The organism is Vibrio sp. 704, assembly GCF_033339295.1.
The window spans coordinates 1-57,671 of record NZ_JAWOUH010000017.1; the positions used below are offsets into that span (position 1 = coordinate 1).

A 57,671-nucleotide genomic window follows, 5' to 3' on the forward strand; every position below is an offset into this window, starting at 1 on the left:
TGGACCCACCTGATTTCCATGCCGAACTCAGAAGTGAAACGAAATAGCGCCGATGGTAGTGTGGGGCTTCCCCATGTGAGAGTAGGACATCGCCAGGCTTTAAATTTAAGAAGCCCGCTCGAAAGAGCGGGCTTTTTTGCATCTATAGAGTTTTAAAATTAGCTCACTTTATACCTAAAAAGTGTTCATCTAAGGTGCGATATACTTGCTCTCTGCAACCTTCCAAAAGGCTTTAACAAGCGGATTCTCCAGCTGAGTTTTGTTGCAGCAAACACCAAGTTTAAAAGGTTTAATTGGTAAGACTTTTAAACGATTTATCTTTTCTCTTACCGGACTGTTGTTGATTACAACATCAGGTGCGATACCTACTCCACACCCCAATGCAACCATACTTACGATGGCTTCATGTCCGGAGGTTTGTGCGTAGATCTTTGGCTTTATTTTCATTTGTTTGAGCCAAGTATTGGCCCTGTCCCTTGCCGTTCCTGCTTCTGGGAGTATGAATGGAATGACCGACCAGTCTGGTTTTTCTTTTTGTAGCTCTTCAGCAAACGCACTAACCCCAACAGGTACGATGACAGAAAGTGGGATTTCACTGATCGTTTCAAATGCGATTTTATTTGGCATCTGTTCTGACTTGGCTGATATGGCAATATCGGCTTCATCTGCTAGTATTTTGTCGATCGCTTGAGCTGGATCGCCGGTTGATAGTTTGAATTCAATGAAAGGGTTCTGAATACGAAAGTCAGATATTAGCTCCGGAAGATGGCTGTAGCTTGCAGTAACAGAACAAAAGAGACGGATTTCTCCTTTCAATTCATCCTCGGTTCCCTTCAGGTGACTCTGATACTGCTGCCATTCGCCAAGAATCTTTAAGGCGACTGGGACTAGCTTTTTACCTTGGATAGTTAAATCAACGCTACGGTTGTCGCGTAAAAACAATTGTTGGCTGGTTTCCTCCTCTAATTTTTGTATCTGTCGGCTTAAGGCTGAAGGGCTAATATGCATTGCCGCTGCGGTCTTGGCGAAACTTTTACTCTCACAGAGATGAATGAAAAGTTGCAGGCTTTTGATATTCATTAAATTTTCATTTCCATGTTGCATAAATTGCAATAACTAATTGTGAATATATCACTTTAAGCAATCTCATGTCTGTTTTAGTATGAAGTTATTCGGTAAGGCAATTACTGACCTCAATGGAAGAATCTCAAAGGAGCACCCAGATGGCTAATTATTTCAATACCCTAAACTTGCGCGAGCAGTTGGACCAATTAGGTCGTTGTCGTTTTATGGACCGCAGTGAGTTCGCTTCAGAAGCGGATTATCTGAAAGGTAAGAAAGTAGTCATTGTAGGTTGTGGTGCTCAAGGTCTTAACCAAGGTCTGAACATGCGCGACTCTGGTCTAGACGTTGCTTATGCGCTTCGCCAAGCCGCGATTGATGAGCAACGCCAGTCATTCAAAAACGCAAAAGACAACGGTTTTGAGGTAGGTAGCTACGAAACGCTAATTCCACAAGCTGATCTAGTAGTAAACCTTACTCCAGATAAGCAGCACACAAACGTTGTTGAGACGGTAATGCCGTTAATGAAAAAAGGCGCAGCACTGGGTTACTCTCATGGTTTCAACGTTGTTGAAGAAGGCATGCAAATCCGTAAAGACCTAACGGTAGTAATGGTTGCACCTAAATGTCCAGGTACGGAAGTTCGTGAAGAATACAAGCGCGGTTTCGGCGTACCGACTCTTATCGCTGTTCACCCAGAGAACGACCCAAAATGTGAAGGTTGGGATATCGCGAAAGCTTGGGCAGCAGCAACCGGTGGTCACCGTGCTGGCTGTCTAGAGTCTTCTTTCGTTGCTGAGGTGAAATCTGACCTAATGGGTGAGCAAACTATCCTTTGTGGCATGCTACAGGCTGGCTCTATCGTGTGTTACGAGAAGATGATTGCTGATGGTATCGATCCTGGCTACGCAGGCAAGCTTCTTCAATACGGCTGGGAAACGATCACGGAAGCTCTGAAGTTTGGTGGTATCACTCACATGATGGATCGCCTAACTAACCCTGCAAAAGTGAAAGCATTTGAGCTTTCTGAAGAGCTAAAAGAACTGATGCGTCCGCTATACAACAAGCACATGGATGACATCATCACCGGTCACTTCTCTAGCACTATGATGGCTGACTGGGCAAACGACGATGCAAATCTACTAGGCTGGCGTGCAGAAACAGGTGAAACTGCTTTCGAAAACTACCCAGAAACTGACGTAGAAATCTCTGAGCAAGAGTACTTCGATAACGGTATATTGATGGTTGCTATGGTTCGTGCGGGTGTTGAGCTAGCATTCGAAGCGATGACGGCATCTGGCATCATCGATGAGTCTGCTTACTACGAGTCTCTACACGAGCTGCCACTTATCGCAAACACTATCGCACGTAAGCGTTTATACGAGATGAACGTGGTTATCTCAGACACTGCGGAATACGGTAACTACCTGTTCGCTAACGTAGCAACGCCGCTTCTACGTGAGAAGTTTATGCCAGCCGTAAATACTGACGTAATTGGTAAAGGTTTAGGTGAAACGTCTAACCAAGTGGATAACGCGACTCTTATCGCTGTGAATGAAACAATCCGTAACCACCCTGTAGAGTACATCGGTGAAGAGCTACGTGGTTACATGACTGATATGAAGCGTATCGCGGTGGGCGGCTAAATGACTGGCCTTAAGGCTCCATTTCGGTGTCGAAGGTGCTCGTTTACTATCGTAAAGTCCGCGCCTTCTCCTAGAAATGAAACCTTAATACAGCGTAATTTACTTAGTCTCAAGTAACGCAGTAGATAAACTCCAGGCAGACTGGAGTGATAAATACAAAATAAAACACAACATCTAATCAAAAGGCTTGGTCGCCGTTGACCAAGCCTTTTTGTTTTTAGCCGATTTATCTGCGCGCCGATAAGAAAAACGCTCCTTTGTGAGGAGCGCTTTGATACTTATTTTTCAGCAAGCTTTTCTTCAAGTTGCGCCAACTTCTGTTCCATTTCTGTTAGCTTTTGACGTGTACGTAGTAAAACTTGAGTTTGAACATCAAACTCTTCGCGACTTACAACATCTAGCTTGTTTAGCTGGCCTTGGATTACTTGACGAACTTTCTGATCGACATCAGAGCCCAATTCTTTTACAGGTTGAGGCATTGAGTCGTGAATCTGTTTAGCAATTTGCTCTAATTTCTTTGGGTCAAACATAGTGGCTAAAACTCCTTTTGATTTGTCCTCATTTTAAGTAAATGATACGTGAAAGTCGCCATTTAGATGGCAAAAAAGAGAGCGGCAATAAAAAAGGCCACCGAAGTGACCTTTTTGAATGCCTTAATAGCTTATCTGTTATCCGCTAATTCACGATGAGCTGCTTTCGCTTCGTCAACTCGCGCTAACTTCTCCAAGTCTTTGTCTTCAACAAATACTGGCAGAGGTTTGTGTTTTTCAGCTAGGTAGCTGTAAATCACAGGTAGTACAAATAGTGTGAACAGTGTACCGATTGCAAGGCCAGCAACGATGACGATACCGATACTGAAACGTTGCGCGGCACCTGCACCTGTTGCGTACATCAGTGGGATAAGACCTGCGATCATCGCAGCAGTGGTCATTAGGATAGGGCGAAGACGCACTTTCGCAGCTTCCATCACCGCATCAATACGAGACAGTTTATTATGTAACTGCTCTTCCTTGGCGACTTCACAGATCAAGATACCGTGCTTGGTTATTAGGCCGACCAGCGTGATCAAACCAACCTGCGAGTAGATGTTCATCGAGGCCGTACCCCAGGCCAATGCGATCAAGGCACCACATATTGCCAGAGGTACAGATACCATGATGACAATAGGATCGCGGAGTGATTCAAATTGAATCGCCAGAACGAGGAAGATGATCGCAAGTGCAAGACCGAAGGTTGCATACAAGGCACTACCTTCCGTTACAAACTGACGAGATTCGCCCATGTAATCGTGGTTATAGCCTGCAGGCAGCTTGGTTTGTGCAATATTTTCAAACCAGTCGATTGCGTCACCCATAGCAACACTAGGCGATGGTACTGCACCCACAGTCGCTGAGTTTAGCTGGTTGAAGTGTGGCAAAGAGCGAGGCTCAGCCACCACATCGATAGTAATCAGACTGCCTAATGGAACCGCTTTACCATCCACAGAGCGTACATAGTAGTTCTTCATCGATTCTGGGTTTAGACGCCATTTACGCTCAACTTGAGGGATCACCTCATACGAGCGGCCATTCAGGTCGATTCGGTTTACATAACCATCTGCCATCATGGTGCTGAGAGTGATGCCAATGTCTTGCATAGTCACACCGTAGGCACCCGCTTTGTCTTTATCGATCTTGATCTTCATCGTTGCTGAATCGTAGTTCAAATCCAGGTCGGAATAGACAAACATTGGGCTACTTGCAACATCGGTTAGAATATCGCTAGCGATAGTAAACAAGCTCTCGAAGCTATTTGGTGTTGTAATTACAAACTGAACAGGTAGACCTGAGCCTGCACCTGGAAGCTCTGGCATTTGGAATGCAGTGACAGACATACCAGGTACACTTGATACTAGGCCACCCACACGTTTCGTGATTTCAGATTGGCTTGCCTCTCGTTCACTCCAAGGCTTCAATGTTGCTAGGCCAAACGCTTGGTTTGAGTTTGGTACACCATTAAAGACCTGCGCGTATTCCACTTCCGGTTGATCTGAGAGTATTTGGTTTACGTCATCCATGGTATTTTGGATATAGTCCAAGTTCGCGTTTGATGGGGCGGTACCCATCAGCATTACCACACCTTTATCTTCAGATGGTGCTAGTTCGCTAGGAATAAACTTGAACAAGACCGGTAAGCTTGCAAATACAATGATTGCAAACGCAATAACAACCGGACGATGAGCCATTACCGCTTTCAACATGCCTTCGTAACGAGTGGTCATGCCATCAAGGATATGGTGAACTTTTTGCTCAAACTTGCTTGGCTTCTCGTTCGCCTTCAGCATCTTCGAACACATCATTGGTGATAGTGTCAAAGCGATGATGCCGGATACGAATACTGAACCTGCCAGTGTCAAAGCGAACTCTTTGAACAATGAACCGGTGATACCACCCATCAATGCGATCGGTGCGTACACTGCACCTAGCGTCAATGTCATCGCGATAACTGGAACCGCAATTTCACGTGTACCAATGATTGCAGCTCGGAATGGTGATTCCCCTTCTTTGATGTGACGGTCAACGTTTTCTAGTACAACGATCGCGTCATCCACCACCAGACCGATGGCAAGCACCATCGCCAGTAGCGTCATCAAGTTCCAAGAGAAACCCATTGCCTGCATCACCATTGCCACACCAATCAATGAAAGTGGAATGGTCACGATAGGAATGATTACCGCGCGGAATGAACCTAGGAACAGTGTGATAACCACAAGTACGATGACCGCTGCTTCAAGAATCGTTTTCACTACTTCGTGAATCGATTCGTTGATGGCGATAGTTGAGTCGTACATCACGTTCATTTTGATGTTGCTTGGTAGGTTGCGCTCAAGTTGAGGCAACAGATCAAGTACGTCTGCCGCGATGTTGATCGGGTTAGCACTTGGCGCTGCGTTGATCGCCGCAACCACGGCTTCTTGACCGTTTGCACTTGCGCGATAAACGTCGTGACTTTTCTCTAGCGTTACTTTAGCGATATCACCTAGGCGGATGACATCCCCTTCACCAGTTTTCACGACCAATGCTTCAAGTTCAGCAACGTTTGATACCTGAGTATCTGCGCTACCGTTATAAAGCACGAACTCACCCGTCGCTTGACCGGTTGCAGATTGGTAGTTGTTGGCGTTAAGAACGCTCATCACATCGGTTGCGGTCAACTTCAAAGCGCCCATTTTGGCAGGATCTAGCCATACGCGCAGTGCGTACTTCATACCACCATACAGGTCAACTTTGGACACACCGTTTACGGTGAACAACTGCGGGTTGATTACACGCTCAAGGTAGTCAGTGATCTGGCTTGAAGATAACTCGTCACTCGTAAAGCCGATGTACAGTACCGCCGTTGTCGAACCTGTCGACATGGTTACGGTTGGGTCTTCGGCTTCTTTTGGTAGCTGTGAACGTACCGAGTTGGTTTTCGCCAGAATGTCAGACAACGCCGCATTTGGATCAGTATTCAACTTCATGTTTACAGTAATGGTCGATTTACCCAGTACCGATTGCGAAGTCATGTAATCAATATTATCGGCTTGCGCTACCGCTTGCTCCAATGGCTGAGTAATAAAGCCTTGGATCAAGTTGGCACTTGCACCGTAGTAACTGGTGGTCACGGTGACCACCGTATTCGTCATTTCAGGGTATTCACGAACCTGCATTTTGAACACCGCTTGCAAACCAAGCAATGCAATCAAAAAGCTGATCGATACCGCTAAAACTGGACGTTTTATAAAAACATCTGTAAAGCGCATGATGCCTCCAACTTAAAGCATTGGTGTTTCAGCAGGTGGGGTAGTTGCATCGCTTTCGACAATGCTTACTTTCGCATGGTTACTCAAACGGACTTGACCCGACGTCACCACTACATCACCTGGCTTCACGCCTTCTAGAATGTGTGCGATATCTTTAGAGCGTTCGCCAACTTTTACCACATGCTGCTTAACGCGTTTTTCGCCATCTTCTTCTGTTACGATGTAAACATTGTCGCCATACAGCGTAAATGTGATCGCGGTTTGAGGTAGAGTGACCTGATTTTCTAATTTAGGCAGAATGATGTTTGCACGCGCGAACATACCACTACGTAGTTTGCCGTCACTGTTAGGGATATCCGCTTGAACTTGAATCAAACCACTTTGTACGTTTACAGCTGGTTCAATCGCAGAAATAGACCCTTTGAAAGGTTGGTCTGGATAAGCGTCAACAAAGATATCCACTTCTTGATCGATATTGATACGTGAAATATCGGTTTGTGGCACGGTGAAGCGCAAGCGCATCACGCTGGTATCTTCAAGGCGAACAATATCGGTGCCCGCCTGTAGGTACTGACCGAGGTACACGTTACGAATACCTACCACACCATCAAATGGCGCTTTGATTTCGCGTCGGTCGATGGTTGCTTTCAGGCTTTCAATATCCGCTTTTAAGGAGAAGTAGTTTGCTTCTGCTTCGTCATACGCTTCTTTAGAAATAGAGCCTTTTTTGAATAGCCCTTGGTAGCGTTTGTATTTCGCTTCTGCCGCTGGCAACTTAGCTTGCGAGCTCTTCAAATTTGCTTTTTCGACTTCAGAATCAAGCAACACTAATGGCTGACCCGATTTAACTTGAGTACCGGAATCAAACGCGATTTTATCGATAACACCGCTGGTCTCATTTGCTACCGTCACGCCTTGGTTTGGCTCGATAAAACCAATTGCTTCGATGACTGGTACCCAATCCACCGCTTGCACTTCTGTCACGGTTACTGGGAACTCAGGTTCAGGACGGTTTGCCATGTATTCAGCGATCTTTTGTTGCTTAAATAAATTGAAACCTATCACGCTGCCGAACAAGAGAACGGCGATAAGTAACATAAAGAAAGTCCACTTTTTCATTCTATTAAGAACTCCAAGTTAGTGTTTAATAATTGCATCCCAACTGGCTTCAATAGCGGCCTCTAATGCCGTCTTATCCAGTTGATAAAATCCCAAAGCGTGTTTCCGAGCAAGTGCAACACTTGCCTCAAAACTTAATCCAGAAAGTACTTCGTTATCGAGAAGCTTGAATACTCCCTCGTCTTTACCCTGATTAAAAAGAAGATCTACTTGGGCAAACATTTGTCTCTCAAGTTCCCGAGCTTTGCTACTATTTGAACAGGGTAAAGATTCATATTGGACTCGGTTGCTGATCGCACTTAAGTTCGAGCTCGCTAGATTCCAAATATTGAGCCACATGGTTCGATAACGCTGTTTTAAAGGCATCTCTTCACTAACACCTAGTTGCACCGCAGTAGCAACACGCTTAGCAACGTTAAGGCGTAGTTCCTCTAAAAGATGTTCTTTATCTGAGAAATAACGGTAAATCGTCCCTGCTGCGACACCTGCCTCATTGGCGAGCTTTTGCATGGAAAGCCCTTGAAAGCCAGATTCAGCAATGAGTTGTTCAGCAGCGACTAAGATTTGTTCTCGTTTATCTACAGCAGGGTTATCCTTCATAATGTCACCCTTTAGTGAATGAACGTTCATTCATTATAGCTTAAATACCCGCCATTTATGCAACAGAATATTGCACTTAATTGGTGTGAAAATTACAAGAAATCAGCATAGCTTTCACGAGGCCACCCCTTTATCATAGGCGCCACATTCATCACCCGCAGAGAATTTCTATGAAGCTGAACCCTAGTCAAGATGAAGCCGTGAAATACGTGTCTGGTCCATGCCTAGTGCTAGCTGGTGCTGGCTCGGGCAAAACTCGTGTTATTACCAATAAAATCGCTTATCTGGTTCAGCAATGTGGTTACAAAGCGCGTAACATTGCTGCGGTGACGTTTACCAACAAAGCAGCACGTGAAATGAAGGAGCGTGTAGGTCAAACGTTAGGGAAAGGTGAGTCTAAAGGTTTGATGGTATCAACATTCCACACTTTAGGATTGAACATCATCAAGCGTGAGTACAAGCATTTAGGGTTGAAAGCGGGCTTCTCACTGTTTGATGACCAAGACCAGCTAGCGCTGCTCAAAGAACTTACCGAAAAGCAGCTTGATGGTGATAAAGATCTGCTACGTCAGCTTCTGAGTTGTATTTCCAACTGGAAAAACGACATGTTGACGCCAGAGCAAGCCAAAGCGCGTGCGCAAGGTGAACAGCAACAATTGTTTGCGTTCTGTTTTGATATGTACCAAAAGCAAATGAAAGCCTATAACGCGCTCGATTTTGATGACCTAATTTTGATGCCCGTTTTACTCTTACGTAATCATGAAGATGTTCGTCAGCGTTGGCAGAATCGTATCCGTTACCTACTGGTTGACGAGTATCAAGATACCAACACGAGTCAGTATGAGCTGGTCAAATTAATTGTCGGAGAACGTGGGCGATTGACGGTTGTAGGGGATGACGATCAGTCTATTTATTCATGGCGTGGTGCGAAACCTCAGAACCTCGTGTTGCTGGGTGAAGATTATCCGAATTTGCGTTTGATTAAGCTAGAGCAAAACTACCGTTCAACGAGTCGAATCCTGCGTGCGGCCAACATTTTGATAGCTAACAACCCTCACGTCTATGAGAAGTCTTTGTTCTCTGAAATTCCTGACGGTGAAAAACTCAAAGTGTTGTTGGCTAAAAATGAAGAGCACGAAGCAGAGCGCGTAACGGGTGAACTAATTGCGCATAAGTTCCTAAACCGTACCGAATATAAAGATTATGCGATTCTATATCGTGGTAACCACCAATCACGTTTGATTGAAAAGTCTCTGATGCAAAACCGTGTACCGTATAAAATTTCTGGTGGCACCTCGTTTTTTGCACGCGCAGAGATTAAAGACATCATGGCGTATTTGCGTGTTTTGGTTAATCCGGATGACGACAATGCATTTTTGCGCATTGTGAACACTCCGCGACGTGAAATTGGCCCAGTAACGTTAGAGAAATTAGGCAGTTATGCCAATATGCGAGGCAAGAGCCTGTTTGAGTCGAGCTTTGAAATGGGGCTCGAACAGCACCTAACGGGACGTGGCCTAGAAAACCTGCGTCGTTTCACCCAATGGCTAGTGGCGATTGCTGATCAAGCTGAGCGTGGTGATACCGTCGAAGCGGTTCGTTCGCTAGTTCGTGATATCCATTATGAAGATTGGCTATACGAAACTTCAACAAGTCCGAAAGCCGCTGAAATGCGAATGAAGAACGTTTCTGACCTTTATTCATGGATAGTGGCGGACCTAGAGGGTGACAACTACGATCAAGAAGAGAAAACGTTAAAAGAAGTCGTTCAACGTTTGACCTTGCGTGACATGATGGAGCGCGGTGAAGAAGATGAAGACAGTGATGCAGTACAACTGATGACCTTGCACGCATCAAAAGGCCTTGAGTTCCCATATGTATACTTAATTGGGTCCGAAGAAGGTATTTTACCGCACCAAACCAGTATTGATGAAGATAACGTGGAAGAAGAGCGTCGCCTGATGTACGTTGGTATTACTCGAGCGCAACGTGAACTGACTTTCACTATGTGCAAAGAGCGTCGGCAGTTTGGCGAGTTGATCAAACCTACTCAAAGCCGCTTTTTGGATGAGTTGCCATTTGATGACGTTGAATGGGAAGTAAACAAAAAGCCAGTATCAGCAGAAGAGCGTATGGCGAAAGGTCAAGCACACATTGCCAATATTCGAGCAATGTTTAAGAAGTAAAGTAACCTTGTTCTCACTGACTAAAAACAAAAAGGCTTGCCAACTGGCAAGCCTTTTTCGTTGATGTCTTTACTTATAGACCTTCAATCATGTGGTCAATTGCTGCGATGATTTCATCGTCAGAACAGTCCATACAGGTTCCTTTGGCTGGCATCGCATTGAAGCCTTCTAATGCGTGCTTCACTAACGTATCTTTGCCTTGTGCAATACGTGGTGCCCAATCATCGGCATTACCTGTTTTAGGTGCGCCGTTTACACCAGATGCGTGACAAGCAATACAAAAAGTACCATAAACTGTGGCGCCATCACGTGGACCGGTTGGTTCTTCTTTCACTGGCTCAGAACCTGCTAGATAAACATCACCGACAGGTTGGATGCGTTCTGCGATCGCATCGTATTCAGTTTGGCTGATGTCAGAAGCTAAAGCTGCCGTAGAAAACGTTAAGGCAGCGAACAAAACGCTAATCATTTGTCGAGACATATCCATTAAACCCACTTCACATTCCCGAGGTAAGTGACTTACCTATTTATATAGTTAGAGTATTAATGCCGAGCAGAGAAATCATTAAATTCCACTGAATGGCATAGAATGATTAGACAACTTGGTTGCAGCTGTTAAATCAATGTAAATAATGGGTGATTATATCCCGATAACTTGTTGCAATAAACAACAAGTTATCCATGACAGGGCGTGAATCACATCAAAAATCCACTTTAACGGAAGATAACTGTCGAAAAAGAGACCAAACGATAAAAAAAGTAAAAAAAGTACTAGACGGCATAGTGTGATATCCGTATTATTCCACTCCGCCGATAGGGCATGCGCCCGTAGCTCAGTTGGATAGAGCGTTGGCCTCCGGAGCCAAAGGTCGAAGGTTCGAATCCTTTCGGGCGTACCATTGCCTCGGAGGATACATCGGTAAAAATCAGTGGTGGCTATAGCTCAGTTGGTAGAGCCCCGGATTGTGATTCCGGTTGTCGCGAGTTCAAGTCTCGTTAGCCACCCCATTCTTTCTTTTTTAGATTGAATGCGGTAGCATTGCTCCCAATCTTGATTCAATCAAGATAAAACATCGTCGGTGAATAGCGCAGCTTGGTAGCGCATCTGGTTTGGGACCAGAGGGTCGGGGGTTCGAATCCCTCTTCACCGACCACTATTTAGTTTATGGCTCGAATAGAGCGGTAAACAGCAAAAATTGATGGTGGCTATAGCTCAGTTGGTAGAGCCCTGGATTGTGATTCCGGTGGTCGCGAGTTCGAATCTCGTTAGCCACCCCATTAATTAAGGTGACTTCTTAGTTGAAGTGTCCTGTCTGATTTGAGAAAATCAGTAAATACAGTTCGGTGAATAGCGCAGCTTGGTAGCGCATCTGGTTTGGGACCAGAGGGTCGGGGGTTCGAATCCCTCTTCACCGACCACTATTAGAAAGCCTGCTTTTTAGCAGGCTTTCGTCGTTTTAGAGTTTATGATCTCGCTTGGACTGTATTAGTCGGTAATGTATCAATGGATTTGAACCCAAGTGGGGTTCGCCTGAAGTTAGAATTCGGCTCTTCACCGACCGCTATTTAGAGCCTCAGTCGAAAGACTGGGGCTTTTTTGCATCTCTCCTGAAAAGAATCGACATTCCATTTCAATTTTCCCCAAAAGTGTACAGCTCTAGGGGCTTTTGACCACCTATGATCCAAATGCTTTTCGAGCTGACAAAATAAACCCCAGAGCAGTGTCTGGGGGGTTGTAGTTTTCTAATCCGCTGCTTTTATTGGGCGAGTGTTTTAAGGATTTCTTTTACTTCTACCGTTTTTTGGATTTCAAAACTTGGCGTTATATCCGTTGAGTTACTTGCGCCTGTCGCATTCACCCACACACTCAAAATGCCCATATTGTTAGCGCCAGCAATGTCAGCAGGTAAAGAGTCGCCCACGTGTAGAGCCTCTTCTGGTTTTACTTCGACCAAGTCGAGCGCTTTTTGGAAAATACTTGTAGCAGGTTTCTCTTCTGGCTCTTCTCCTCCCACAATAATATGGTCCACCCAGTTGCTCATTTGTGTCGCGTTTAATTTAGGGTGTTGAGAAAAAATCGGGCCGTTAGTGATCACGACGAGTTTGTAATGTTGACGAAGGTCGCTGAGCATTTCTTTTACACCAGGGAAGAAAGTGAACGCGCCCATACGTGCAGAGTCAAAGTAGTCTTGAGCTTGTTGAGCCTCTTTTGCAGTGATGCTGACGCCTTGCTCCGCCAAGATGTTTTGGATCAGGCCACAACGGAAGGCATTTTCATCGGGTAGCAGAGCCACAAGGTGAGGGAACTCAGCATTCAGCTTTTTGTATACACCCTGCAAGTAGCGCTGCAAAAACGCTTTTGGCTCGGTAACTTGTGGATAGGTCTTATGAATCCAAGTTGTAAACGCTTGTCCTGCAACTTTATCGGCTTGTGACGTTGCACATAAAGTCTCGTCCATATCAAAAAAAATCGCTTTAAGCACAGGGGCTCCTTTTATTTACGGCTTGGCTTTGACACTGTTCATCTATTATCCCACTCTCAATTGTGTCGTAAAGGGTTAAAACCGGCGAGTTTTCTTATGACGTACGAATGAGGATAGCGGTACTTTCCTTTGCTTAGTCAATAAACCGCTTAAGTGGCGCATATTCTGCGTTGGAGCAGGATTTGTGTGGTTTTGCTGTTTTGTTCACGTTTTGACCTATCCTTTCTCTTCCTAAGTTTGGCTTTTTGTATTTGCCGACTATTTTATTAATAGTTTTTTATGTTGAAAAAACACTTTTTGCATATGATATTGTTTGTTAAATGTTAATAAATGCACATGAATAATATGGTTAATGATCTTGTTTAGCTCATGTTTACTTTTAGAGCATTTTTCTAGTTTTATTGGTGCATGACGCACAAAAATAGTGTGATATGAAAATAGTTAAATACTTGTTAATGCATTTTTATTCGCTAATTGTGCGTTTATTTAATGTTTTTTCGGCGGAATATACTTTAATTGTTGCTTTTTTGTGTGATTTTTGCCAAATTATTTCCGCATTAAGATTTCAGAGTATTATTCTGAATTTGAACGGATTCATTCAGGTGATGAATGGTGCTTTTGGCATGATTCGATACCACAGACAAGGCAGTAGAGGTCTGAAATGTCACTATTAGAAGTGAAAAACCTTCGTATTGAATACCCATCCCGACACGGCGTTCACGCTGCCGTGAAGTCACTTTCTTTTCATATTGAACGTGGTGAAATCGTGGGTGTTGTTGGCGAATCAGGTGCGGGTAAATCCACCGTTGGTAACGCCGTTATTGATTTGCTTAGCCCTCCAGGTCGCGTTGCTAGCGGCGATGTTTTCTTGGATGGAGAAAAAATTTCTGGCCTATCACCAGAAGCGATGCGTAAGGTTCGCGGCTCGAAAATAGGTTTTATTTTCCAAGATCCGATGACCTCGCTCAATCCACTTTTTACTGTTGAGCAACAGCTGAAAGAGACGATCCACGCCAACATGAAGGTCTCTGATGAAGAGGCGTATCAGCGCGCGCTTTCTCTTATGCAGCAGGTTGGTATTCCTCAACCAGAAAACCGCTTAAAGCAGTACCCGCACCAATTCTCTGGTGGTATGCGTCAGCGTGTTGTCATTGCCATTGCTTTGGCTGGTGAGCCTGATCTCATCATTGCGGACGAACCAACTACGGCGTTAGACGTTTCTATCCAAGACCAAATCCTCAACTTGATCCGCGAGCTGTGTATCAAGAACAATGTCGGCTGTATGTTGGTTACTCACGATATGGGTGTCGTCTCCAACGTCACCGATCGCGTGGCGGTAATGTATCGTGGTGACTTGGTGGAGTTTGGACCAACAGCCAAAGTATTGGGCGATCCTGATCACTCTTATACTCGCAGTCTAATTTCAGCGGTACCACGTTCAGACAGAAAGCTAGATCGTTTCCCGTTAGTAAGCTATATCGAAGAAGCGGCGGAAATGGAGCCACTCGATATCAAGAACCACTGGTTAGGACAAAGCCAAGATGAACGTGAGTACACTGGCCCGCTTTTGGACGTGAAGAACGTCAATCTTCGCTTTGTGACCAAAGACTCTTTGTTCGAGAGCCGCCGAGAATACGTGCAAGCATCTAATAATGTGAGCTTTGAAGTGCACGAAGGCGAAACCTTTGGTTTGGTGGGCGAGTCTGGTTCAGGTAAATCGACCATTGCACGTGTGATTGCTGGTTTATACCAACCTAACTCTGGTCAGGTGAAATTCGAGGGCATTGACCTGACCGCTTTAACCTCTGAGAAAGAGCGCCGCCCGATGCGTCGTCAAATGCAGATGGTGTTCCAAAACCCATATACTTCAATGAACCCTCGTATGAAGGTATTCGATATTATTGCTGAGCCAATCCGTTTCCATAAATTGACGAAAAACGAGTCGGAAACTCGCCAAATCGTGAATGACCTATTGGATCATGTTGGTTTGGGTCGAATGGCTGGGCTTAAGTACCCTCATGAATTCTCCGGTGGTCAGCGTCAGCGTATTTCTATTGCGCGTGCGTTGGCGACTCGTCCTCGACTTTTGATTTGTGATGAACCGACCTCAGCACTGGACGTATCGGTACAGGCACAAATTCTAAACTTGCTGAAAGATCTGCAAAGTGAGCTGAACTTGACTATGTTGTTTATCAGCCACGATTTACCTGTTATTCGTCAGATGTGTGACCGAGTAGGTGTGATGCAAATGGGTACACTTTTAGAAGTGGCACCAACAGAACAGTTATTCACGGCACCTCAACACGAATACAGCAAAAAATTGATTTCTCTGATGCCGGAGTTTACTGGCTTGCGAGAAGAGATCGAAACGGCATAAACCAAGCAATTCGCTTGGCTAACCTCTAGTCATAACAAAGACGCAAACACAACAACAAGGGATCCGTATCCCCGCATGAAGGAGTTATGCAAATGAAAACCATGAAAAGCAAATTAGCAGTGGCGCTAATGGCTGCGGGCCTAAGCTTTAACGCAATGGCAGCAGATATCAAAGTTGGCTATGCAGCTGACCCAGTATCGCTTGATCCACATGAGCAGCTATCAGGTGGCACACTGCAAATGTCACACATGGTATTTGATCCGTTGGTTCGCTTTACTCAAAAAATGGATTTCGAGCCTCGCCTAGCAGAAAGCTGGGAACGCATAAACGATACGACTGTTCGTTTCAAACTGCGTGAAGGTGTGAAATTCCATTCTGGCAATACTCTAACGACTGACGACGTCGTGTGGACGTTCCAGCGTTTACAAAGCTCTCCTGACTTTAAAAACATCTTCGACCCGTACGAGAAAATCGTCAAAGTTGACGACAACACGTTCGATCTTGTAACTAAAGGTCCTTACCCACTAGTGCTGCAAACCGCAACGTACATTTTCCCTATGGACAGCAAGTTCTACACGGGCAAAACTGCGGACGGCAAAGACAAGTCTGAGCTAGTGAAGCACGGTAACTCATTTGCATCGACTAACGTATCTGGCACGGGTCCATTCATTGTGACTTCACGTGAACAGGGCGTAAAAGTGGAATTTGAACGCTTTAAAGATTACTGGGACAAAGAGTCGAAAGGTAATGTTGATAAGCTAACGCTTGTGCCAATTAAAGAAGACGCAACTCGTGTAGCAGCGCTGCTTTCTGGCGGTGTTGACATGATTCACCCTGTAGCGCCAAACGACCACAAACGCGTTGAAGATGCTGACGGCATCGACCTAGTCACGCTGCCTGGTACTCGTATTATCACGTTCCAACTAAACCAAAACAGCAACGAAGCATTGAAAGACGTTCGCGTTCGCCAAGCGATTGTTCACGCAATCAATAACGAAGGTATTGTGAAGAAAATCATGAAAGGCTTCGCAACGGCCGCTGGTCAGCAAAGCCCGGCAGGTTACGTAGGTCACGATGACAAACTGGTTCCTCGCTACGATTTGAAGAAAGCGAAAGAACTGATGAAAGAAGCGGGTTACGAAAACGGCCTGACGCTAACGATGATTGCACCAAACAACCGTTACGTGAATGATGCGAAAGTAGCACAAGCGGCGGCGGCAATGTTGTCTAAGATCGGTATCAAGGTTGATCTGAAGACCATGCCAAAAGCGCAGTACTGGCCTGAGTTCGACAAGTGTGCGGCAGACATGCTGATGATCGGTTGGCACTCAGATACAGAAGACTCAGCGAACTTCAACGAGTTCCTAACTATGACTCGTAACGAAGAAACCGGTCGTGGTCAGTACAACTGTGGTTACTACTCAAACCCAGAAATGGACAAAGTGGTTGAAGCTGCGAACGTAGAGACGGACCCTGCGAAACGTGCAGAAATGCTGAAGGGCGTAGAAGCGACACTATACAACGACGCAGCATTCGTACCGCTACACTGGCAAAGTGAAGCATGGGGCGCGAAGTCTAACGTAAAAGCGGCAGATATCGTTAACCCAATGGTAATGCCTTACTTCGGTGACCTAGTGGTTGAATAATCACGGTTAGTCGACTTTGAGGAGGGATGGATTTCCCTCCTCAACTTAAAGCACTCGACTCAGTTTTGTTTCAGTCGGATTGAGTTGGCTATTTAGACTGAATTTTCTCTCTAATTTAGAGATCTATGGATAGTTAAGGGGCAAGGAATGTTTTCGTTTCTGGTCAAGCGCCTGTTTCAGGCACTGATAGTGATGTTTGTGATCAGTTTGGTGGCGTTTGCCATTCAGGACAACCTGGGTGATCCGCTGCGTGAGCTTGTAGGTCAGTCGGTTTCGGAATCGGAGCGTCAAGCGCTACGCGACGACTTGGGCCTGAACGATCCCTTTATCACAAAGTACACGCGCTTTGTGGGTAATGCACTGCAAGGTGATTTGGGTACCTCATATTTTTTCAAGCGACCTGCGGTTGAGGTGATTCTCGACAAGCTGGTAGCTACATTAGAGCTCGTGTTTGGCGCGACGCTTATCATCATTGTTTTCTCTATTCCGCTTGGGGTGTACTCTGCGATTCATCCTAAGAGTGTTTTTACCAAATTTGTCATGGCGATGAGCAGTGTCGGTATCTCGATTCCGGTGTTCTTAACCGCAATCATGCTGATGTATGTCTTCTCCATAGAACTCGGTTGGTTGCCTTCCTATGGGCGAGGTGAAACCGCTAACGTACTCGGTTGGGAATCTGGCTTCTTTACCATTGATGGTATCAAGCACCTCATCCTACCTTGTATTGCGCTAGCGTCTATCATGCTGCCGTTGTTCATCCGCTTGGTGCGTTCAGAAATGCTGGAAGTTCTGAGTTCGGAATACATTAAGTTCGCCAAAGCAAAAGGTTTGAACTTACAAAAGATTTATTACCAACATGCACTTAAGAACACCATGCTACCAGTATTGACGGTAGGTGGCGTGCAGATTGGTACCATGGTGGCCTACACCATTCTTACTGAAACCGTGTTCCAATGGCCGGGCACTGGCTTCCTTTTCCTAGAGGCAATCAACCGTGTAGATACACCGCTGATCACTGCCTACGTTATCTTTGTTGGTCTGATCTTCGTGGTAACCAATACCATCGTTGACTTGCTGTACGGCATCATCAACCCAACTGTGAACCTAACTGGAAAAGGAGCTTAATCATGAGCCAATCAAATTTAACACCAGCTCCTGCTCTATCAGCGTGGCAGCGTTTCAAAGAGTCAGATTTTCTGTATTATTTCAAACGCGACAAAGTGGCGATGGCGAGTTTTACCGTCTTTATGATGTTCTTAGTATTGGCATTGGCTGCACCGATTCTTGCGCCAACAGACCCGTACGATCTGACGTCTATCGACATCATGGATTCTGAGTTGCCACCTTCGTGGATGGAAGATGGCGATGAACGCTTTGTGTTGGGTACTGACGAGCAAGGTCGCGATATTTTATCGACCATTCTTTACGGCTCTCGTCTGTCTCTAACCATCGGCTTCCTGGCGGTTGGTCTTCAGTTGGTACTGGGTATCATCATTGGTTTGTCGGCGGGTTATTTCGGCGGCCGTATCGATAGCTTCTTGATGCGTTTTGCAGACGTACAGTTGTCGTTCTCGACCATGATGGTGGCGATCATCGTGTCAGCTATCTTCAAAGCCAGTTTTGGCAGTGATTTTTACAGCCAATATGCGGTGGTCATGCTGGTGGTGATCATCGGTGTGGCAGAATGGCCGCAATACGCACGGACTATTCGTGCCTCGGTATTGGCAGAGAAGAAGAAAGAATACGTCGAAGCGGCGCGTGTGATGGGCTTTAAAGCTCCGCGAATCATGTTCCGTCACATTCTGCCGAACTGTCTATCGCCAATCTTGGTTATCTCGACGGTACAGGTAGCGAACGCGATCATGTCGGAAGCGGCGCTGTCATTCCTAGGCTTAGGTCTGCCAGTCGATCAACCGTCTCTGGGGGCGCTAATCAGCATCGGCTTTAACTACATCTTCTCTGGTGCATGGTGGATTACTGCTTTCCCAGGCATCGTGCTAGTAACATTGGTTTTGGTTATCAACCTGTTGGGCGACTGGCTACGTGATGTATTCAACCCGAAACTGTACAAAGGATAAGAATTTTCCCACCAAGCGTTGTAAATTCGCTTAATTCCTTCCTAAACTGAGAGCCGGATGCAAATTCCGGCTCTTTTTTTGCTAGTTATTCTTTGTTCACATTTTTTTGGCGCTTTTCCGCCATGATGACCTTACCCACTAATTTAGAGTGAAGTGTATGGAAATGAAGAAGGCCCAACGCCCATCTAACGTCTTCCAAGCAAGCCTGGCTTTGGGTTTGTTGCTGGTATGCGCCCAGTTTTCTAATCCAGTTGAGGCGGAGGAGTTCCTTTGCCAAGCCACTCAAGCCAGCGAGAAAGAATTACCGATGCTTGAGAAAACGTGCCCAATTGGTAACGGAGTATGGGGAAAGAAAGTGCCGCAGGGGGGCAACTACCTTTACTGGATTCAATGCGGATTGCTACCCAAGCCTATGTCTCTCGCGAAAGCTAAGCCTCTCTATAGTAAAATCACGACTGACGTATGGATGAAGCCTGAATCCAAAGGCTATCGTTGTTTGATTGGACCTTACAAGGCATTGTCTGATGCGAGGGATGACTTACGAGGAGTCAAAACCTTGTCGAATTACAAAGAGGCGTTCATCCGCGTGGTTGGAAAAGAGAGTAAACAGTCTACGACACCATCTAAACCCGCTGTGCCGTCGAAATCAGCCGCATCTTCGGTTAAGCCAACACCGACGGTGACCCCGAAACCCGCGCCAGTTCCTGCCGTGCGAGCTGATACCGACGCCTTTAAAGCTCCGGAAGAGAAGTCAAAGACCAAGGTAAAAAATACACGTGATAATTCTTCGTCCAAGCCTGTTGCTAAGACCAAAGCGAAGCCAGTTGTGAGCGGGAATGATGACATTGAAGTTCGGTTGAGAACCTCCTTACAAGGCAAAACGTACGTGGTCCCATATTTACTCGATCACCATAATCAGTTTTACATGGAACATGGTAAGCCGTGGAACCGCCTCAACTACGAAAACTCGCACAAAGTATGTCAGCAACTGGGTATGAGCTTAGCCAACCCTGCAGAGTTTAAAGCGCTGAGGGCGTCTGGGGTGATGGAAAAAAATCAATGGCCACTGCAACTGCCGTATTGGGGCAAAGATAAGAAAGGTTTGTTCGCCGATCGTGAGCCCAATCAGCTCACCGGGACCTCATTATTGAACGTGGTGTGCGTGAAATAACGACTCAGATATTGTGGTCAAAATATAGAAGAAAGCCCCGAGTTCGGGGCTTTTTTGCGGTCTCAAATATTATCGCTATTTGAGTGGCGTTTCTTTGTGACAGTTAGAGCAGATATACACTTCTTTGATGCCGACCAATCGTTCCCAAAGTGTTCTGCGTCTTCTGCGCAAATGCACGCTATCACAGCAAGGGTTAACGATGGTTGCTTTAGTCATCATCACCAGGCTCCAAAATCGGTAGTGAACTCGCGATGCTTGTCATGGCTTCTTTGCTGTTAGAGTACAGACCATATTCCGGTGCGGATTCATGACCGTTTTGTTCTTTACTCCAACGAATACCAATATAAAAGTCACCAAAATCGCGGTTGATGTAACGATGACGAGTTTTGTAATCTGACTCTGAGCCTGTTTCTTCTAGAATCAGCAGTTCACGGTCTTCATCATTCTGGATTTCCCAATTACCTGGAGTTTGGAATCCTGTTGGCATGAACGAAGTGTAGTTGTAAGTATCAGTGTCGTATTCGTACGCACCTGACGAGTATTTCAGGACTGTGTCGTCGCCTGTGCCATTACTTTCTACCATCAAGTCATGCTCTAACGTGCCGTGTTTGATGTGTTCTGCAACCGAAAGTGATTCTGCAAATGGGGTATTGCTTGAGTCCATCCAGAACAGCTCATCATCTGAGATTTTAACGATCATTTGAGTGCCGTTATGCTCGGTTTTGTGCTGGTACAACATTTCATACTCGTCGCCGTAGCTGTTGTATAGCTTACCGTCTTTCAGCTCAACGTCGTTACAGTCTTTATTGTTGTATTCCGTGTAACCAGTTTGTTGGTCCAGATCGGCAAGAATGGCGTAAGCATCGTGTTCCCATGTGTCTTTTAGGAAGTCACTGATGTTCGCTTTGTACTCTTGATTCATCTCATCGTGGTTTGAACCCCAGCAGAATAGTAGGCCTTCAGAATCTTGCATCAACATGGCGTAGCCAATTTCACCATCTTTCTGTGCAAAGCTACCCATTTTCCATTCTTGACCGTTGAAGTGCTCGTGAGTGAAGCCCAAAGTCGGTACTACTGGTGGTGGCGTGACGCCTTCGATAACCGTTGGCATGCTGAGCGCAATTTGTACCGCGGTATGGCCATCTGTTGCGCTAATCGCAAGTACTGCTCCAGCTTCACCTGCTTTTGTTGGTGTGCCTTTAATGGTGATAATTGCATTACCATCCTCAGATACTGTTAGACCTTCAATGTCTACATAGTCCGCTGAGTAGTCGGTAATTTGACCGTCTTTATCTTGGAACAAACCAGAAATATCGAGTGTTTGTTCAAACACTTCACCTTGTTGTAGGTACCAACCATCAACGATGGACTGCAGACGCGCTTGTTCTGTTTCTACAACCATTGGTGGTAAGTTTGCCGATTCGATTTCGAACTGAAATACGGTGCTTACCGTACCCAAAACCTTACCTGACGAATCAATGTCTTGCGCCGTTAGAACAATCTCAAAATCACCAGCTTTCTCTACGATTGCAGTTGGATGTAGAACAATCAGGTTGCCAGTTTGCACAACTTCAATGCCTGTGCCTGCAAAGTTGTGCGTCAGTTTGGTTGTCACAAGGTTTTGGTCTTTGTCTGCAAATAGACCTTCAATGTCTAGCTCTAAGCCATCAAAGTCCACGCCTTGTACGATTTTTGGTAGTTTTTCTAGCTTATCTTTAGCTGCCTTTTCGACGATTTTGTTTACGGTTAGCTTGTTATTAACTGCCGTTTCAGGTGCTAAGGTGTCGCTGTGTGGGGTCGCGTCAGTGATGATTGGACGTAGATTTGGGTCATTGATGTTTTCGCCAGATGCAACAAGACGTTCCACTTCTTGGTTTGCCGCTTGAGCAAACTCCGTGGCTTTTTTCTCGTAATTCGTTGGGTTTTGTGCTTTCGAGTCGGTCAGAATCTGAGCGGTTTTATGTAGTTCGGCGTTTTTTGTCGCACCTTCAACAAAATCACTGTACAGATCAATTGGTGCTTCTTCTGAGCCTCCTAGCGCTTGGTTTACTTTCGCTTTCGCGTCTTCTTCACTAATGGCTGGATCCTTTGCCATTTCAATCGCCACAAGATCCGTGATAGGTGAAATCACGTTTGATGATGTTGGTGCACGGAATACGATTTCGTGCGCCATAGCTTGGCCTGGATGATCCATATCTACCGTGTATTTGCCAGCGTACTCTTTCGCATCCAAGGCGATGAGCTGTTTCTGCTTTGAACCGTTTGGTGTGATGGTCTGTAGCGCTAGAGTGCTTTCTGGTTTTGCATCCAATTTCAGTTGACCTTTCTCATCGGTCAGACCAAGGAATGTTTCTTGAGTGTCCCATTGGCCGTTGTTGTTCGTATCTTCAAAAACAACGGCATGCTTGAAGTAGCCGTCAAAACCTGTGATCACAACGCCGTCGTTAGCACTGTTTGAACCACCATCTGAACCGCCACAGCCTGTAAGAGCGATAGCCACTGACGCTGCTAGTAAACTCACCTTATTCATTATTTATTTGTCCTTGTTTCGTTTCCGAATGAGAAAGTCGCTTTTTTTATTATTTTTTTCTTTATATCTCACTAGTGAGATATAAGAGAGTGGTGTCTTTTTAATGACTATTGAGCTTAGGTTCAAGACACGAAAATCCGCACAAAACCCGTAAAATTTATTTCTATTTTTTGTCTATGATGGAAAATTTATAATTTGATCACGGTTCCAGTTTTATTTTGGGAATGATTGTTTTGTTAAAATAACCACCGGTAAAAAAGGTTTATTGGGTGCCGCTAAGGACAGGGGCGTGATAAATCATGTTGATCTTAAATTCCTCAACGCGATCAGCAAATTGAGGGTGAGGTTTAAGCACATAACTGTAGACTTCGCCTGGAATGAATATGTCGTAATCTGTGTATTCAAGGTTGTAAAACATAAATGTTCGTTGCCAGTAATCATCTGGCCATTCAGCACAATGTATTGGAGTTACGCCGTCAAAATCCATTGAGCTAGAGATAATATCGGCAAACTCGCCTCGCCCCGCTACGATAGAGCTGTACCAGTAAAATAAATAATCATGACAAAATAGGTCATGTTGATTTGATTTCATATTGAGATCAGAGTCCAGCTTGTGCACTGGTTCGTTACCCTGAACACTTCTATCAAATATGTAGTTGCTAGCAGTCCCGTTTATGTAACCCCCTCCTGAAATGGGAAAGAGGTAGTCAAACAACGTTCCTTGATATTCGTACTCACCAGTGTGGACATTGATGCGTTTTTCCATCGATTGCTTGTTTTTTTGCATGGTGTAGCTTTCGAATTGTTTACCATCAAACACGGTGGTGAAGTAGTTCCGAGTATCTTCATGAACCTGAGATGGGTATTCTTTTTTGATGGTCCAAATTTGGCGTACACCTTGGACATAAACGATCAACGAGTCATCACTGATTTTGTACTTGCCCACTTTTTTCAAGTCTCCCTTTTCAGGACACTGGCGTTTGTTGTGTGAGGCGGCATAACTTACTTCGCCCCCCTCAAACTGAAAGGCCTCGCAATACACCACTTCATACGCGTACGCGATACCGGCAAGATTTTGTGTCGTCTCTAGGCGATAAACTACATCGCCAACTAACGAGTGTTCTGTGTCATTTTGATCGGGTGTGATAACGGGTAACTCAAAGCGCGTTGTGACCCATGCATGATCGCTATTACCGTGATAATCATCGCGCGCTGCTACCGCTAAATATGTGGTGGTTTTTATTTCCTCAGGCGCTCCTTGCACCATCATTTGTCCTTGGTTGAGGACTCTTAACCCATTGGCGTTTTCAAGCCAAATCTGAGTGGTGAGGAGATCGCCATCTGGGTCTTCAAAAAGCTGGTTAAGGTTGAGCGAATAACTCACCGGAGAGTTTTGTTTCAGCTCCCAAGCATAAATAATGGTTTGTAGCTGCTGTTCCACAGTGAGGTTGATGATGGGTTTATTATTCTCTGATGGGTCCTCTTGTGGTCGGCTGTTCTTATCACCCAATGCTGACTCGTAAAACGTGTTGTCTTCTGTGGTATGAAATGGATTCGTAACAGGGCCTGGTTGTCCTAAAAGGGCGGAGTTAAATGCGTCATCTCCCGTTTTTTTAGGAGTGCGATCCAACGCAGAACCTGTCAACGCTTGCTTTACTTCAACTAAAGATGTGCGCTCATATTGACGATGTGCTTGCTGGGTTGACTTGTCGGCGTTGTCTGACGAGTCTTTCACAGATGCCAAATTGTGTTTGTTTGAAATGAAGTAAATACCGAACAAACCGACGCATACTGCGCCGATTATCCAAAGCTTTTTGTTCATGATTACGTGTGCGCCATTCGTGATTGTAGCCAACTGCGAGAGAATTTGAGGTCTTTCTCTATCAGGCTTGCGCTGCACTCGAGTAGCTCACTGATTTCTTGGTTTTTCATGCCCATTAAATACTTGAGTTTGAGTGCGCTCGATTGGCGTGGATAGCGGCTACTGAAACTATCCAGAGCTTTATCCATGATAATCAATTGCTCGAAACGATCTTCTTCATCTCTCATCAATGTAATGTGTTGACGCTTTTGTGCTTGGTGCGAGCGTGCGTTATCGATCAAGATTTGACGCATCACTTTGGCGGCCATCAAAAAGAAATCACGTTTTGTTTCAATTTCACTCATGTCGCAGTTGGACATTTTCAGGTAAGCATCATGAATTAATGCCGTGGTGCTGTTGACGCTGTCTGCCAATACTTTGTTGTTGGTGCCGTACTTTTCTGCATTTCGTTCACGCTCATGTTGGGCGATCTTACGCAACTGTAAATAAGCAAACTGATAGAGCTCGCTCTCAGCTCGTTTATCACCAGATTGCCATTGTTGAATGATTTGTGTCAGTGCTACTGCTGTTGCCATGGTTATACATCCTCGCTCACTTTGACAAATTCAGAAATGGTGTGGGTTTCAATGCGATCGGAACCGTCTTGGTTGCGCAGAACATTTTGTTGATAGCGATATAAAATGCCTTGCTCCCAAGTTGCACCAGCTGGCAAGTATTCCCAGGTGGTGTAATTGATTTCGGATGGGGTTGTTGACCAACGTACCATGACGTTCATTTGCGCGAGTTCGGCTTTGGGGGCGCTATTGTTGACCCACCACATGTCGGCAAATTCGCGGGTAACATCTTGGGTGTACAGGCTTGTATCGGTTGGGCAGGTGTCCGTATTTTTCGGCAGTCGCATGACTTGTTGATGGCGCATCAATAGGCACGATTGTGTCATGGACTGTTGGTGGTATTCGGTTTGCTGCCACACGCCGAGGTAGTCAATGTCGTGTTCGCTAGTATTGGGATACGTAAACCAGAGCATTTCTGTGCGGTTATTGTGTTGGATGTTTTTTTTACGCCCGAGACCTTGTACTTTTTCCATCAATAACACGGTGCTCGGATCAAAATTGAGGGCAACGGAGCGGTACTTCCAGTCGCCTTCATCATCGAAGTCTTCGAGAGAGAAGCCATTCAAGTCGTTGCGGGTGCACCCTGTGATTGAACAACCAACGATATTAAACCAATCCGCAAACTTGCTTATCGGTTCGACGACATCTTCCGTGATAGGGCGCTTCATCGAGAGGAAGCAGCCTTGAAAATGATCGCCAATGCTTGGGTGTTCAATCAATGAGTCTTTGGTGATAGTGAATCGAGTTTCACCAATAGGAGGACGATATTTGGGATGATGCTGATAGCGTAGATCGTAAGCACAAGCGCGGCCTTGCCAATCCTTCTTTTTGATGACGATGTTTTTGAACGTCATGTCGCGAGGTTCAAAAATGATCTCATCAGAGGAAAAGTTTTTTTCAATGTACTGCTGGCTTTCGTTTAGGTGCTCAATCGCCTCATTGACAGATACCCAATCGAGATTGAGGTAGCGTTTAGCGTCATCCAGGTAATTGAGATCAAGGCCTTTGAGCTGGCTTTGAAAGTGAGGATCAGACAGCACACGGTTTGCTAGGACAATTTCCTCACGATTCTCAGGCGTGCTGTCGAGAGAAAGCAGCAGACGCGTCATATTGATGCTGCGGCTAGGTTTGGTTGTCGCCATCGTCGGCGTCAGCACTTCTTGGCTTGATAAGGTCGTCAGCAGATAACCTTTATCATCGTTACCAAGGAAGAAGCTAATTACATCACCGGGTTGGTAATGAAATGCTCCTTGCTGAGTGACGCCAGTGATATTGGAACTGGTTTTGTAATACAGGCCAGTCACTGGGGCGTCGATAAAGTAGCCTTGCTTCAAGGTTGAAGCTGGTGGGTGTGAAGTGGCAGCTGAAACGTCTGCTGCCAACGTGGACGTAGCCGTCAATGCAGACAGCCAAAATACCACTGAACGTGTATACATCTTGTTTTAAGCCTTATTGGTTGGTGCTGTCCTTAGACGCACAATTTGGCTGACAACTCATTGGTGTAGTTAGGTGCTTCTCTGGCACCGGTGTCATCATCGCCAACAACATTTTTTGTTTTATATGTTTGGGGATATCTGGGTTAGAGAGTATCCGCCTTCGTGTTAACTCCATCATGGAGTTCACTGAGAGATGTTCGACATTTTGCCCCTTCGCGTGGAAGATGAGGCGAGTCATTTCGTACATCATATCTTCTGCAATCTTCTTCTCTTGTTGCAGCTGGATATTCTTTTGCATCATGGCGCTGCCAAATAACACACCAGAGAGCACAATGATGCCTGACAATACCGAAGCAAGGGGACGTCGTTGTACCAAGCGAAAGGCGCTATACAATGGCCAGTTTTTTTTCTGCTCGATTGGACGGCGTTCGATAATTCGTTCGATATCAATGCGCAATGCTCGAACATTGATATATCGCATTTGAGTGGCAGGACGCGTTGCGCGTCTTATCACCCAGTAAACATCAGACCAAATTGTTGGTGATGGAAACATCAAAGCGAGAATTTTGCCTAAGGAGTACACGTCGCTTTGCTCTGTTAGAACCTGTCCTGCTTGCTGCTCTGGGCTGGCAAAATTTTGGCTAAAAGCAATCAGCGCTGAGGGTGAGTCTTCTCGGTTGGAGTGCGCTTTTTGAGTCAAGTTGAAGTCAAGCAGCTTGGGACGCTTGCTACGATCAATCAGTATATTTTCTGGTTTTAGATCGGCATGCAAAACCTGGTGTTGGTGGGCGTGCTCCATCGCCTGGCAGATCTGCTTAAACAACAGCAGCTTCTCCGTTTTTTCTAGCTTATTTTCAGATAGATACTCATCCAAAGTTTGACCAAACACCCGCTCCATCACGATGTAAACCGAATCTTGATGGAGACCGCCGTCAAACACTTTCGCGATGTAAGGATGGTTTAGACGCGCGAGAAGTTGAGCTTCGTCGAAGAGTGCACGTTGCCCTAACACATTGCTCAAATTGCTTTGAATAAACTTGATAGCCAGATCTTGCTCGAACGTTTCATCTGCACGTAGAGCTGCGTATACGACACCCATGCCACCACGCCCCAACTCATGAGTTAGGCGGTACTTACTGATGATTTCTCCGCTTAGATCGACGTCTTGGTTCGTAGCCTGATGAGCACCAAAATAAAGTAACTGCGTTAGTTGTTCTTCCGGTGTCTCGTTGGCTAAAAGAGGAACGAGTTGTCGATACAGCTCAGGTTGACTTCGTTGCAATGCTTGGAGGTATTGCTGCTTTTGGGAGTCGTCCAGATCAAGCAGGTGGTAGTAAATCTGGGTTTCGCTAGAGCCTAACTGCACTGTGACTAATGTCTTATTCTTTTAGGTACGGCATTTTATAAGAACTTTGATATAAATGTCATTTATTTATTCGGTTTTGATTCACAATCCATGAAACGCAATTTGATGGCTAATGGAGTAATAACGTCATGATTTTGCTAATTATTTTCACTGAGCTTGTCGGCAGAGAGTCTATTCGTCATAATGTTACTTGTAACATTACTGATAAATCACATATTTATGGCTCAACAGAATAAGAAAACTCGTACGACATTGCAGGATGTCGCAGACCAGGTTGGCGTCACGAAGATGACCGTTTCACGCTATATGCGTAACCCTGAATCGGTGGCAGAAAAGACTCGGGCCAAGATTGCGACTGCGATTGAAGAGATGGGTTACATCGAAAACCGTGCACCGGCGATGTTGTCAAAGTCCTCCAGTAAAGCCATTGGTATTTTACTGCCGTCTTTGTCCAACCAAATTTTTGCTTCCTTTGTTCAGGGCATAGAGATGGTGACCAAAGCCAATGGCTATGAGACGCTTTTAGCGCATTTTAGCTACGATGAGCTTGAAGAAGAGCGCAAGATCGCGTCATTACTCTCTTATCAAGTCGATGGGCTTATTCTAACTGAAAGCCATCACACGCCGCGTACATTACAGATGATCAAAAATGCGGGCATTCCGGTGGTCGAAACCATGGAACTGCCATCGGAGCCGATTGATATGGCGGTTGGACTCGATCATGAAGATGCGTCGTACACCGTGGTTAAGCAGATGCTAGATACGGGGAAGCGTACAATCGTCTATTTTGGCGCGCGTCTGGATACGCGAACCAAATTGCGGATGCAAGGTTACGATCGCGCGATGACAGAAGCAGGGCTAGAACCCAAACATGTATTAACTGGTGATCATTCTAGTTTTTCTTTAGCGCATGATTTGCTCGAACGCGCACTGGAAACGCACCCAACGCTCGATGGGGTGTTCTGTACCAACGATGACATCGCAATTGGCACCATGCTGAGTGCGCAGCAACGTGGCATTCAAGTTCCACAGCAATTGGCAGTGGCGGGCTATAACGCGCTGGATATCGGTCAAACCATCAGTCCGAAACTGACCAGCGTTGATACGCCGCGTTTCCAAATTGGTGTAAAGAGCGCAGAGCTATTAATTGCGCGCCTGAAAGGCGAAACGCAAGAAGAAAAAGTCTTCGATATGGGTTATCAGATCACGTCGGGAGAGAGTGTTTAACTAATTGTTAACTGCTCTTTGTATTCGCTCATCAATGGTATTGGTAGGTTAGGGTATGGCACATCAGCTGGATGCATTGGATCTCAACTTAATGCGTTTATTAAAAGCCGTGGTGGAAAACCGCAGCATCAAGCTGGCCGCAATGCAGCTTGGCATTTCTCAACCGAGCGCCAGCCGCGGCGTGATGAAGTTGAAGCAAGTGTTTGATGACCCGCTTTTTGTGCGTAAAGCACATGGGGTAGAGCCATCACCCATGGCGATTCGTCTCGCCGCCGAGTTCGACAATATGGTTGCGCCACTGGAAAAAGTGGTGCAAGAATTTGAAGTGTTCGACCCACTGCAATACCAAGGGCAGATTGCGATTGTAACTGATCCTTATTTGATGGATGAACAAGGGCAGCGACTGCTCACTGGTTGTCATCGAGCCTTTCCCAAAGCGCACTTTGCTTTTTCCAGCTGGAATACTTACTCGCACGATGAAATGTTAGAAGGCGAGCACGATTACTGCATTCTTGACCAAGAGACCGAGCTGTCGAAAGACATTTACATGCGCCCGTTATTCGTTGAAAAACGGGTGATTTTGGCGCGCAAAAATCACCCAACGTTGTCGAAAGTCAGCAATGATTGGGACACGGTGTCCAAACTACCACTTGTCTCTTTGCCTGCGCCCGCGTCATATAAACCGCTTTGTACCGTGGAGTCCGAGTATCGACGCATGGGTTATGAGCCAGTAGTGTTACTGAAGTCCTATAATTTGCGTTTGGCTTGCCAAATGTTGCAAGAAACCGACGCGATTATGTATGCCAGTCAAAGCTCGGCATTGTTGATGCCAGAACTCGCCTCTTACGCAATGCCACCCGTTAATCGTGAGTTCAGTCAGTTTGTGGTCTCTGGCGGTTTCCTTCAAACCAACCGCAACCATCCTTTGCACAGACACCTACATAAAGTGGTGCGACAAACCCTCAATACGCCGCTGATTTTTACGCAGTGACGTCACCTGATGGCATCAGCTGAATGAGAGAGCAGATGCTTTAACCTTATCAGTGTTGTGTGATTACATAGACAACTTATTTCTTAAGATATTCAAAAATGAATATCTCAATTACCTGTCTCTTTTTCCTACCCAGCGCTAACCTTATCTCAAATAGTCAGGAGAAGTGGCTCATTTTTATCTTTTTAACTTTTTGAATGTCGATATAGGTACGCGACATTCACCATTCTCCGTTATGCATTTTTTTAATTTCTGATGGAGGATTAATCATGCTAGTTGCACGTCTATTTTTATTGCTCGCCATCGTTGCCGAAGTAGCTGGCACCAGCACTATGTCTCTTATCGGACAAGGGCACGGGTGGTGGGGCTACATCGTAATGTATGTGCTGATCGCAATCTCTTACTACTTTCTTGCGTTTGCCGCGAAGAAAATATCTATCGGTGTGGCATACGCTGTCTGGGAAGGGTTAGGTATCTCGTTGATCACCGTGGTGTCGATCATCGCCTTTGATGCCAACTTAAACCATCAAGAGTTGTTTGGTTTGATGTTAGCCGTTGTTGGCATTGTGTGTGTGACCTTAGGGGAATCACATGGTCAACCTAACGCCAAGAAAAATGCCGATAAACCGGCAAAAGAACGTTCATTTTCTACTAGTACAAGGTGCGAATCATGAGTCAATTTTTTACGATGTCATTTGGATTTGTCGTGATGGCTGCCTTGGTCGATATCATGGCCAATATGGCGCTGACACGCTCAAAAGGTTTTAAATATAAAGGCTGGGGCATTGCGGCGATTGTGTTGGTACTGACAGCATTCACGCTGTTGGCACAAGCGGTGAAAGAGATCGACTTAGCCATTGCTTATGCCTCTTGGGGTGCGATCGGTATCTTGGGTACCGCAGTAGGTGGAGCCTTGCTGTTTAAGCAGAAACTCAAACCAATCGGCTGGTTTGGTATCTTTGTGGTGATTGCTGCCGTCGTGGTGATGAAGACCGCTTGATGTAATTTACTGAATGCTAGATATCGTCATTCTGAGCAGCAAGAGACGAGCGTGATTCAGAATCTACCAACAAAAAGTGCTGTGGAAGAGGGGTTTTCTCTGGCTTCACAGCACCTTGATATTAGATTCCTGATCTCGCCTAGGCTCGTCGGAATGACGGATTCATTTTTTTAGAAAGAGCAGTGACCAATCCTAAAGCTCGTCATTCTGAACAGCGAGGGACGAGTGTGATTCAGAATCTACCAACAAAAAGTGCTGTGGTAGAGGGGTTTTCTCTGGCTTCACAGCACGCTGATATTAAATTCCTGATCTCGCCTAGGCTCGTCGGAATGACGGACTCATTCATTTTTAAAAAGAACCGAGGCCAATCTCAAAACTCGTCATTCTGAACAGCGAAGGACGAGCAAGAGTCAGAATCTACCAACAAAAAGTGCAGTGGCAGAGGAGTTTTCTCTAGCTTCACAACACGTTGATAGTAGATTCCTGATCTCGCCTAGGCTCGTCGGAATGACGGATTCATTCGTTTAAAAAGAACCGAGGCCAATCCTAAAGCTTGCCATTCTGAACTGCGAGGGACGGTCGTGATTCAGAATCTACCAACAAAAAGTGCTGTGGCAGAGGAGTTTTCTCTGACGTCATAGCATGTCGATATTAGATTCCTGATCCTGCTGAGGCTCGTCGGAATGACGGATTCATTCGTTTTTTAGAAAGAACCGAGGCCAATCCTAAAGCTCGTCATTCTGAACTGCGAGGGACGAGTGTGATTCAGAATCTACCAACAAAAAGTGCTGTGGCAGAGGAGTTTTCTCTGACTTCACAGCATTTTGCTATTAGATTCCTGATCTCGCCTAGGCTCGTCGGAATGACGGATTCATTCGTTTTTTAGAAAGAACCGAGGCCAATCCCAAAGCTCGTCATTCTGAACAGCGAGGGACGAGTGTGATTCAGAATCTACCAACACAAAAGTGTTTCGGCAAAGGGGGTTTTCTCTGGCTTCACAGCACGTTGATATTAAATTCCTGATCTTGCTTGGGCTCTTCGGAGCGACGGATTCATTCGTTTTTAGAAAGAACAGAGGCCAATCCTAAAGCTCGTCATTCTGAACTGCGAGGGACGAGTGTGATTCAGAATCTACCAACAAAAAGTGCTGTGGTAGAGGGGTTTTCTCTGGCTTCACAGCACGCTGATATTAAATTCCTGATCTCGCTTGGGCTCGTCGGAACGACGAGGTCTTTCTTCTCGCCTTAAACAATAAAGCTTGCGCCTTCTTCTGCACTCGATACGTTTTGGCGGATCACGCTAAACAAGCCTCGTCCCCATGTTTGTTGGGTCGATTCGGTATCGAAATGAATCAACTCGCGACCAGTGGTATCGCTTAAGTTGTTCAGTTCGCCCGTTTGGCAATCCAGACGAATCAAATTGCCGTTGCGCACCAAACCAATCGCGCCGCCACGAATGGCTTCTGGAGAAACATGAATCGCAGACGGAATTTTACCTGACGCGCCAGATAAGCGACCGTCAGTAACCAGCGCCACTTTAAAGCCCGCTTTTTGCACGTTACCTAAAATTGGCATCAGCTTGTGCAGTTCAGGCATGCCGTTTGCCGCTGGGCCGTTGTGTGTGACCACAACGATGCAATCTTTGTTCAGCTCACCACGTTTGTACGCAGCTTCCACTTCATGTTGGCATTGGAATACGATCGCAGGTGCAACAATCACGCGTTGCTCTTCTTTCACCGCAGACACTTTCACCACGGCTTTACCCAAGTTGCCAGTCAGTACGCGAGTGCCGCCAGTGTTTTGGAAAGTGGCGTCCGGTTTGGCGATCACGTCACCGTCTTGGCTGCCTTGGCACGGTGTCCAAGTCAGTTGGCCATCGATAAGGCTCGGTAGCGTCATTTGGTCTTCAAATTCACCAAACACGGGTTTCACATCGCGATGCAAAAGCTCGGATTGGTTCAAGCGGTGCAATAACGCAGGCACGCCCCCCGCGTCTTGGAACGCGTTCATATCGGCTGGGCCGTTCGGGTAAACGCGAGCTAACAAAGGAACCACATCCGACAGATCGCTGATGTCTTGCCACGTGAGCAAGATGCCAGCAGCACGCGCCACGGCGATCATATGAATGGTGTGATTGGTGCTGCCGCCAGATGCAAGTAGAGCGATGATGCCGTTGACCAAGCTCTTTTCTGTGACCACCTCGGCCAGCGGACGGAAGTGTGCAGAACCCGCCGTCATTGAGGCGATTTTCAGAGCCGCGTGATCGGTTAACGCTTTACGCAGTTGGGTATGGGGATGAATGAATGCCGAACCTGGCAGCATCAAGCCCATGGCTTCGAACACCAACTGGTTGGTGTTGGCGGTGCCGTAAAACGTACACGTACCCGCAGAGTGGTAAGCGCGACACTCCATATCCAGCAGAGCGTCTTTGCCGACTTCACCCGCTGCGTATTTTTGGCGCACGTCGACTTTCTCTTCGTTGCTGATGCCCGTAGCCATCAGACCCGCTGGTACAAACGCAGTCGGTAGATGCGCGTAAGACAGCGCGCCCATCAGTTGCCCCGGGGCAATTTTGTCACAGATACCAAGCAGTAATGTGGCATCAAAGACATTGTGGCTCAAAGACAACGCCGTTGATTGCGCAATTAAGTCACGCGAAAACAGCGACATATCCATGCCGGCTTGACCTTGAGTCACCCCATCGCACATCGCTGGCACACAACCTGCGACTTGCGCTGTATGTCCGTAGTCCGCCAGCACTTGTTTGATTTGTGCTGGGTAGTCTTGGTACGGCTGGTGGGCGCTCAACATGTCGTTGTAGGCGCTGATCAGCGCGAGATTGGCATGAGTAAAATCGAGAATATTTTTCTTTTCAGAAGAGCAAGAAGCGGCGACTGCATGGGCTAAGTTACCACAAGATAAACCAACACGGCCTTTGCCAGCTTCGGCTTGCACTTCGGTGCGAGCAAGAAAGGCAGCGCGCGCTTCGCGGCTGCGCTCGGTCAAGCGTTGTGTGACCTCAATAACAACAGAGTGAGTCATTACGCCACCTCGATCGCTTGCATTTTGATTAGCTCAGTAGCAGAGCGTTCCACCACGTCGCTGATGTCTCCGTCGATACTGACGATCAGAGTTTGAGGCTCGTTGTCTGGGCGCTCTAGTGTCTCGAATTGGCTCTTCACCATGTTTTCTTTCATGAAGTGGCCTTTGCGCATACGCATGCGATTAAGGATCAACTCCCTATCGCCATCAAGGAACAGGAAGGTCACGTTGTCGTTGCCTTCGCGGATCTGATCGCGGTAAATCTTTTTCAGTGCTGAACAGACAATAATGCCGTGTTCGTTTTTGCTTTCTAGGCTGTACGCCGCATCACGAATGCGTTCTAGCCATGGCTTGCGATCATCATCGTTCAGAGGCTGGCCCGATGCCATTTTCTGAATGTTCGCTCGTGGATGAAGATCATCACCATCAATGAATTTACGCCCTAGCTTTTTCGCTAGATGCTCACCAATTGTGCTTTTACCACTAGCACAAACGCCCATAACGATGACACTACTACCAGCCATAACTTATCCTCATAACCAAATTTGCGCGTGATCTCAATTTTTGAATTCACTTTAAAATATGGGTTTATCTTATTCATGTTATCGGTAACATGTTACCGGTAACTGAAATAAATGTGAACCATAACACAAACAATAATTCTTAAAGGTGAACCTATGGAGCAATTAACCCAAGCCCCAGATCCTACGTTCCTACTGACGATTGCAGGCCTTGCCATTGCAGCGTTACTCGTTCTGATCATTAAACTGAAAGTCCATGCTTTTGCTTCCCTTACTATGGTGAGTTTAGGCACAGCAATCGCCACTGGCGTTCCTTCTGAGAAAGTCGTATCGACCATGATGGGCGGCTTCGGCGGCACACTGGCTTCCGTAGCATTGCTGGTTGGTCTTGGTGCGATGATCGGCAAAATTCTTGAAGTGACTGGCGGTGCGAAAGTGCTGGCAGACACTTTGATTGGTCGCTTTGGTAAAGAGCGCGCACCATTTGCTTTGGGCGTCGCTTCATTACTGTTTGGCTTCCCAATCTTCTTCGATGCTGGCCTTGTAGTGATGATGCCAATCATCCTCAGTGTGGCGGCTCGTTTTGGTGGCTCACCAATTAAATACGCGTTGCCTGCAGCTGGTGCTTTTGCGGTTATGCACGCGTTTGTTCCACCACATCCAGGTCCGGTTGCAGCGGCCGAATTCCTTGGCGCAAACATCGGTCTGTTATTGGTGGTGGGTATTCTGGTAGCTATTCCAACTTGGTACCTTGGCGCTTACCTATTTGGTTTGTACGCGGGCAAAAAATTCGATATCCCACTATCTAAAGCCTTCTTTAATGGCGAAGCGATGGTGGATGAGCGCAACGCACCAAAATTTGGCACGGTTATGACCATCCTTGTGCTGCCAGTCCTGCTAATCTGTTTGGATACGGTATTGAACACACTGGCGGTTGCGGGTGTGATTGATGGTAAAACGGCACTGGTTGAGTTCCTACGTATGCTAGGTAAAACCCCAGTTGCGTTGCTGATCACTTTGATTGTCTGTCTGGCTGTGTTTGCCAAAGACTACGGCATGGCAAAACTAGAAAAATTATGTGGTGAGTCATTGGCTCCTATCTGTGGTGTTATCCTAGTAACGGGTGCAGGTGGCATGTTTGGCGGCGTACTGCGCTCAAGCGGTATTGGTGATGCACTGGCTGACGTTCTTACAGACACAGGTATGCCTGTGATTGTGGCGGCGTTTGTGATTTCAACTTGTCTGCGTGTTGCTCAAGGCTCGGCAACCGTAGCGCTAACCACTACGGCGGCTCTTATCGCGCCAGTAGTGGCAGCATCAACAGGTTTGAGTGAACTCGACCTTTGCTTTATCGTAATCGCGATTGCGGGTGGTGCAACGGTACTGTCTCACTTCAATGACTCTGGTTTCTGGTTGGTATCTCGTCTGCTTGAGATGGATGAGAAAACCACATTAAAAACTTGGACGGTAATGGAAACGTTACTTGGCGGTATCGCGTTTATTATCGTCGCAACATTAAGCTTTATTCTTTAGAGGTTCCCCATGACAACACTTGAACAACGATTAAGAGAAGTCAAAATCGTCCCAGTTATCGCAATCAACGACGTAGCACACGCTCTGCCACTGGCAAAAGTGTTGGTAGAAAACGGTTTACCATGTGCGGAAGTGACATTCCGCACTGAAGCGGCGGCTGAGTCGATCCGCATTATGCGTGAAGCGTACCCAGAACTGCTGATCGGTGCTGGTACAGTACTGACAACAGAGCAAGTGGACATCGCGATCGAAGCGGGCGTGGACTTTATCGTTAGCCCAGGCTTCAACCCAACCACAGTGAAATACTGTCAGCAACGTGGCGTGACTATCGTACCGGGTGTAAACAACCCAAGCTTGGTTGAGCAAGCGATGGAAATGGGTCTGCGTACGTTGAAGTTCTTCCCTGCTGAGCCATCAGGCGGCGTAAGCATGCTGAAAGCACTCACGGCGGTTTACCCAGTTGAATTCATGCCAACAGGTGGCGTAAGCCCATCCAACGTGGAAGATTACCTAGCGCTGAAATCGGTTGTAGCTTGTGGCGGTACTTGGATGGTGCCAACCGCAATGATGGACAACGGCGATTGGGAAGGCATTGCTGAATTGGTTCGTGCAGTTAAGTAAAACGCACAAACGGCTCCGAAATACCCCCGAACGTTAGAAAACGTGACACAAAAAAGGGTCATCAAGTTACTTGATGACCCTTTTGCTTTTGGAATGAAACGGCTTTAGAAGTGATGCTTCATAAAGCGCTTAATAAAGCGAATGAAATCTGCTTCGGCTAGCTTCGCGCACTTCAATGTTTGGGCGTGAGACAATTCTACATCTCCCAAGCCTTCTGCCATGTTGGTGATCGCACACACTGCCAATACGGGTAAGCCGCAATGCGCCGCAGAAATCACTTCTGGCACGACCGACATGCCCACTACATCACCACCGATGATTTGCATCATGCGGATTTCGGCTGCGGTCTCAAAGTTGGGGCCTGTGTAAGAGACAAACACGCCTTCATTGAGGTGAATGCCATTGGCTTTGCCGACTTCAAACGCTTCTGCGCGCAGGGCTTTGTCGTACGCATTGGCGAGGCTGAAGAACCTCGGGCCGTACTCTTCATCATTCGGACCGATCATTGGCGATTCAGGCATGGTATTGATGTGGTCATGAAATACCACCAGAGAACCGACGTCGATGCGTTCAGGGCGAAGTGAGCCTGCCGCGTTGGTGACGAGCAGAAACTCACAGCCCAGCTTTTTAAAGGTGCGTACGGGCGTGGTCATGACCTTCATTGAGCCGTGTTCGTAGTAGTGACCGCGACCTTTCATGCACACTACGTCTACGCCGCCCATGGTGCCAAGTACCAACTCACCAGAGTGGCCTTGCACGGTGCTAACCGGAAAGCCTTCGAGCTCTTCGTATGGAATGACCACTTTGTCTTGTAGCTCGTCTGCCAATACGCCTAAGCCAGAGCCTAAAATAAACGCCGCTTTAGGTTGGAAGTTTGGTTTGCGTTCGCGAATGGTTTGTAGCGCGCCGATTACTGGATCGTGATTCATGTTAGTCACCTTCTGGTTGTGTGTTGATTCCATTGTGTGACTTTCTGCGCTGGTTATCTTTGCTTTATTCTCTACTATCATCCTTAAAAAGAGGATGATGAAATTTGCTAGGACTCAATGCATGAAGTCAGAACCATTTGAGCGCGTGACGCTGAAGATGCTGCGTTACTTTTACGAGGTCGCACAAACCAAGCATTTCACTAAGGCGGCTGAGAATCTCAATATCACCAATTCGCCGTTGAGCAATCGCATCAAAGAGTTGGAAGAGGTGCTTAACGTCAAACTGTTTGAGCGTGATTCAAGAAACGTCATGCTGACGGAGGCCGGACGATTGTTGGAGTCCAAATGCCAACTGATTTTTCAGACCTTGGATGTTTCGCTCAATCAAGTGCAGCAAGTGGGCTTGAACCAGAGAAACATTTTGCGAGTTGGTGTGGTAAGTAGCGCATTTTGGGGCGGATTTGATCGTCTGTTACAGCGCTTCCATGCTGAGCATGACACTTATCACGCCGACATTTTTGACCTTAACCCAGAGACGCAAAAGAAGCACCTTAGCGAGAAGAAAATCGATGTGGGCATTGTGCGTTTTGCTGATGCACTCAACATTTATCCGTATCAGTCGGTATCTTTGGGCAAAGATGTGTTTGTGGTGGCGGTGTCGGAGCAACATGAGTTAGCCAGCAAATCTTTGCTGCGGCTCCAAGATTTAAAGACGTGTGAGTTTGCGTTTATGAGTTTGGCGAATTCTGCCTCGGCAAACTTCATCATCAATGCCTGTCTGCAAGAAGGCTTTTCACCCCATATTGGCAAACAAGTGGTGGAGCCAAGCACTTTGATGGCGTATGTGGCAAACAGCAATACCGTGACGTTGGTGCCGTCGACGTTTTCTCAGCATCATTGGCATGGGATTCGTTTTATCAAGCTGAAAGAGTCACTGCGTGCAGACTTGTGTCTGATTCATGATGGTAAGCAGGAGAGTGCTATTAAAGCCGAGTTTATTCGCACATTATTAGAGAATGCGAGTTAAGCATGGGATAACAAAAAAGGTCATCCTAAGATGACCTTTTCAAATGATTCACTGAAATCAGTAATGAGATTAGCGCGTAATTAACGCATCGTTACGAACTCTTCAGAGCCCGTTGGGTGGATAGCCACAACAGAGTCGAAGTCTGCTTTGGTTGCGCCCATCTTCATTGCTACGCCGAAGCCTTGGATCATTTCATCTACCGTGAAACCGATGCCGTGCAGACCAACAACCGTTTCTTCTTCGCCCGCACATACAAGCTTCATCTTACATGGTTGACGGTGCTTAGTAACGGCGGTGTACATCGCCGTAAAGCCAGACGTGTAGACTTTGATATTGTCTTTGCCGTACTTCTCTTCCGCTTCTTGCGTCGTTAGACCGATAGTGCCGATTGGTGGGTGGCTAAATACCACAGTTGGTACCAAATCGTAGTCCATCTTCGCGTTTGGTTTGTTGTTGAAAAGACGCTCAGAAAGTTGACGACCCGCTTTCACTGCTACTGGTGTTAGTTCGATACCGCCTTCCATGATGTCACCCACACAGTAGATGCCTTTCACGTTAGTTTCTTGGTATTCGTCTACCTTGATGTAGCCTTTTTCGTTCGTTGCCACACCGGTTGACGCTAGGTTGATTGCGTCTGTCGCTGGGTGACGACCGATTGCCCAAATCAGTTGGTCAACGTTTTGGCTTTCACCGTTTTCTAGGTGCAGAGTTAGGCTGCCATCGGCTTCTTTTACCACTTCTTTTGGTACAGAGTGGGTGTGCAGTTTTGGACCTTCTGCGTCCATTACTTCAACCAACGTATCGATGATCATTGGATCGAAGCTACGTAGTGGTGACTCTTTACGTACGAACAGGTGCGTTTCTGTACCTAGCGCGTGCAGTACGCCAGCAATTTCAACTGCGATGTAGCCTGCGCCAACAACCGCAACGCGTTTTGGTTGCTCTGCTAGGTCGAAGAAGCCGTTTGAATCGATGCCGTATTCAGCGCCTGGAATGTTTGGAATAGTAGGACGACCACCAACCGCGATCAGGATGTGATCCGCAGTATAATGTTCACCGTTTACTTCTACGGTTTTCTCGTCAACAAACTTAGCAAAGCCTTTAATCACGTTTACTTTGTTGTTGCCAAGAACGCGATCGTAAGATTGGTGAATACGACCAATGTACGCCTGACGGCTCTCAACCAGTTTGCTCCAGTCGAAACCTTTCACGTCGACATCAAAACCGTAATCTTCTGCGTACAGGTTCATTGCTTCTGCGATTTGTGCGCCGTGCCACATCACTTTTTTCGGTACACAACCTACGTTTACACAGGTACCGCCAAGGTCTTGAGCTTCGATTAGCGCAACTTTCGCGCCGTACATCGCCGCACGGTTTGCAGATGCGATGCCGCCACTGCCGCCACCGATACAGATATAGTCAAAATGAGTCGCCATTACTTTCTCCAAGAGCTTATAAATTTTATCTGGTACATAGATAGATTGGGATGACCTTGTCCGAACTCAATGCCACCGTTATCCCACTATCATAAATCGAATTCGACTAATTCCTAAATGGGAAAAAGCGACAATACTTATGACAAATAGCGATGAGAGGCACAAAAAGAAGAATAAGCACGATTGGAGGAAGAAGGTGAGAGCATAAAAAAGCGCAACGAGAATGTCGTTGCGCTTGAAGATATCAGTACTGAAGTGCTTACTCTGGCACAATCCAGTCCACTTTCCAGTGGCCAGTTGCTGGTGCGATCGCGTCTTGCAGGAATGGCAGAATCTCTTTCATCTGGCTTTCCAGTTTCCATGGCGGGTTAATCACAATCATGCCGGATGCCGTCATGCCGCGCTCGTTGGTATCCGGTGCAACACCTAACTCGATTTGCAGAATTTTACGAATACCGAGTGCTTCCAAACCTTCGATCATATCTTCGATGTCGTGACGGTTTACCACTGGGTACCAAATCGCGTAGATACCGGTGGCCCAACGTTTATGGCTCTGATGAATCGCTCGCACCACATCGCGGTACTCTTTCGCGAGTTCGTATGGTGGGTCAATCAGCACCAAACCACGACGTTCTTGTGGCGGTAAGCTTGCTTTGAGGCGTTGGAATCCGTCCTCTTTGAAGATGCTCACTTGGCGATCACGATGGAATTCTTGCTCTAACAATGGGTGATCGGCTGGGTGCAACTCGGTCAGCACCATGCGATCTTGTGGGCGGATTTGCGCGCGCGCCACACGTGGTGAGCCTGGGTAGTAACGCAGCTTCTCGCCATTGTTGAGCACTTTAATGGCATCGATGTAGCTTTTGATGTCTTCGGGAATGCTTGGGTTATCCCAAATACGTGCGATGCCTTGTTTGTATTCGCCCGTTTTTTCAGACCATTCGTGAGTCAGATCGTAACGGCCCACACCCGAGTGGGTATCGTGATAAACGAATGGCTTATCTTTTTGTTTCAGCGCATCAAGAATGAGGCTTTGAACGATGTGTTTGACCACGTCGGCATGGTTGCCAGCGTGGAAGCTGTGGCGGTAACTTAACAAATTAAACTCTCGAAACACTCTTTGGTTGAGTGTGGTCTGTGATTTTCACTCTATGGCGGTATTATACTCAAGTAACTTAAAGATGTAGAACTTCCAATCAAATCTGTTCCTCTGATAAGGGGACGCTATTGAAATTTCTTTAAGTCACCCACACTTACTATTGGTAATCGAATTGAACTAGGTGAGTTTCTCGCACTCAAAAGGGTGTGAAATTTCATTTAGGTATAACAAGACTCAAGGACAGAGTAGCGCTGGTTGACTATATGATGGTCATCGCGGCATAGAGAAAGGGAACGGAGCTCCCCCAATCCATGTTGCTGGCTCGTCTGTACATTGAGTTGGCCTATCTACACAAAATAGACAGGCAATCACAGAGTCAAAACACAAAAGGAATTATTCATGTCTAATCCTCTTCTGACGTTTACGGACCTACCTCCGTTTTCTCAAATTAAACCAGAACACATCAAGCCTGCCGTTGAGCAAGCGATTGCTGACTGCCGAGCAAAAATCGATGAAGTTCTACAAGACAACGCTCACCCAACTTGGGACAGTGTGATTGCGCCAATTGAAGAAGCGGATGATCGCTTAAGCCGCATCTGGTCGCCAGTGGGTCACATGAACTCGGTAGTGAACAGCGAAGAGCTACGTGAAGCTTACGAAAGTTGCCTACCAATTTTGTCAGAGTACGGCACTTGGGTTGGTCAGCATAAAGGGTTGTACGAAGCGTACAAAACCATCAAAGCGAGCGAAGAATTTGCAACGTTAACTCGTGCCCAGCAGAAAACCATCACTGATGCACTGCGTGATTTCGAGTTATCAGGCATTGGTTTGCCATCCGATGAGCAGCACCGTTACGGCGAGATCAGCAAACGTATGTCTGAGCTGAGCTCTAAATTCTCTAACAATGTGCTGGATGCCACCATGGGTTGGACCAAGCACATCACAGACGAGAAAGACCTAGCAGGTATGCCAGAATCGGCGCTGGCAGCAGCGAAAGCTGCCGCAGAAGCAAAAGAGTTAGATGGTTACCTCATTACGCTAGATATCCCATCTTACCTACCTGTCATGACGTACTGCGATAACCAAGAGTTGCGTAAAGAAGTGTACGAAGCGTACGTGACGCGCGCTTCTGATCGAGGTCCAAACGCAGGCAAATGGGATAACTCAGAAATCATTACTGAGCAGCTAAAACTGCGCCATGAAATTTCACGTATGCTAGGTTTCAATACTTACAGTGAAAAGTCGTTAGCAACAAAGATGGCTGAAACGCCGGATCAAGTGCTGGGCTTCCTGAATGACCTAGCGACACGTGCGAAACCGCAAGGTGAACGTGAAGTCGAAGAGTTACGTCAGTTTGCGAAAAGTGAGTTTGGTGTTGAAGAGCTGAACGTTTGGGATATCGCTTACTACAGCGAGAAACAAAAGCAGCACCTGTTCCAAATTTCGGATGAAGAACTGCGCCCATACTTCCCAGAGTCAAAAGTCGTGAGCGGTCTGTTTGAAGTGCTAAACCGCGTGTTTGGCATGACCGTTACTGAGCGCGAAGGCGTAGACACTTGGCATGAGTCCGTGCGCTTTTTCGATATCTTTGATGCTGAAGGCACACTCCGTGGCAGTTTCTACCTAGATCTCTACGCTCGTGAACACAAACGTGGCGGCGCGTGGATGGATGATTGTCGTGGTCGTCGCGTTACGCTATCTGGCGAGCTGCAAACGCCGGTTGCGTATCTAACGTGTAACTTCAACCGTCCAGTGGGCGACAAACCAGCACTGTTCACGCACGATGAAGTCGTGACGCTATTCCATGAGTTTGGTCATGGAATCCACCACATGTTGACGCAAGTTGATACAGGTGCTGTTTCAGGTATTAATGGCGTGCCTTGGGATGCGGTTGAGCTACCAAGTCAGTTCCTAGAAAACTGGTGTTGGGAAGAGGATGCGCTGGCGTTCATTTCTGGTCACTATGAGACAGGTGAGCCGCTACCTAAAGCGATGCTAGACAAAATGCTCGCAGCGAAAAACTTCCAATCTGCGATGGGTATTTTGCGTCAGCTAGAATTCGGCTTGTTCGACTTCACGCTTCACACCGAATATGACCCTGAAGTGGGTGCGCGTGTACTGGAAACTCTGGCGAAAGTGAAAGAGAAAGTCGCGGTAGTTCCTGCGGTTGAGTGGGCGCGTTTCTCACACAGCTTCGGCCATATTTTTGCTGGTGGCTACAGTGCGGGTTACTACAGCTACCTGTGGGCTGAAGTGCTGTCGTCAGACGCGTATTCTCGCTTTGAAGAAGAAGGCATCTTCAACAAAGAGACGGGTCTAAGCTTCCTGAACAACATCCTAGAAATGGGGGGCAGTGAAGAGCCAATGGAGCTGTTTAAGCGCTTCCGTGGCCGCGAGCCACAAATCGATGCACTGTTGCGCCATTCGGGTATTGCGGCGTAAATTGAGCAAAAAACATCAAGGCCAACCGTTCGGTTGGCCTTTTTTGTACAGTTTTTATAAAAAATTTTACGGATTTACGTTTCGGTTGATCGGGTTCTGCAACGATATCAATGTCTCCGTGGACTGAACCTCATCAATGGCTTGCAGCTTGTCGATCAGTACAAATTGCAGCTCTTCAATCGATTTGCACATCAATTTGACGAATATGTTATACGCGCCCGTGGTGTAGTAAGCCTCAACGACTTCGTCGAGCGCGTTGAGTTTTTCTAACGCGGAGTGGTAATCACGAGCTGCATTGAGGTTAATACCAATAAAGCAGCACACATCGTAGCCAAGCTTTTTGGTATTGATGATCACCTCCGTTCCCTCGATGATGTCAGCCGACTTCATCTTCTCGATACGCACATGGATAGTGGCAGGGCTGACATCGAACTGCTTTGCCATTTCTGCGTAGGGCGTTCTGGCGTCAGCCATCAGTGTTTTTAATATTGCGCGGTCAAGGTCGTCGAGTTTCGGCAGGCTCGCATTCATACTATGATTTCCGTTAGGGATAGAGTTTTACCTCCCTTTTATACTCATAGCGGATAGGATTCACAAGGTTTGGCAGGAGTAACTGCGGGTTAACTCCGAGCTATGGAGATAATGTGCAGCGTTTTCTGGTTATTGCCGCGCTATGTTGGAGCGCGTTTGCTACGGCCTCAGATCCGAAGGTGTTGGTCGTGCACTCCTATCATCAGGGTTTTTTCTGGACGGACTCCATACAGCGAGGCATCGAGCAACAGCTGGGCGATCGAGCGCTGGACATGCGTGTGCTCTATCTAGACTCGAAACGTAACCAGAGTGAGCAGTTTTTTGCACAACTAAAATCCTTATATCTTACGAAATTACGCAAAGAGCGATTCGATGCCATTTTAGTGAGCGATAACAATGCGCTTGAACTCATGCAGCGTTTAGCCCCAATCATCAAAGACACCCCAGTTATATTTAACGGCATTAATAACTACCATCCTTCTTTACATCGTTCTCTGAATGCAACCGGAGTCATGGAAGATGTCGATTTGGAAGCGAATCTCGCTCTTATTGAGCGCTTACATCCGAACTACACACAAGTTCTCATCGTCAGTGACCACTCGGTGACCGGTGAGGTGTTGCGTTATCAAATCGACAATTTTGTCCTCAAGTTCCCGCAATATCGAGACAAAATCGTACAAGTTGTTCCAGACAGTATTATCGATCTAAAACAACAAGTCGCAAAACTGAGTTCCGATAAAGTCGTCTTGTTCTGGACCTATTACCGAGATAAACAAGGTATGGTTGGCAGCGAGCGTGACTGGGTTGGTGTCAACAAAGTCTCAAACGCGCCGCTGTTTATGGTGCATGACATTGGTTTGGGTCATGGCGCAGTTGGAGGGGTTATTCAAAGTGGTTATCGGCATGGTATTGAGAGCGCAGAGATGCTTGAGTTCGTTTTGGATAATCCTGATCAGCCTCTGCCTGCCGTGAAAAAAAGTGATTCTGAAATAAAGCTCGATTACCAAGCGGTAGCGCGTTGGGGATTGGGGGCTGAACAAGAGGTTTCTGCGGTATTTTTTAATAAGCCAATGAAGCTTTCTGAACGTTTTGCCAAGGAAATTCGCCTGTTTGGTAGCCTGTTTGTGGTGATGTCGGTGGTCATTTTGCTGATGGGTTACTATTTACAGCGGATGCGTCGAAGTGAGAGCGCTGCGCGAGAAAGCCAGGCTATTCTAGAATCGATTTTCGATCAGAGCATGCAGTATATGGGCATTTTGGATGCCAACGGTGTGCTTAAATCGGGCAACGATCACCTTCAATCCTTACTTTATCACCGAGGACTGCGTTTAGACCGACCACTTTGGTTTCATACCAACTGGAGTGAGAAAGCCCAAGCGCTGCTAGAGGAGTATTTCCATGCGCCTCACCATCAAGTGTCGACGTTTGAAGCTGAAATTTGGAGTAAAGAACACGGCGCCTTGGTATTAGAAGTTTCGCTCAAGCCTTTTTCTCAGCAAGTAGGGAACCATAAGCAATACTTGTTTGAAGCGCGCGATATTACCAGTCGTAAATTGATGGAGGACAAGCTCTACCAACGTGAGTCAACCCTACGCAACTATTACGAGCAGCAGCCCGTGATGATGGTGACGCTTGATAGTAATAACCGAATTCAAGAAGTGAATCGATTTGCTCAACTACTTCTTGGCTACAAACCGATGGACATGCTCGGACATCGCCTGAGGGAGTTCTATTTTGATGACAAAGTGCTGTTCCCTCGCCAAGTGTTATTGCAACCCAACCAGCAAGTGCATGGTGTTTGGCGACGTGAAGTCGAGTATCGTCATGCAAATGGTCATCGTGTTTGGGTGCGCGAGAATATTCGTCCGCTGAGTGAATCTGAGCAACTACTGATTGTGGGCGAAGATATTACCGAAACCAAACTGCTTTCCGAGAAATTGGAATACCAAGCTCGCTATGACTTACTGACGGGGACTTACAACAGAAACCATTTTGAACTAGAGCTTAAGACCGCACTGTGCGAAGTGGACAGCCATCGTCGAGTCCACGCCATGCTGTACCTCGACTTAGATCAACTAAAAGTCCTCAATGATACGGTTGGGCATGATGCAGGTGATGCGGCGATTCAATTCTGCGCCAGTATGCTGGAAGGCGTTCTGCCGTACAATTCCATCTTGGCTCGAATGGGAGGCGATGAGTTTGCGGTTTTACTCAAAGACTGTGACGAATATGGCGCCATCAATATTGCCAAACTGATCATCTCGACACTAAGCGAACACCTCTTTATTTGGGAAGACACACGCCTGTTCATCAGTTGCTCAATTGGTATCCGTATCATCGATCATACCGCTGATACGCCACAAATGGTGCACGCTCAAGCAGACTCTGCTTGTCACGCCGCTAAAGAGCAAGGCCGTAACCGCTATAATCTATTCAGCTTAGATAACGAAGAGTTGCAGCGTCGTCAGATGGAAATGCAGAGCGTCAATTTGGTGCATGAGGCATTGTCGAATCAACGTTTAGAACTGTTTGCTCAACCGATAAAAAGCTTACAAAAGCACGAGACTCAAATGTATTTTGAGATTTTGGTGCGTATTCGCAATGGGTACGGTGATTATGTTTCTCCTGCGCTGTTTATCCCTGCTTCCGAGCGCTACAACATTGCCCATTGGATTGATAAGCAGGTTATTACTCAAACGCTAGAGTGGTTTGAACAGCGTCCTGAGGTGATTGAACAGCTTGGTCGCTGTTCGATAAACCTTTCAGGTCAATCTATGGGGAATCAAGAGTTTATTGACTTCTTATTGGAGCGATTGGAAAGTTCGACTCTGCCGTGTGAAAAAATCTGCTTAGAAATCACCGAGACAGCGGCGATGAGCAATCTGGATCAAGCCATTGAGCTGTTTACCAAGCTAAAGTCTTTGGGTTGCATGATTGCATTGGATGATTTCGGATCTGGATTGTCTTCATTTGGTTACTTAAAGAAACTTCCTGTCGATATCGTGAAAATTGATGGTCTTTTCGTGCAAGATATCAACATAAATGAAATGGACCGCGTGATGGTTCGTTCAATCAATGACTTGGCGAAACAGCTCGGCAAAGTGACGGTGGCGGAGTTTGTCGAAAATGACCAGGTTATGCAGCATTTGATAGACCTCGGTGTGGACTACGGCCAAGGCTACGGTATTGGCCATCCTAAGCCGCTTTCTGAGCTAGTGGAGCAACTGACGGCTGTATAACCTCTGCGTAGCAAGCTCAACCTAGCATTAATAGGTAACTTAGGTATACACTCAGCGCCAGTTACCTCGATTTTTATTGGAGCCTCCTTTTGCAACTGCAATTGATCTGTGAAAACCCGTCTCAACAATCTCATCTTGATGAACTCGCTGCGCGTTGGCAGCTTTCACACACTGACGATAGCGATTTTGCTTTGGTGCTAACCACCGAGCGTTTGGAGCTACGTAAAGTGGATGAGCCAAAGCTGGGTGCAATCTTTGTGGATTTGATTGGTGGTGCGGTCGGTCATCGTCGCAAGTTCGGTGGTGGTAAAGGCCAGGCAATTGCGAAAGCTGCGGGGTTGAACAAAGGGGCAACGCCAACCGTGTTAGACGGCACGGCAGGTCTTGGTCGTGATGCGTTTGTGCTCGCCTCGCTAGGTTGTAAAGTGCAGATGGTCGAGCGTCATCCAGTCGTAGCGGCTTTGTTAGATGATGGCTTGGATCGAGCGAAACAAGACCCAGAAATCGGCACCTGGGTATCTGAGCGCATGTCGCTAATCCATGCTTCTAGCCATGATGCGCTGGAACAATTGGCGCAAGATAAAGACTTTGTCCAGCCAGATGTGGTGTATCTTGACCCGATGTATCCGCACCCAGAAAATAAAAAGAAGTCGGCGCTCGTGAAAAAAGAAATGCGCGTTTTCCAATCGTTGGTTGGCGCTGATTTGGACGCCGATGGCCTACTAGAACCAGCCATGGCGTTAGCCACAAAGCGTGTAGTAGTTAAACGCCCAGACTATGCTAACTGGCTGAACGAGAAAAAACCGACCATGGCGATTGAAACGAAAAAAAATCGCTTCGATGTCTACGTTAAAGCATCGATGGCATAACTTCCTGACGGCTCAACTTTTCTTGTCACAGTACGGTGTATCGTGCTGTGACTCAGCCTCTCTTTCCTCGTCTCTATTGATAGTTTTCTCTTGCTAATTCCCTTCCCTGACTGTATATCTAACTAAGAATTATTATTATTTCACTTGTTGTGATGCGGTCGATAACTGGGAAGCTGGAGTAGTAGAATGGCTAAACGTTTATGTAAAATGAGTCGCAAACAGATCGCGGCAGAACTTGGTGATATCCATCGTTTAGTTGTCGCACCAAAATTCGTTTGTCGTTCTTGCGCACGCTCTTCATCGGCCAAAGATACCCTTTGTAAGCCAGCCGCAATTCCTCCACAAAAATGCCAAGACAAGCCATTGAGTGAGCAACAAGCATGTGGCTTATTGGTTGAAGCTCTGCCATCACAAGCGATTCCAGTGACCACTAAACAAAGCAACGAAAAAGCCGCGATTGTGAAGCGTGTTGTTGAGCGTGTGAAAGAGAAAAAACAAGCCGAAAAATCTCTGGAGCCAGTAAGAGCCGACGCACCAGTATGGTTTGATTTAGCGGATAAAAAATCGCTCAAGAAAGCGAAAAAAGCACTGAAAAAGCACTATAAGCAGCAAAAGAAGTTGCTAAAAGTGGCGAAAAAACAACAAAAGTTACTTAAGCGTCAGCGCAAGATTGAAGCGCGCAATGCGAAACTAGAAGTGTTGCTGCCAACGCCACCTAATGCTTTGATGAACGCAATCTCACAAGCCAAAGTGCATTAATCAAACAAAAAACGCTCTCCAGTCGGAGAGCGTTTTTTATTGTCGAAATGTTTATAGGATTAGCTGCGTTACTTATTGGCGTAACTCATCTCTACGCGCTTTTTCACCCAAGTTTCGTTAATCCACAGCGATAGCATGATGATTGCACCACCAATGGCGAGTCGCATGACATCAACATCGCGGTTCCAAATCACAATGTTTACAATCAAGCCCGCCGGAACCAATGCATTGTTCATTACTGCCAGTGCCCCTGCGTTCACCATAGTCGCGCCTTTGTTCCAAGCAAAGTAACCAAAACCAGAAGCAATCAACCCAAGGTATGTCAGAATGCCCCATTGCGTTGTAGTGGTTGGTAATTTGTCTAGGTTACCCATGAGCGCGAAAGCCACGGTTGCTACACAAAGTGCACCTAAGTAGAAGTAGCCAAACACGGTGTGTTGTGGCAAATCGACGGGTTCACTCTCCATGATATATTTGTAGCCCACCTGACCGATGGCAAAGCAGAGGTTTGCTCCTTGTACGACCAAAAAGCCCAGTAGGAAATCTTCATTAATGCCTGCAAATTTAATCCAGGCGGCACCAAATACGGCTATTGCTGCGGTAACTAAGTACCAAGGTGAAAAGCGACCTTTCAAGAAGTCATAGATGAGCGTGACGTAAATGGGTGTGAATACGGTGAACAGCAATACTTCTGGCACGGAAAGAAGCAAAAAAGATTGGTAGTAGAAGCAATACATCAAACCGAGCTGGAAGCCACCGACGGTCATCAGTTTCGCGATTAGGGATTTGCTAACGCCACGGAATTTCAAAAAGGGAATGAAAACCAGGCTCGCCAGTGCCACGCGCATGAACACCGAGAACCAAGAATCAACCTGACCGGCGAGGTAAACGCCGATCAGGCTAAATGAGAATGCCCAAAGTAGGGTAACTGCGGATAGATAAGCCATGGATGAGAATCTTTATCAACAACAAATGTGCCCGCAGTCTAACCAAGTTTTATCGTTGCGCCAATCAGTCTTTTAGCGGTACGACCAGCATATCGACTGGTGAGCAGTTAATCAGCTGTCGAGTCGAAGATAGAATCTTGCTCCAGAAATCTTGGTGATGACCACAAACCACCAAATCGATACTGTAGTCTTGAATGGTATCGCACAGCTCATTACTCAAATCGCCACTACCGACTAAAGTATGGGCAATTGGGTATTGCGCATATTCAGCGAAGTTTGCCAATTGTGTGCGCGATGCTTCCATTGCTTGATGTTGCGCTTCTGCCATATTGATATCGATAAGCCCGGTGTAGAGTTCTGCGTAGTTCACGTCGATGTGAATAAAAGAGACTTTCGCATCCAGAGGTTTAGCCAGTGATACGGCTTTCTTAATCAACACTTTACTGTCGTCTGAAAGGTCGACTGCCACAAGTATGTGTTTGTAACTCATATTGCTATCTCCTTGTAAGGTCATAGTTTTAGATTAGCACCAACCCCAAAAAAAATTTGCTGAAGTGATCTCATATCGGTGCCGTAGGTACAAAGTCTTGTCTCAGTAATCATGTTATAGTGGCGTTATACCCAAGTGACTTTGATATGCTGAAATAAGCGTAGTGTTACTGACTAGAGTTGAAGTGAAACTTCGCCGTGTCTGCCGGACCAAGCTATTCTCGCAGCGTCACTTATTTCGAGGTTACTTGGGTATATTGCATGCACAATAATAGGAGTTAACATGCTGTCTCAAACTATGGTCGAACAATTGAATGAGCAAATTAACCTAGAATTTTTCTCATCCAATCTATACTTACAAATGAGTGCTTGGTGTGAAGACAAAGGTTTTGAAGGTGCGGCTGAATTTTTACGCGCTCACGCCGTAGAAGAAATGGAGCACATGCAACGCCTATTCACTTACGTGAGTGAAACTGGCTCAATGCCAATCTTAGGCGCTATTGATGCGCCAAAGCATGACTTTGCGAGCCTAGGTGACGTTTTCCGCGAGACATTTGAACATGAGCAAATGATCACGGAAAAAATCAACAAACTGGCGCACGTTGCATTTACTAGCCAAGACTACTCAACGTTTAACTTCCTACAGTGGTACGTGTCAGAACAGCACGAAGAAGAGAAGTTGTTTAAAGGGATTTTAGATAAGATCGAACTGGTAGGTGAAGACGGTAAAGCGTTGTTCTTCATTGACAAAGATCTAGCACAAATGGCGAAAGAAGGTTCATCTTCAATCATGGATGCTCCAGCTGCGTAAACGCGTTTTGGGACGTTGTAAGTAGCGGGTAAAGACGAAGTGTTGATCGTCTTTTTCTCTTGAGCATTGTTGAAGATGTAGGGAGGAAAAGATGATCAGTGGAGACACAATCTTATTTGCGCTAATGGTGGTAACTGGAGTTAATATGGTCCGGTATCTCACCGCTCTTCGTTCTCTAATTTATATCATGCGTGAAGCGCATCCGCTGTTATATCAGCAAGTTGATGGTAATGGTTTTTTTACCACTCATGGAAATGTCACCAAGCAGGTGAGGTTGTATCACTACATTAAAAGTAAAGAATATCATCATCACCACGATGAAATTTTTACTGGTAAGTGTGAAAGAGTGCGTGAATTGTTTGTTCTATCGACCGCGTTGCTCGGCGTGACGCTACTTGCGGCCTTCATTCTCTAAGAGTCAATAATCCAGAAGTTGTTCTGTCTGAGATTTTGCGGACATACAGAGCGCTTAGAGTTTAAGCGCTTTTCCCTTTCGGTATTTGTCGGTAGAATGTCGCGCCTAGAAAGCAAGGATGTGCAATGTGCACATCCTTTTTTATTTTGATTCGATACCAATCAGTCTAAGAGCTACCGATGAGTAAGAAATTTGATGTTGTTGTAATTGGCGCAGGCGCAGCAGGTTTAATGTGTGCTGCAGAAGCAGGCAAGCGAGGCCGCCGTGTTTTGGTGCTCGATCATGCTAAAAAGCCAGGACGTAAAATCCTTATCTCGGGCGGTGGTCGTTGTAACTTCACTAACTACGACGTTTCAGCTAATCACTATTTGTGTCAAAACCCGCACTTTGTTAAGTCGGCGCTCTCCCAATACACTAACTGGGATTTCATCTCGATGGTGTGTAAACATGGCATTGAGTTCGAAGAGCGTGATCACGGCCAGTTGTTTTGTGTCGATGCATTTACGGCCAAAGATATCGTGAAGATGTTGTTAGCTGAGTGTGACATGCCGAACATCGAGCAGCGTTACCAATGCGATGTTCATTCGATTGAAAAAATTGATGAAGGCTTTCGTTTGCATGCTGGTACTGAGATTGTCGAATGTGAGTCTTTAGTTATCGCAACAGGTGGCTTGTCGATGCCAAAACTGGGAGCGACACCATTTGGTTATAAAGTCGCGGAACAATTTGGTCTTCGAGTTATCACAACCACGGCAGGGCTTGTACCATTTACTCTGCATAAAGAAGACAAAGAAGACTTTGCTGAGTTATCTGGTATCGCGGTACCTGCGGAAATTACGGCTGAAGATGGCACCATGTTCAAAGAAGCCCTGTTGTTCACACATCGTGGGTTATCTGGTCCAGCAGTGTTACAGATTTCTTCATTCTGGCGGGCCGGACAAAAGGTGTTGATCAATCTTGTGCCAAACGATGATGTTGCTGAGTTATTAGAACGCAGTCGTGAGAAGCATCCAAATCAGTCACTCAAGAATACGCTTGCCAAAGTGCTGCCTAAGCGTCTGGTTGAAGTCTTAATTGAACGTAAAGAGCTAGTCGATAAACCGCTAAAACAGTTCAATCAAAAGGAGCTTGCGGCGATTGTGGAGCGTCTAGAGCATTGGGATATCGCCCCGAATGGCACTGAAGGCTACCGAACTGCGGAAGTGACACTCGGCGGTGTCGATACTGATCACTTATCCTCGAAAACCATGGAATGCAAAGACATTAAAGGGCTTTATTTTATTGGTGAAGTGATGGATGTGACTGGTTGGCTAGGGGGCTACAATTTTCAGTGGTGTTGGTCGAGCGGCTTTGTTGCGGGGCAGTGGGTTTAATCAAACACCAAACGCAGCCTAACTGCATAAAAGATAAGATACAAAAAGAGCACTGAATAAAAGTCAGTGCTCTTTTTGTATTCCCATAGCGAGTTACTCGTCTTGATACTTTTCGAGTTTGTTATAGAGCGTTTTCACGCTAATGCCTAACTCCTGCGCTGATTCCGTTTTATTGCCTTGATTCTCTTCAAGGGTATTGAGAATGGCGGCTTTTTCTAGCTCTTCTAGCGAAACGCCCGCCGGAACAAGGTCTTCGATGCTGGTGCCTGTTTCCAATGGTGGTGTGTCGAAGATAAGGTGTTCATCTCGGATGGTGTCATCAGCCAAAATAAATGCACGCTCGATCGTGTGTTTGAGCTCACGGACATTACCTGGCCAGTCGTGTGCAGCGATTTTTTGGATCGCAGAGTCAAGAATCGTTTTGGTTTTTGCCTCATTGGCGTTGCGGTGCGCAATAAAGTGCTTGGCCAGACCTACGATATCACCGCCTCGTTCTCGCAGTGGCGGTATCGTTAATGGGAAATGCGATAAGCGGAAAAACAGATCTTCACGCAGGAACTGCTCCTCAATGGCGATTTTAGGATCACGGTTTGTAGCAGCAATGATGCGAGTATTAGCGATATGAACTGTATTACTGCCAACTGGGCGATACTCTCCGGTTTCTAGCACCCGCAATAGCTTCACTTGATGCTCGATAGGCATCTCGGTGATTTCATCTAAAAATAGGGTGCCGCCCTCTGCCTGCTTAAATACACCTTGGTGAGTTTTATTTGCTCCGGTAAAAGCGCCTTTCTCATGGCCAAACAGTTCACTATCAACCAATTCAGGGCTAATGGCACCACAGTTAATCGCTATAAAGGGCTGTTGTTTACGCTCACTCGCTAAGTGGATGGTCTGCGCCACCAGTTCTTTGCCTGATCCACTTTCACCGACAATAAGGACGTTGGCTTCTGTTTTAGCAACGCGCCTGATCATACGATAGAGCTGATGCATCGGAGAGGAAGAGCCGACCAAAAGACCAAATTGGTCAAGATCGCTAGTGGACACTTTACGCCCTTGATCTTGTTTGTGTTGATAGTATTGGCTGACTTCGCTCAGGGTGTCCGTCAGAATGGCAATATCAACGGGCTTTCTGTAGTGAAAAATAGCACCCAAGTTCATCAGCTTATCCAAGTTCTCGTTTGGAGCGCCTGAGCTAATGATGATCAAGTCCATATCGTAGATGTCTTCGATATTAGAAAGACGTTGATAATCTGCACTAGTAAAGTGGGCGACTTCAACAATCGCAACTTCCGGTTTGAGTTGTAGGAAATCTTCAATCCATTGGTCTGCGGCATCGATGTCATGCAGACGAAATTTGTTCAGTTCCTGGCAAGAAGCGATGGCATTTTTAAGTGATGGATCTTGTATTCTTAGAAACAGGCTTGGCATCGACATAGAAATGTCCTCTTTACTATGACAGAAACAATGTACGTGGATTATTCTCACTTCACAAGACAAAATATTGTCAGCATAGATTTAAGGATTTGTTCGATATTTTTATGTTGTTAGCCCCTTTTTGATATATATCGGTGAGAGCCATCAGTAGATATTTCCTTTTGTTCTGATTTTTTTATTTAAAATAATAATTTTGCTATTAATTGATTCTGGAGAAATAGCCTTTCTGTTTTATCAGGTTATTTAGGCACAAGTGACGGAGGCTTTATCACCGATTAAAAATTACATTTATTACGTGTAAATAATTCATGCTTATACTTTATTGCTCATCTCATTTTTACCTCTTTCCTTTATTAGTCACTTAAAAACAATGAGTTATAAAGTTGGCACATGGTTTGCTTCTAGGGAAGTGCAACGTCAATAAAGGAGAATTACCATGAATAACATCGCAGCTAAAATTGTACTTACGTCAGTTCTTGCTACTTCATCTACAGCAGTCTTAGCGAGTGATAAATGGGAAAAAGAATCCATGGACGCTTGGCTAGATGGTAAAGCTGAAACCACACTACTGCTAAACAGTAATCTCAACTCTTTTGATATCAATACCGATGTTGAGAATCAGGTCGTTACCCTTTCTGGTTCGGTAAACAATGATCTTGAAAAATCACTTGCCGAAGAGCTTGTGACTGGTCTTGATGGTGTGAAAAAAGTAAACAACGAATTGTCAGTAGTGAATGAAGGCAAGAAAGAAACTGATTCAGAAGCTTTAGCTACACTGACCGATTCTAAAATCACGACTATAGTTAAAACGCGCCTACTAATGGATACCAATGTGAGTGGTACGGATATTGATGTAACGACGGAACGCAAAACGGTAACGTTGGCAGGTAAAGTTAATTCAGATGCGGAGCATGATCTTGCAATTTCAATTGCAAATAACACCAATGACGTAAATAAGGTGATTGATAAGCTAGAAGTGGTTCAATAATAGCGAGCCGAGTGATTTAACCCACTTTTATTAGGAGGTAACACTATGGTTCGTTGGATGTTTATTTTTCTGGCACTGGCACTAATTTCTGCACTATTAGGCTTTACCGGTATTGCAGGAGCTGCTGCCTCTATCGCGCAAGTGATATTTTACCTATTCCTATTGTCATTAATTGTATCAATAGTGATTGTTCTGCTGGGAAGAAAAAACGTAAATAGATAGGAGATTTCATGCGACTTACGTCATTTATTTACCGTATCGCCGCAGTATTCGGTTTGGTGTTTGCGTTGGCAGCTTGTAGTGAAGAAGGGCCAATGGAACAGGCCGGCAAAAAGATAGATGAAGCCGCCAAAGAAACCCAAAATGCGATTGAAGATGAATGTGAAAACATTAAAGAAAATCTAAACGCTGAAGACCAAGACTGTTAGCCGAATCAGGTTAGGTTTTTTACGCATAGCTATGTAAGAGAGGGGCGGTCAATCACCGCCCTTCCTTTTGTCCCAATTGTTTACAATCAGATAAGGAGTCAAAGATGAAAAACATATTTGATGTACTGAAAGAGAGTCATGAAAAGCAGCGCCTTTTACTCGATGCTCTGATGGAAACGTCTGGAGATTCCCCCGCTCGTGAAGAGTTTTACCACAACCTTAAAGAGGAACTCGAACAGCACGCAGCGGCAGAAGAGCGATTTTTCTACGCGCCTTTAATAGATAGCGATAAGACCATTGATCTCACTCGCCATGGCATCGCAGAGCATCATGAAATTGATAAAGTGATTGCACAGCTTGATGCAACCGATATGAGCTCGCCAGCGTGGCTCAACCTAATGAAAACCTTGCGTCACAAAGTGTTGCACCATCTTGAGGAAGAAGAGCAGCGTTTCTTCCAGTTAGCCGGTAAGGTAATGACCGATAAGCAGAAAATGAAACTAGCGGATGGTTATGTTGAAGAGATGGCAAGCTAGGTAGAGTGTTGGACCTTTTCGTGCCATTTCGGCACGGGAAGGCACTCAATCAAGGCGTTTACTCAAGTTCATGTATCCAAGCTCAATCCCCCGCGTATTCTAACTTCCACTAAAAAGTGCACTCGCTGAAGGCAAGGAGAGCGAATGTTTATCATCAAATATTATATTCTTGGCGCTCTGATCAGTTTATTGGCCGCTATCTATACGCCTCAAATTATCGTTAGTCTGCTGTTCTTGTGGATATCTCTTTCTTTAGCGTTGGTCAGCGTAGCCTACGTATTCGACATTCCCTCTATTTTTAGAAAAAACCAAGATGGCAAGATTGTCAGATGGATTCGCTGGGCATTCATCCCATTTTTATTGGGGGCTAAAGCATATAACGCCTGGGAAAGACGGCGTGATACAGTGCCTCCAATCCAAAAAGTCAGCGACAATTTATACCTATCTCGCCGTTTGTTTCAGAGTGACTTAGATTTTCTCGAATCCAATGAGATCTCTTGTATTGTCGATGTCACCGCAGAATTTGCAGGTCTTGAAAGTGCGATGACCGACAAGCAGTTTCATTACCTTTCGATTCCGGTACTCGACCACAAAGCCCCGACGCTAGAGCGTCTTCGCCATGCGATTAACTGGATTGATACTCAAATCTCGTGCTCGCGGGCCGTGGTTGTGCATTGTGCGTTAGGGCGTGGTCGTTCAGTGTTTGTTGTGGCGGCGTATTTACTGAGCAAAGACCCGTCACTGACGGTTGAATCCGTGATGAAAAAAATCAATGACGTACGTAGTACCGCGAGATTGAATAAATTACAGATTAGGACGTTACGAGCGATCAGTGAAAAAGGCGTACTGGGGCTGGATCAATCCACTTGGATGGTGGTTAACCCTGTTGCAGGTGGCGGCAAATGGGAGGAAAACGAACAGCACTTGATTCGTGAGCTAACCAAAAAATATCGCTTGAGTATTCATCAAACCACCACAAACCTCAGCGCCGAGCAGCTAACACAACAGGCAAAAGAAAGTGGAGCTAAGCAAATCATCGTAGCTGGTGGCGATGGCACAGTA

Annotated in this window: 48 protein-coding genes, 5 tRNA genes and 1 rRNA gene (1 of these 54 running past the window's edge); 32 read left to right on the forward strand and 22 right to left on the reverse strand. The window is 46.1% G+C overall.

The features are described from left to right. A 5S ribosomal RNA gene (rrf, locus tag R7R24_RS18530) occupies positions 1–98 on the forward strand; the annotation flags it as partial. 91 nt (positions 99–189) lie between these two features. On the opposite strand, the gene ilvY is transcribed toward rrf, so the two are convergent. Next, positions 190–1,080, reverse strand: coding sequence for an HTH-type transcriptional activator IlvY (gene ilvY / locus R7R24_RS18535; protein ID WP_005379097.1), 891 nt, complete (start codon positions 1,078–1,080; stop codon positions 190–192). A gap of 143 nt (positions 1,081–1,223) precedes the next feature. Here ilvY and ilvC point away from each other — a divergent pair, with 143 nt between their 5' ends. Beyond that, a complete protein-coding gene (ilvC, locus tag R7R24_RS18540; RefSeq protein WP_054579525.1) occupies positions 1,224–2,708 on the forward strand; it encodes a ketol-acid reductoisomerase in 1,485 nt (494 codons plus the stop codon). 278 nt (positions 2,709–2,986) lie between these two features. On the opposite strand, the gene ubiK is transcribed toward ilvC, so the two are convergent. From ubiK to R7R24_RS18560, 4 genes are all read right to left on the reverse strand, one after another. After that, entirely contained in the window at positions 2,987–3,238 is a 252-nt protein-coding gene (ubiK, locus tag R7R24_RS18545; RefSeq protein ID WP_005379099.1) for a ubiquinone biosynthesis accessory factor UbiK, read from the reverse strand. A gap of 131 nt (positions 3,239–3,369) precedes the next feature. Continuing rightward, the gene (gene vmeD, locus R7R24_RS18550; protein WP_053303440.1) at positions 3,370–6,492 is read right to left on the reverse strand and encodes a multidrug efflux RND transporter permease subunit VmeD; all 3,123 of its coding nucleotides are present in this window, start codon (positions 6,490–6,492) and stop codon (positions 3,370–3,372) included. Positions 6,493–6,504: 12 nt separating this feature from the next. Further along, entirely contained in the window at positions 6,505–7,611 is a 1,107-nt protein-coding gene (vmeC, locus tag R7R24_RS18555) for a multidrug efflux RND transporter periplasmic adaptor subunit VmeC (RefSeq protein ID WP_005379101.1), read from the reverse strand. An 18-nt stretch (positions 7,612–7,629) separates the two neighbouring features. Beyond that, a complete protein-coding gene (locus R7R24_RS18560) occupies positions 7,630–8,211 on the reverse strand; it encodes a TetR/AcrR family transcriptional regulator (RefSeq protein ID WP_005384254.1) in 582 nt (193 codons plus the stop codon). A gap of 170 nt (positions 8,212–8,381) precedes the next feature. On the opposite strand from R7R24_RS18560, the gene rep reads away from it, so the two are divergent. Continuing rightward, positions 8,382–10,397: a DNA helicase Rep gene (gene rep / locus R7R24_RS18565; protein WP_206947053.1), complete on the forward strand. Its 2,016-nt coding sequence runs from the start codon at positions 8,382–8,384 to the stop codon at positions 10,395–10,397. Between the two features lie 73 nt (positions 10,398–10,470). Here the strand turns inward: rep and R7R24_RS18570 are convergent, their stop codons facing one another. Further along, entirely contained in the window at positions 10,471–10,884 is a 414-nt protein-coding gene (locus R7R24_RS18570) for a c-type cytochrome (RefSeq protein WP_005384252.1), read from the reverse strand. A 335-nt stretch (positions 10,885–11,219) separates the two neighbouring features. On the opposite strand from R7R24_RS18570, the gene R7R24_RS18575 reads away from it, so the two are divergent. From R7R24_RS18575 to R7R24_RS18595, 5 genes are all read left to right on the forward strand, one after another. Then, a tRNA-Arg gene (locus tag R7R24_RS18575) sits at positions 11,220–11,296 on the forward strand. Positions 11,297–11,329: 33 nt separating this feature from the next. Beyond that, positions 11,330–11,405: transfer RNA gene (locus R7R24_RS18580), tRNA-His, on the forward strand. Positions 11,406–11,474: 69 nt separating this feature from the next. Next, positions 11,475–11,551: transfer RNA gene (locus tag R7R24_RS18585), tRNA-Pro, on the forward strand. Positions 11,552–11,599: 48 nt separating this feature from the next. Continuing rightward, positions 11,600–11,675, forward strand: a tRNA-His gene (locus R7R24_RS18590). Positions 11,676–11,739: 64 nt separating this feature from the next. Then, positions 11,740–11,816 (forward strand) — tRNA-Pro (locus R7R24_RS18595). A 338-nt stretch (positions 11,817–12,154) separates the two neighbouring features. Here the strand turns inward: R7R24_RS18595 and R7R24_RS18600 are convergent. Next, the gene (locus R7R24_RS18600; RefSeq protein WP_033907401.1) at positions 12,155–12,880 is read right to left on the reverse strand and encodes an HAD family hydrolase; all 726 of its coding nucleotides are present in this window, start codon (positions 12,878–12,880) and stop codon (positions 12,155–12,157) included. Positions 12,881–13,541: 661 nt separating this feature from the next. Here R7R24_RS18600 and R7R24_RS18605 point away from each other — a divergent pair. The 5 genes from R7R24_RS18605 (at position 13,542) to R7R24_RS18625 (ending at position 20,152) form a co-directional block, all read left to right on the forward strand. Continuing rightward, positions 13,542–15,257 carry a dipeptide ABC transporter ATP-binding protein gene (locus R7R24_RS18605; protein WP_005379108.1) on the forward strand — a complete coding sequence of 572 codons (1,716 nt, stop codon included), beginning with the start codon at positions 13,542–13,544 and terminating at the stop codon, positions 15,255–15,257. Between the two features lie 92 nt (positions 15,258–15,349). After that, on the forward strand, positions 15,350–16,903 hold the full coding sequence (locus R7R24_RS18610) for an ABC transporter substrate-binding protein (RefSeq protein WP_054579526.1): 1,554 nt from the start codon (positions 15,350–15,352) through the stop codon (positions 16,901–16,903). Between the two features lie 147 nt (positions 16,904–17,050). Next, on the forward strand, positions 17,051–18,028 hold the full coding sequence (locus R7R24_RS18615; RefSeq protein ID WP_005379110.1) for an ABC transporter permease: 978 nt from the start codon (positions 17,051–17,053) through the stop codon (positions 18,026–18,028). A gap of 2 nt (positions 18,029–18,030) precedes the next feature. Beyond that, on the forward strand, positions 18,031–18,981 hold the full coding sequence (locus tag R7R24_RS18620; protein ID WP_191116213.1) for an ABC transporter permease: 951 nt from the start codon (positions 18,031–18,033) through the stop codon (positions 18,979–18,981). A 157-nt stretch (positions 18,982–19,138) separates the two neighbouring features. Then, positions 19,139–20,152, forward strand: coding sequence for an SPOR domain-containing protein (locus R7R24_RS18625; protein WP_053307264.1), 1,014 nt, complete (start codon positions 19,139–19,141; stop codon positions 20,150–20,152). Between the two features lie 75 nt (positions 20,153–20,227). On the opposite strand, the gene R7R24_RS18630 is transcribed toward R7R24_RS18625, so the two are convergent. From R7R24_RS18630 to R7R24_RS18655, 6 genes are all read right to left on the reverse strand, one after another. Continuing rightward, the gene (locus R7R24_RS18630) at positions 20,228–20,371 is read right to left on the reverse strand and encodes a hypothetical protein (RefSeq protein ID WP_012841245.1); all 144 of its coding nucleotides are present in this window, start codon (positions 20,369–20,371) and stop codon (positions 20,228–20,230) included. Beyond that, positions 20,361–22,682, reverse strand: a complete 2,322-nt coding sequence (locus R7R24_RS18635; RefSeq protein ID WP_064353502.1) for a hypothetical protein — start codon at positions 22,680–22,682, stop codon at positions 20,361–20,363. The genes R7R24_RS18630 and R7R24_RS18635 overlap by 11 nt, the downstream gene beginning before the upstream one ends. Positions 22,683–22,944: 262 nt before the next feature. Then, a complete protein-coding gene (locus tag R7R24_RS18640; protein WP_064353503.1) occupies positions 22,945–24,504 on the reverse strand; it encodes a hypothetical protein in 1,560 nt (519 codons plus the stop codon). Between the two features lie 2 nt (positions 24,505–24,506). Further along, a complete protein-coding gene (locus R7R24_RS18645) occupies positions 24,507–25,079 on the reverse strand; it encodes a sigma-70 family RNA polymerase sigma factor (RefSeq protein WP_064353504.1) in 573 nt (190 codons plus the stop codon). A gap of 2 nt (positions 25,080–25,081) precedes the next feature. Then, positions 25,082–26,554, reverse strand: a complete 1,473-nt coding sequence (locus tag R7R24_RS18650; RefSeq protein WP_085570079.1) for a chromosome partitioning protein ParA — start codon at positions 26,552–26,554, stop codon at positions 25,082–25,084. Positions 26,555–26,567: 13 nt separating this feature from the next. Further along, positions 26,568–27,920: a serine/threonine-protein kinase gene (locus tag R7R24_RS18655; protein ID WP_053349772.1), complete on the reverse strand. Its 1,353-nt coding sequence runs from the start codon at positions 27,918–27,920 to the stop codon at positions 26,568–26,570. A gap of 219 nt (positions 27,921–28,139) precedes the next feature. Between R7R24_RS18655 and R7R24_RS18660 the strand changes: the two genes are divergently transcribed. The 4 genes from R7R24_RS18660 (at position 28,140) to R7R24_RS18675 (ending at position 31,138) form a co-directional block, all read left to right on the forward strand. Continuing rightward, the gene (locus tag R7R24_RS18660; RefSeq protein WP_017636149.1) at positions 28,140–29,147 is read left to right on the forward strand and encodes a substrate-binding domain-containing protein; all 1,008 of its coding nucleotides are present in this window, start codon (positions 28,140–28,142) and stop codon (positions 29,145–29,147) included. A gap of 55 nt (positions 29,148–29,202) precedes the next feature. Beyond that, entirely contained in the window at positions 29,203–30,138 is a 936-nt protein-coding gene (locus R7R24_RS18665) for a LysR family transcriptional regulator (RefSeq protein ID WP_005379132.1), read from the forward strand. A 269-nt stretch (positions 30,139–30,407) separates the two neighbouring features. Continuing rightward, complete coding sequence (locus R7R24_RS18670) at positions 30,408–30,812, forward strand: SMR family transporter (RefSeq protein ID WP_005379135.1); 405 nt, start codon at positions 30,408–30,410, stop codon at positions 30,810–30,812. After that, positions 30,809–31,138 (forward strand): SMR family transporter, encoded by a 330-nt coding sequence (locus R7R24_RS18675; protein ID WP_005478614.1) that lies wholly within the window; start codon positions 30,809–30,811, stop codon positions 31,136–31,138. Before R7R24_RS18670 ends, R7R24_RS18675 begins: the two co-directional genes overlap by 4 nt. Before the next feature lie 1,244 nt (positions 31,139–32,382). Here R7R24_RS18675 and edd read toward each other — a convergent pair. Both edd and R7R24_RS18685 read right to left on the reverse strand, forming a co-directional pair. Next, positions 32,383–34,179, reverse strand: coding sequence for a phosphogluconate dehydratase (edd, locus tag R7R24_RS18680; RefSeq protein ID WP_318119587.1), 1,797 nt, complete (start codon positions 34,177–34,179; stop codon positions 32,383–32,385). Next, positions 34,179–34,703: a gluconokinase gene (locus tag R7R24_RS18685; RefSeq protein WP_033905875.1), complete on the reverse strand. Its 525-nt coding sequence runs from the start codon at positions 34,701–34,703 to the stop codon at positions 34,179–34,181. The genes edd and R7R24_RS18685 overlap by 1 nt, the downstream gene beginning before the upstream one ends. Positions 34,704–34,856: 153 nt before the next feature. Between R7R24_RS18685 and R7R24_RS18690 the strand changes: the two genes are divergently transcribed. Both R7R24_RS18690 and R7R24_RS18695 read left to right on the forward strand, forming a co-directional pair. Continuing rightward, on the forward strand, positions 34,857–36,233 hold the full coding sequence (locus tag R7R24_RS18690; protein ID WP_012841240.1) for a GntP family permease: 1,377 nt from the start codon (positions 34,857–34,859) through the stop codon (positions 36,231–36,233). A 9-nt stretch (positions 36,234–36,242) separates the two neighbouring features. Next, positions 36,243–36,854 carry a bifunctional 4-hydroxy-2-oxoglutarate aldolase/2-dehydro-3-deoxy-phosphogluconate aldolase gene (locus R7R24_RS18695; protein ID WP_054579536.1) on the forward strand — a complete coding sequence of 204 codons (612 nt, stop codon included), beginning with the start codon at positions 36,243–36,245 and terminating at the stop codon, positions 36,852–36,854. 104 nt (positions 36,855–36,958) lie between these two features. On the opposite strand, the gene xapA is transcribed toward R7R24_RS18695, so the two are convergent. Next, the gene (gene xapA / locus R7R24_RS18700) at positions 36,959–37,783 is read right to left on the reverse strand and encodes a xanthosine phosphorylase (protein ID WP_054579537.1); all 825 of its coding nucleotides are present in this window, start codon (positions 37,781–37,783) and stop codon (positions 36,959–36,961) included. Between the two features lie 121 nt (positions 37,784–37,904). On the opposite strand from xapA, the gene R7R24_RS18705 reads away from it, so the two are divergent. Beyond that, on the forward strand, positions 37,905–38,810 hold the full coding sequence (locus R7R24_RS18705) for a LysR family transcriptional regulator (protein ID WP_005379156.1): 906 nt from the start codon (positions 37,905–37,907) through the stop codon (positions 38,808–38,810). Between the two features lie 80 nt (positions 38,811–38,890). Here the strand turns inward: R7R24_RS18705 and gorA are convergent, their stop codons facing one another. Further along, the gene (gene gorA, locus R7R24_RS18710; RefSeq protein WP_005379157.1) at positions 38,891–40,246 is read right to left on the reverse strand and encodes a glutathione-disulfide reductase; all 1,356 of its coding nucleotides are present in this window, start codon (positions 40,244–40,246) and stop codon (positions 38,891–38,893) included. Positions 40,247–40,505: 259 nt separating this feature from the next. Next, positions 40,506–41,345 (reverse strand): 23S rRNA (adenine(2030)-N(6))-methyltransferase RlmJ, encoded by an 840-nt coding sequence (locus tag R7R24_RS18715; protein ID WP_005379158.1) that lies wholly within the window; start codon positions 41,343–41,345, stop codon positions 40,506–40,508. 399 nt (positions 41,346–41,744) lie between these two features. Between R7R24_RS18715 and prlC the strand changes: the two genes are divergently transcribed. After that, positions 41,745–43,787: an oligopeptidase A gene (gene prlC, locus R7R24_RS18720; RefSeq protein WP_017635033.1), complete on the forward strand. Its 2,043-nt coding sequence runs from the start codon at positions 41,745–41,747 to the stop codon at positions 43,785–43,787. Between the two features lie 66 nt (positions 43,788–43,853). Here the strand turns inward: prlC and asnC are convergent, their stop codons facing one another. Further along, positions 43,854–44,318 (reverse strand): transcriptional regulator AsnC, encoded by a 465-nt coding sequence (gene asnC, locus R7R24_RS18725; protein ID WP_005389595.1) that lies wholly within the window; start codon positions 44,316–44,318, stop codon positions 43,854–43,856. Positions 44,319–44,431: 113 nt separating this feature from the next. Between asnC and R7R24_RS18730 the strand changes: the two genes are divergently transcribed. The 3 genes from R7R24_RS18730 (at position 44,432) to R7R24_RS18740 (ending at position 49,185) form a co-directional block, all read left to right on the forward strand. Next, positions 44,432–47,557 carry an EAL domain-containing protein gene (locus R7R24_RS18730; RefSeq protein WP_054579539.1) on the forward strand — a complete coding sequence of 1,042 codons (3,126 nt, stop codon included), beginning with the start codon at positions 44,432–44,434 and terminating at the stop codon, positions 47,555–47,557. A gap of 89 nt (positions 47,558–47,646) precedes the next feature. Continuing rightward, positions 47,647–48,426 carry a class I SAM-dependent methyltransferase gene (locus tag R7R24_RS18735; protein WP_005379162.1) on the forward strand — a complete coding sequence of 260 codons (780 nt, stop codon included), beginning with the start codon at positions 47,647–47,649 and terminating at the stop codon, positions 48,424–48,426. A 186-nt stretch (positions 48,427–48,612) separates the two neighbouring features. Beyond that, a complete protein-coding gene (locus tag R7R24_RS18740) occupies positions 48,613–49,185 on the forward strand; it encodes a hypothetical protein (RefSeq protein WP_054579540.1) in 573 nt (190 codons plus the stop codon). Between the two features lie 68 nt (positions 49,186–49,253). On the opposite strand, the gene R7R24_RS18745 is transcribed toward R7R24_RS18740, so the two are convergent. Together R7R24_RS18745 and uspA are read right to left on the reverse strand one after the other, a co-directional pair. Next, positions 49,254–50,132 (reverse strand): carboxylate/amino acid/amine transporter, encoded by an 879-nt coding sequence (locus R7R24_RS18745; RefSeq protein ID WP_025768287.1) that lies wholly within the window; start codon positions 50,130–50,132, stop codon positions 49,254–49,256. A 64-nt stretch (positions 50,133–50,196) separates the two neighbouring features. Then, the gene (gene uspA / locus R7R24_RS18750; protein WP_005379165.1) at positions 50,197–50,622 is read right to left on the reverse strand and encodes a universal stress protein UspA; all 426 of its coding nucleotides are present in this window, start codon (positions 50,620–50,622) and stop codon (positions 50,197–50,199) included. Between the two features lie 282 nt (positions 50,623–50,904). Between uspA and ftnA the strand changes: the two genes are divergently transcribed. From ftnA to R7R24_RS18765, 3 genes are all read left to right on the forward strand, one after another. Beyond that, positions 50,905–51,432: a non-heme ferritin gene (ftnA, locus tag R7R24_RS18755; protein ID WP_005379167.1), complete on the forward strand. Its 528-nt coding sequence runs from the start codon at positions 50,905–50,907 to the stop codon at positions 51,430–51,432. A gap of 91 nt (positions 51,433–51,523) precedes the next feature. Continuing rightward, positions 51,524–51,847, forward strand: coding sequence for a universal stress protein UspB (gene uspB / locus R7R24_RS18760; protein WP_005379169.1), 324 nt, complete (start codon positions 51,524–51,526; stop codon positions 51,845–51,847). A 179-nt stretch (positions 51,848–52,026) separates the two neighbouring features. Further along, positions 52,027–53,220, forward strand: a complete 1,194-nt coding sequence (locus tag R7R24_RS18765) for an NAD(P)/FAD-dependent oxidoreductase (RefSeq protein ID WP_054579541.1) — start codon at positions 52,027–52,029, stop codon at positions 53,218–53,220. 93 nt (positions 53,221–53,313) lie between these two features. Here R7R24_RS18765 and R7R24_RS18770 read toward each other — a convergent pair whose 3' ends face one another. After that, a complete protein-coding gene (locus R7R24_RS18770; protein ID WP_005382945.1) occupies positions 53,314–54,657 on the reverse strand; it encodes a sigma-54 interaction domain-containing protein in 1,344 nt (447 codons plus the stop codon). Between the two features lie 436 nt (positions 54,658–55,093). Here R7R24_RS18770 and R7R24_RS18775 point away from each other — a divergent pair, with 436 nt between their 5' ends. The 5 genes from R7R24_RS18775 to R7R24_RS18795 all read left to right on the forward strand — a co-directional run. Beyond that, on the forward strand, positions 55,094–55,645 hold the full coding sequence (locus R7R24_RS18775) for a BON domain-containing protein (protein ID WP_005379174.1): 552 nt from the start codon (positions 55,094–55,096) through the stop codon (positions 55,643–55,645). Between the two features lie 45 nt (positions 55,646–55,690). Then, complete coding sequence (locus R7R24_RS18780; RefSeq protein ID WP_005379177.1) at positions 55,691–55,867, forward strand: DUF1328 family protein; 177 nt, start codon at positions 55,691–55,693, stop codon at positions 55,865–55,867. A gap of 8 nt (positions 55,868–55,875) precedes the next feature. Continuing rightward, the gene (locus R7R24_RS18785) at positions 55,876–56,073 is read left to right on the forward strand and encodes a hypothetical protein (RefSeq protein WP_054579543.1); all 198 of its coding nucleotides are present in this window, start codon (positions 55,876–55,878) and stop codon (positions 56,071–56,073) included. Between the two features lie 104 nt (positions 56,074–56,177). Then, entirely contained in the window at positions 56,178–56,609 is a 432-nt protein-coding gene (locus R7R24_RS18790) for a hemerythrin domain-containing protein (protein WP_005379185.1), read from the forward strand. 144 nt (positions 56,610–56,753) lie between these two features. Continuing rightward, positions 56,754–57,671 carry the 5' portion of a diacylglycerol kinase family protein gene (locus R7R24_RS18795; RefSeq protein WP_054579544.1) on the forward strand. The gene runs 747 nt beyond the window's last position, so 918 of the gene's 1,665 nt are visible here — the first part of the coding sequence; it begins with the start codon at positions 56,754–56,756; its stop codon lies off the right edge, out of view.

Bases quoted from the DNA above. Each gene is read 5' to 3' on its own strand.
- edd (WP_318119587.1), bottom strand. From the start codon at position 34,179: ATGACTCACTCTGTTGTTATTGAGGTCACACAACGCTTGACCGAGCGC.
- xapA (WP_054579537.1), bottom strand. From the start codon at position 37,783: ATGAATCACGATCCAGTAATCGGCGCGCTACAAACCATTCGCGAACGC.
- vmeC (WP_005379101.1), bottom strand. From the start codon at position 7,611: ATGAAAAAGTGGACTTTCTTTATGTTACTTATCGCCGTTCTCTTGTTC.
- asnC (WP_005389595.1), bottom strand. From the start codon at position 44,318: ATGAATGCGAGCCTGCCGAAACTCGACGACCTTGACCGCGCAATATTA.
- R7R24_RS18745 (WP_025768287.1), bottom strand. From the start codon at position 50,132: ATGGCTTATCTATCCGCAGTTACCCTACTTTGGGCATTCTCATTTAGC.
- R7R24_RS18625 (WP_053307264.1), top strand. From the start codon at position 19,139: ATGGAAATGAAGAAGGCCCAACGCCCATCTAACGTCTTCCAAGCAAGC.
- R7R24_RS18665 (WP_005379132.1), top strand. From the start codon at position 29,203: ATGGCACATCAGCTGGATGCATTGGATCTCAACTTAATGCGTTTATTA.
- R7R24_RS18605 (WP_005379108.1), top strand. From the start codon at position 13,542: ATGTCACTATTAGAAGTGAAAAACCTTCGTATTGAATACCCATCCCGA.
- R7R24_RS18695 (WP_054579536.1), top strand. From the start codon at position 36,243: ATGACAACACTTGAACAACGATTAAGAGAAGTCAAAATCGTCCCAGTT.
- ilvC (WP_054579525.1), top strand. From the start codon at position 1,224: ATGGCTAATTATTTCAATACCCTAAACTTGCGCGAGCAGTTGGACCAA.
- rep (WP_206947053.1), top strand. From the start codon at position 8,382: ATGAAGCTGAACCCTAGTCAAGATGAAGCCGTGAAATACGTGTCTGGT.
- R7R24_RS18740 (WP_054579540.1), top strand. From the start codon at position 48,613: ATGGCTAAACGTTTATGTAAAATGAGTCGCAAACAGATCGCGGCAGAA.
- R7R24_RS18675 (WP_005478614.1), top strand. From the start codon at position 30,809: ATGAGTCAATTTTTTACGATGTCATTTGGATTTGTCGTGATGGCTGCC.
- R7R24_RS18780 (WP_005379177.1), top strand. From the start codon at position 55,691: ATGGTTCGTTGGATGTTTATTTTTCTGGCACTGGCACTAATTTCTGCA.
- R7R24_RS18785 (WP_054579543.1), top strand. From the start codon at position 55,876: ATGCGACTTACGTCATTTATTTACCGTATCGCCGCAGTATTCGGTTTG.
- R7R24_RS18775 (WP_005379174.1), top strand. From the start codon at position 55,094: ATGAATAACATCGCAGCTAAAATTGTACTTACGTCAGTTCTTGCTACT.
- R7R24_RS18620 (WP_191116213.1), top strand. From the start codon at position 18,031: ATGAGCCAATCAAATTTAACACCAGCTCCTGCTCTATCAGCGTGGCAG.
- R7R24_RS18660 (WP_017636149.1), top strand. From the start codon at position 28,140: ATGGCTCAACAGAATAAGAAAACTCGTACGACATTGCAGGATGTCGCA.
- R7R24_RS18570 (WP_005384252.1), bottom strand. From the start codon at position 10,884: ATGGATATGTCTCGACAAATGATTAGCGTTTTGTTCGCTGCCTTAACG.
- R7R24_RS18670 (WP_005379135.1), top strand. From the start codon at position 30,408: ATGCTAGTTGCACGTCTATTTTTATTGCTCGCCATCGTTGCCGAAGTA.
- uspA (WP_005379165.1), bottom strand. From the start codon at position 50,622: ATGAGTTACAAACACATACTTGTGGCAGTCGACCTTTCAGACGACAGT.
- R7R24_RS18635 (WP_064353502.1), bottom strand. From the start codon at position 22,682: ATGAATAAGGTGAGTTTACTAGCAGCGTCAGTGGCTATCGCTCTTACA.
- ilvY (WP_005379097.1), bottom strand. From the start codon at position 1,080: ATGAATATCAAAAGCCTGCAACTTTTCATTCATCTCTGTGAGAGTAAA.
- uspB (WP_005379169.1), top strand. From the start codon at position 51,524: ATGATCAGTGGAGACACAATCTTATTTGCGCTAATGGTGGTAACTGGA.
- R7R24_RS18790 (WP_005379185.1), top strand. From the start codon at position 56,178: ATGAAAAACATATTTGATGTACTGAAAGAGAGTCATGAAAAGCAGCGC.
- gorA (WP_005379157.1), bottom strand. From the start codon at position 40,246: ATGGCGACTCATTTTGACTATATCTGTATCGGTGGCGGCAGTGGCGGC.
- R7R24_RS18610 (WP_054579526.1), top strand. From the start codon at position 15,350: ATGAAAACCATGAAAAGCAAATTAGCAGTGGCGCTAATGGCTGCGGGC.
- R7R24_RS18685 (WP_033905875.1), bottom strand. From the start codon at position 34,703: ATGGCTGGTAGTAGTGTCATCGTTATGGGCGTTTGTGCTAGTGGTAAA.
- ftnA (WP_005379167.1), top strand. From the start codon at position 50,905: ATGCTGTCTCAAACTATGGTCGAACAATTGAATGAGCAAATTAACCTA.
- R7R24_RS18770 (WP_005382945.1), bottom strand. From the start codon at position 54,657: ATGTCGATGCCAAGCCTGTTTCTAAGAATACAAGATCCATCACTTAAA.
- R7R24_RS18765 (WP_054579541.1), top strand. From the start codon at position 52,027: ATGAGTAAGAAATTTGATGTTGTTGTAATTGGCGCAGGCGCAGCAGGT.
- R7R24_RS18560 (WP_005384254.1), bottom strand. From the start codon at position 8,211: ATGAAGGATAACCCTGCTGTAGATAAACGAGAACAAATCTTAGTCGCT.
- prlC (WP_017635033.1), top strand. From the start codon at position 41,745: ATGTCTAATCCTCTTCTGACGTTTACGGACCTACCTCCGTTTTCTCAA.
- R7R24_RS18630 (WP_012841245.1), bottom strand. From the start codon at position 20,371: ATGATGACTAAAGCAACCATCGTTAACCCTTGCTGTGATAGCGTGCAT.
- R7R24_RS18650 (WP_085570079.1), bottom strand. From the start codon at position 26,554: ATGTATACACGTTCAGTGGTATTTTGGCTGTCTGCATTGACGGCTACG.
- R7R24_RS18645 (WP_064353504.1), bottom strand. From the start codon at position 25,079: ATGGCAACAGCAGTAGCACTGACACAAATCATTCAACAATGGCAATCT.
- R7R24_RS18690 (WP_012841240.1), top strand. From the start codon at position 34,857: ATGGAGCAATTAACCCAAGCCCCAGATCCTACGTTCCTACTGACGATT.
- ubiK (WP_005379099.1), bottom strand. From the start codon at position 3,238: ATGTTTGACCCAAAGAAATTAGAGCAAATTGCTAAACAGATTCACGAC.
- vmeD (WP_053303440.1), bottom strand. From the start codon at position 6,492: ATGCGCTTTACAGATGTTTTTATAAAACGTCCAGTTTTAGCGGTATCG.
- R7R24_RS18640 (WP_064353503.1), bottom strand. From the start codon at position 24,504: ATGAACAAAAAGCTTTGGATAATCGGCGCAGTATGCGTCGGTTTGTTC.
- R7R24_RS18705 (WP_005379156.1), top strand. From the start codon at position 37,905: ATGAAGTCAGAACCATTTGAGCGCGTGACGCTGAAGATGCTGCGTTAC.
- R7R24_RS18615 (WP_005379110.1), top strand. From the start codon at position 17,051: ATGTTTTCGTTTCTGGTCAAGCGCCTGTTTCAGGCACTGATAGTGATG.